The following is a 57,671-nucleotide window of genomic DNA, read 5'->3' as shown; positions in this document are numbered from 1 at the left end:
TGAAATAAAACGGAGTTTGATTCCCGAAAACGGTTTCATTGTTTATATTAAAAGTATCTATTACCCATTTGCTGTAGGATATAACATTTTTATGGCTGACGGCAACCCCTTTAGGTATTCCTGTTGAACCTGAGGTATACAGCACGTAGAGCAAGTCGGTATCTATAGTTTTATTTCTGATTTCGGAGAGCAGGCTGTTGTTTATGTTATGAGGAACGGCGTCAATAGAGATTATTTTGGTTTCAGGGAATATTTCTTTAGATTTTGAAAGGTGCGAACCGTCTGTTATTATTAGTTCAGGTTCAAGATTGTTGGTTATAAGGCTTAACCGTTCCGCCGGCATTTTTATATCCAGTATTACATAAAAATTACCGCTGTAGACTGTGCCCATCATTGAAATAAGCGTTTCAATACTTTTTTCCATATATATGGCGATAGGGCGGCGTTTAAATTTAAAATTGGAGGCTATATATGAGCCTGTTTCCATGGCTGCTGTTTTAAACCTGCTGTAAGTAATAGTTCTTTTGCCGTCTGATACTGCTGTTTTGTCAGGATAAAGCTTTTCTGAGTTTTCCAGTAATTCTAAAATGTTTTTCATATTATCCTCCATGAGTAGCTTTTAGATAAAATTATATATGATGTTTTTTAACTATTTTTGTAGTATGTTTGAACATTTTATTAATAATGGGCAATAAAAAAGAGCCTAAAATAGTTAAGAACGATAAAAATAATTCATAAACTATAAAAGCTCTCTGTATTTATTTAAAATTACTTAAAAAATCTAATATAATCTTCTTCCTGACGGTTTTTCTTCTTTTTCATAATTCGGTTTTTCATCTACGTCTGCATTTTCGTCAATATGCTTTCTTATTTGGCATTCCGCATTATAGCTGACGATGAACCCTGTGAAAGAATATAGCAGCAGCACGGCAAATATAAGGTATATTGTGAAAAGCACTGTAAATGAACCGCTTGACAGCATAAATATTCCTAGGTAACCAACGCCTACTGTCATCAAGAGAAGCAATACTATAACAAGAATACTGTACGGCAGGCTGACCAAGCAAAACAGCGCGGCATTTCTGTAAAGTTTTCCGATAGTCAGCTTATACCTCACCATAAGCGGATACAAGAACAGATGAACCATTGCGTAGAAAAGGAACAAGCAATAAACCAGGTATTTTCCGTATTTCAGGAAATTGGTTTGAGACGAGTAGAAGGTTATACCGTAGAAGAAAACGAAAAGCGCTATCAAATCAATTATATAAACAGCCAAAGACTGTTTAAAATTGTCTTTTATTGCGTCCCAAAAGTCACTTAATATAAAAGAGTTTTCTTCACGAGAGTAATTTCTAAGGATATAGTGCATACCTGCGCTTACAGGTCCCATACCCCAAAAAACTGTAAATAGTATAGTAACAAAAGCTCTGATTCCTAGGTCTATGGTTATGTACATAGCGCTGAAATCGCTGTTGCTGAAATCAGGAGCGCTCAGTCCGACCATACTGGCAATTTGGTTTGAGAACGTTCCGTATACCGCGTTTGAAACTGTACCTGAAAGAAAAAACACGATTAAAAAGGTTGGGATATTTGCCAGGCAAAAAAGCAAATTGACCTGTATGAACTTCCAGAACTTTCGGATAAAAATTTCAAAAAATAAAACAGCGCCCTCGCTCTTGGGTTCGAGAGGGTCCACACCCTTACCGGGTTTATTATAGTTTTTCATGCTGAAAATGCCCATAAATCAATCTCCGTTTCAAAAAAATTTACTATTTGGAAGAAAATCCATAAAATATTAAAATGATTATAATATTATAATAGAAAAACATAGTCTTGTCAACGAGAATAAAACGTTTGTTACGGTTTTATAATAAAATAATGGAATATTTTTTAATAAAAATGTCAGTGAAAATAATGCTAAAATATTTCAAAATATGCTGCAGAGTAGTTTAGCACAAAATTATTTTTTCATATTAATAACATTATATTTATTGGTTTTGTCTGTGTTTGAATTGTCAATGATTATATATAGTAAGTTATTGACAAAAATTTTATGGTTTGGTATAATTACCACTAATATGTAATCAACTTTATAGCGAAAAGAGTGATATTATGGAAGTAACAAAAGATATGGTTTCGTATGTGGCGGAACTTTCCAGATTAAAACTGAATGATGAGCAGATTGAAAATGCCAGGCAGGGTCTTGGCGAGATTATAGGCTATATGGACGTTTTGAATAATATTGACACTGAAGGCGTCGAGCCTATGTCACATGCGTTTGCCGTAAAAAATGTTATGCGTGAGGACGTTGTTAAGCAAAGCGCCGACAGAAAAGAGCTTTTGGCTAACGCTCCAAAGTCTGACGACGAGGCTATCATCGTTCCAAAGACAGTGGAATAGCCGTCACGTTTGAGAAATTTATTTTGGAAAGGAAACGGATAAATGAATATTACTGATTATACTGCCCTTGAGCTGGGCAAAAAGATAAAGAGCGGTGATATTACAGTCGTTGAAGCAACCAGGGCGTTCCTTGATGAAATCAAGGCAAAAGACGGGGTTGTTAACGCGTATATCACAGTTACGGAACAGGAAGCTTTGGAGAGGGCTGAAGAAGTTCAGAAAATGATAGACTCAGGCGAGCTCAGCGATTCTCCGCTGGCAGGAGTTCCGGTCGGAATAAAGGATAATATCTCCACAAAGGGAATAAAGACAAGCTGTGCTTCAAAAATACTGGGAGATTTTAAGCCGCCGTATAATGCTGCTGTAATTGATAAATTGAACAAGGCCGGCGCCGTTATCATCGGAAAGCTGAACATGGATGAGTTTGCTATGGGCAGCACATCTGAAACATCGTTTTATGGGCCGACAAAAAATCCGTGGGATACTGAAAAGGTTCCGGGAGGTTCATCAGGCGGAGCAGCTGCCGCTGTTTCGGCAAAGGAAGCTCCATACGCATTGGGCTCAGATACGGGAGGAAGTATCAGACAGCCGGCGTCATTCTGCGGCGTTACCGGAATGAAGCCTACCTATGGAGCTGTTTCCAGATATGGCCTTATAGCTTACGCCTCTTCACTTGACCAAATTGGTCCTGTTGCTAAGGACGCTGCCGACTGTGCCGCTATTATGGATATTATCTGCGGAAAAGACGAAATGGACGGAACTTCTTTGGAGGTTGAACATAAAGGGTATCTCAACTCGCTGTCAGGTAATGTTGACGGTTTGAGAATTGGAATACCTAAACAGTGTTTTGGCGACGGTCTTAATAAAGATGTGAAAAAGTCAGTTCTTGCTGTTGCTGAGACTTTGAAGGAAAACGGCGCTTCTGTTGAAGAGTTTGACATGACTATTATTGATTATGTTGTTCCAACCTATTATATTATAGCGTCTGCTGAGGCAAGCTCAAATCTTTCAAGGTTTGACGGCGTTAAGTATGGATTCAGGTCTGAAAATTTTGATGATTTAACAGATTTGTATATGTCAACAAGAAGCGAGGGATTCGGCGAAGAAGTGAAGAGAAGAATACTTCTCGGAACTTTTGCCTTGTCTACAGGGTATTATGATGCGTACTACAAAAAAGCTCTGCAGGTTAAAGCCCTTATAAAACAAGCATTTGACGAAGCGTATAAGAAATATGACGTTATACTTTTCCCTGCCGCTCCGACTACTGCTCCTAAATTGGGTTCAAGTTTATCAGACCCTCTAAAGATGTATCTTTCGGACATTTATACCGTTTCTGTTAACCTTGCCGGGCTTCCCGGAATCAGCGTGCCGTGCGGATTTGATGAAGATGGTATGCCGATAGGCGCACAGCTGGTCGGCGCGCCGCTTAAAGACGATGTGATTCTGAATGCAGCGTATACTTATCAGAGTTTAACAGACTTTCACAAAAAGTCACCGGATAGTTTTGTAAAGGAGGCGAAGTAATATGGCATGGGAAACCGTAATGGGTCTTGAAGTTCATGTTGAGCTTGCGACCAAATCAAAAATATTCTGTTCATGCACAACCGAATTCGGCGGAGAGCCAAACACTCACTGCTGCCCTATATGCACAGGAATGCCGGGTACTTTGCCGGTTGTTAACAAACAGGTAGTAAATTTTGCTATGAAGGCGGGAATAGCGCTGAATTGTGATATTACCCGATACAATAAATTTGACAGAAAGAATTATTTTTATCCTGACCTGCCTAAAGCGTATCAGATATCCCAGCTGTATCTGCCTATCTGTCAGAATGGACGAGTTCCTATCGAGATAGAAAGCGGAGTTAAAAAGGATATAAGGATTCATGAAATCCACATGGAAGAGGATGCAGGAAAACTGATACATGATGAGTTTAACGACGAGACTAAGTGTGATTACAACAGATGCGGCGTTCCGCTTATTGAGATAGTAAGCGAGCCGGATTTCAGAAGCGCTGACGAGGTTATCGCATATCTGTCTAAGCTGAAATCCACTCTGGAATACCTTGGAGTTTCGGACTGTAAGATGCAGGAGGGGTCAATGCGTGCCGATGTCAACCTGTCAGTCAGAAAAGTCGGCGAGGAAGAATTCGGAACAAGGACAGAAATGAAAAACCTTAACTCGTTTAAAGCTATTTCAAAAGCTATAGCTTTTGAAGCTAAACGCCAAATAGACTTATTGGAGCGCGGCGGAAAGGTCGTACAGGAGACAAGGCGCTGGGATGATAATAAAGACAAGAGCTATGCTATGAGAAGCAAGGAAAACGCACAGGATTACAGATATTTTCCTGAGCCGGATATTCCGCCTATTGATATAGATGACGAGTGGTTTAATTCTATTGAAAGCAGTTTGCCGGAACTTGCTCCTGAGAAAAAGGCGCGTTATATCAAAGATTTTGGCCTGCCGGAATATGACGCCAACATGATAACAGGTCAGAAAGCGCTGGCTGACTTCTTTGAGGAGACAACGGCGATATGCAATAACCCTAAAGAAGTTTCAAACTGGATTATGGGCGAGCTAATGAGAAAACTGAGCGATGAGGGTATAGAAGCCAAGGATATGAAGCTCACGTCCAAAGCTCTTGCCAAGCTGATAGAGCTGGTTGATAAGAAAACAATCAACCGTAACAAAGCTAAAGAAATTTTCGGAATCGCTTTCAATGAAGATTTGGATGTAGAAAAATATGTTAAAGATAATAATCTAGAGCAGGTAAGCGACGAAGGATTGGTTCTTGATATAGTTAAGAAGGTTATTGAAAATAATCCTCAGCCTGTTGCCGATTATAATTCAGGAAACAAGAAAGCTATAGGATTTTTGATGGGTCAGTGCATGAAAGAGTTAAAGGGAAAAGGCGACCCTGGAGTGGTAAATAAATTGCTTTCACAAGAACTGAATAAATAAAAGTATTATTTATAAAAATACAGGTTAGAAAAAGCTTTTTAAATAAAGTAAATACTATTATTTAAAATTAAATTTTGTTAGAATTTAATAAATATTATAAAAAGTTGTTTAAAATTTAAGATATACAAAAAGACAATGGTGTAACCACTAAAAAAGAGATTTTTAAAGCGTAGCAGTTTTATGACTGCTGCGCTGTTTTTATGCAGACAACTTGAATTTATTATACGAGGTTACCTGTCTTTTCTCAGAGCTTTATAGCTTATGTCATAATTCCGTGCCAATATATTTTTAAGTAATATTTTACTTTTATAAAATATGCGTTTTGATTATATAAACATAGTTAATAATATTTATACTTAAATTGTGACCGAATTTTTAAGCTGGTACGGTTTTAGTTTTCAACCGCTTAGAATTAATCTTTTATGTTAAAAGAAATAATACATATATATTTATCGGTAACTAATTTGATTGACACAAAAACTTGCCAATGGTATAATTAAAAATGAAAAAACAAAAAATATTATAATACGAGGTGAGAAAATGAAGAAAAAACTGCTATCTTTAATGCTGGCTCTATCTATGCTTATAAGCACAATGCCGTTTATTGTCATTGCAGAAGAAGACGGCGCAGGTTATGCAACAAGAGGATATGTTGCCGATAAGCTTTTGTCTGTTTCGGATGATTATAATGCAGGAATAACCAGAGGAGACATTATAAAAGGATATGGCGACGGGGACACAAAAGACGACCAGTATATTACGCGTTCCGAGGCTGTTGTTATGGCCGACCGTGCTTTTGGAAAAATGCCTGAACCTGATAAGAACTTTAAACGTATCAGCGAAACTGATTTAACATTTTCTGATGTTCCTGACTGGGCTGAAGACGCTGTTAATAATTTGGCAAGCCGCGGGATACTGGTTGGAAAAGGTGATGGATTGCTCGGTTCTGAGGATTTTATAACCGAGGACGAGGTTACTTTGATTATCCGCAGGTTATATTATCTTTTTGGATCTAATCTAAAGGATGACTTTCAGGCTTATATCAACAAAGATTATTATAACACTGCAGAAATTTCTCAAGGCAATGTAGTAACTTCATCGTTTCATGAAGTTGACGAGAGAAATGATGAAATAATCTCAGATATTATTAACAATTATTTGTCAGAAGAACAGCCTGCCGGCAGCAATGGTGAGATAATAGCTGATTTTTATACCAGTGTTAAAAACTTAAACACCGGCGAGGGAACTGAACAGGATATTGAACCGCTAAAGCCGTATCTTGATGAAATTGATAAAATAGAATCGCTTGACGAGTTAGACGCTTTGTCAACAAAGATTGTAAAAGATTATTTAGTTACCACGTTTGCAGCTTTTGCGATTGTCGCTGATTTTAAAGATAACACAAAAAACATCCTTGCTTTTGGGACGTATTCGCCGAGCCGTACCAAAGCAGACTATGAAAATGAAGATATTATGAACAGCTATAAAGATTACTTGACAAATATCTTGGTTCTCGGCGGCGAAGACAACACTAAAGCTGCAGAAGATGTTGAGAAGTTTATCGCTTTTGAAAAGGATTTATCTCAATATGTAATGTCAAACCAAGAAGCTTCTAATATAGATAATATTTATAATCTTTATAGTTATTCAGAGCTGTGTGATTTGTTCCCTGCATTTGATTTTGATAAGCTTTTGGAAGCATTAGGTCTTCATCCGGAAGATAATGTTTTAGTCACAACTCCAAAGGTTATGGAAGCGTTTGCTTCATATGTTAATGACAAAAACATTGATTTATTGAAAACAATACTTAAAATTTCTGTTTTAAGTTTGGGTTCTCAGCTGGATAAACGTTTTATTGACGCAGCGAATGATTTTGAGTCGGATTATTTTGGAATGGACGTTACAAGTCCTGCTGAGGATATAGCTTTGACTACTACCAAAAATACTTTATCTTCATATTTGAGTGAAGAATATATAAAACGAAATTTTTCTGATGAGACTAAAAAAGATGTTGAAAATATGGTAAATGAGTTTATAGATATTTTCAGAAACAGGATTGCAAATCTAACCTGGATGGGTGAAGCCACAAAAGAGAAAGCAATAAGAAAAATTGACGCAATGTCTGTTAACGTTGGTTATCCTGAATCATTTGAGGATTATATTGACGATATAACGGTTTATTCTCCAAATGAAAAATACGCATATTTTAATACTATGAACAGTATAAGAAAATCCGCGTATGCTGATATAGCTGAAAGCCAGGGAAAGCCTGCAGAAAAAGCCGATTATTGGAGCGTAGTTCCGGTATACACCGTAAATGCCGGATATATGCAAACTGATAACTCTATTAACTTCCCGGCCGGAATACTTCAGGAGCCGTTTTATTATTCTGATGGAAAGCCTGAGGAAAATTTGGGGTCTATCGGTACAGTAATAGCGCATGAGATTACACATGCTTTTGATAATAACGGCGCAAAATTTGATGAGTTTGGAAACGCTGCAAATTGGTGGACTGAAGAGGATTTAGCTGTGTTTGAACAGCTTTGCCAGGATGTTGTTAACTATTATAACGGATTTGAATCCGCTCCCGGAATCCAAACAGACGGCGAACTTACAATAAGCGAGAACGTAGCTGATATTGGAGGAATGGCATGTGCGCTTGACGCCATGAAAAAACTCGAAAATCCTGATTATAAACTGTTTTTTGAAAGTAATGCTAAGCTTTGGAAGATAACAGGTCAGCGCCAGTATTTAGAGAGTCTGAGCACAATAGATGTTCATTCTTTTGGAATTGTCAGAGCGAATAGGCTTGCTGCATTATTTGATGAGTTTTACGAAGCTTTTGACATAACTGAAGAAGATGGAATGTACGTTGCTCCTGAGAACAGAGTATCAATTTGGTAAAATAGCAAGTTATTTAAATCCGCCTACAATTGTGTAGGCGGATTTTTATATTTTCTTATTATAATAAGAAAATATTACATAGTATATTGTTGAAAAAGATTATTGCAAAATTTTTAGTTTTATATTTATTATTATAATAAAAAAGTTATTCACAGCCCTCCGATGCTTGCAAAACCATATTTCATATAATAATTTATTTTAGAAATATTATTCTGTATACAGAGTGTTTTTAGTGAACATCGGGAGGTGTGACTGTGACCCCACCTAAATGGTGGGTGTGAGCCCAAATATCTCTTTATTCCTTAAACCTTCAATGTCAATAATATGACTTAGTTGTGATGTTTCCCACCTCTGGTGGGTGTGATACAAAAGTGACTTTTTTTGTCATAGCCTTAAACGTCAATAAATTACTTAGTTGTGATGTATTGCGCATTTATGCGCCGCTTCAGGTGAGCTGTCATCTTACGCGGAGCGTAAATATACATAGAACAGTTTGTCATAATCCGTTTTATAATAAACTGTTCCACGACTGCGCGCCTTACGCGACGTACTTCGTACGTCCTACCGAAGCTTACAAAACCACACTTTTTATAATTTATTTAGAAATATTTTTTATATGTTGTTTTAATGATTATTTGAATGTGTGCACCTATCTTACAGGTGTAGACAAAGTCCTGCTGAAGCTAGCAAAAGAACATTTTTTATATTCATTTTTATATTAAATAACATTAACATTTCTGTGCAATGATTTCGGCCTTTTTTATAGTTTTATAGAAACAATAAAGATGATACTTGTTTAATGAGCTGCCGGAAAAATTATCAATTATCATATATCTAATGAGGTGTTTACTGGTTTTTATAAATGTCCTATTTGATATTGCAATTTACATATATAATTTTTTGAAAAAATATAGAAAAAAGTCTTGCATTTACAATTTGGTTATGATATACTATTTCGGTGTTTGGGCTAAGTTTGTCCAAATTATATAAAATACACACGCTTTGTGATTTCATTTGATGTGCCGGTATTCCCATTCCGGTTCTTATGAAAGCTGAGCAAGGCGGAGGTATAACTTTATGGAGGTGTAAAATATGGGAGTAGTACAAATGAAGCAGTTATTGGAAGCAGGTGTTCATTTCGGACATCAAACTCGCCGTTGGAACCCTAAAATGGCCGAGTACATTTTCACTGAGAGAAATGGTATTTATATCATTGATCTTCAGAAGACAGTTAAGATGATTGAGGAAGCATATTACTTTACCCGTGATGTTGCTGCCGAGGGCGGAAGTGTTCTTTTTGTTGGAACAAAGAAGCAGGCTCAGGAAGCAATCAAAGAGGAAGCTGAGAGAACAGGCATGTACTATGTAAATGCAAGATGGCTCGGCGGTATGCTCACAAACTTTAAGACTATTAAAAAGAGAATCAGCAGATTGTTCCAGCTTGACAAGATGGCTGAGGACGGAACTATGGAACTTCTTCCTAAGAAGGAAGTTATCAAGTTGAATCTTGAGAAAGAAAGACTTGAAAAGTTCCTCGGCGGTATCAAAAACATGCAGAACTTACCGTCAGCTATGTTTGTTGTTGACCCAAGAAAAGAAAAGAATGCTATAGCTGAAGCTCACAAGCTTGGTATCCCGGTAATCGCTATCGTTGATACTAACTGTGACCCTGAAGAAGCTGATTATCCTATCCCCGGCAATGACGATGCTATCCGTGCCGTTAAGCTTATTGTTTCTACAATCGGAAACGCTATCCTTGAAGGCAAGCAGGGCGAGCAGATGGAGGAAACTCAGAACGAAGAGGTTACTCTAGACGTTCTTGACGAATAATATAATAAGAAGTTTTTTACGAAAGGAAGAATAAAAATGGCATTTACAGCACAAGATGTAAAAACATTAAGAGAGATGACAGGCTGCGGAATGATGGACTGCAAGAAAGCTCTTACTGAAACAGACGGCGATCAGGAAAAGGCTATTGAATATTTAAGAGAAAAAGGTCTTTCAAAAGCTGCCAAAAAGGCAGGCAGAATCGCTGCAGAAGGTATGGTTGGTTCGTTTGTTTATGGAGACACAGGCGTTGTTGTTGAGGTTAACTCTGAAACTGACTTTGTTGCAAAGAATGCTGATTTCCAGAAGTTTGTTGAAGATATAGCTAAGACAATTGCTAATAATGCTCCTGCTGATGTTGAAGAGCTTAAGACTTTGACAATTGACGGCGGAAGCCAGACAGTTGGCGACGCTTTGACCGAGAAGATTGCTACTATCGGCGAGAATATGAATATTCGCCGTTTTGAGACATATAAGGGTATCAACCAGTCATATGTTCATGCCGGCGGAAGAATCGGCGTTCTTGTTAATTTTGAAGTATCAGACGCTTCAAAGGCTGAAACACCTGAGTTTGTTGAGATGGCTAAGAATGTGGCTATGCAGATAGCTGCTGCCGCTCCTGAATATCTAACAGAGGAAACTGTTCCGACTGAGGTAGTAGAGAAGGAAGCAGAAATCTTGAAACAGCAGGCTCTGAACGAGGGTAAGCCGGAAGCAATTGTTGACAAGATGGTTGCAGGCCGTATAAAGAAATATTACAAGGAAGTTTGTCTTGTAGACCAGGCATATGTTAAGGACCCCGACATGAGTGTTCAGAAGTATGTTGACGGTGTTGCAAATACTCTTGGAACAGAAATTAAGATTGCAAAATTCGCTCGTTTTGAAAAGGGTGAAGGAATGGAAAAGAAGCAGGATAACTTCGCTGAAGAAGTTGCTTCAATGATGAAATAATTTAATTGATTAGATATTAAAATTAACTCAACATTAATTTTACGCGCTGTGATAATCACAGCGCGTTTTATATTAATTTTTTATATATGTTTTGTGAAGCGAGTATATTTATAATATAGTCTCAGACAACATTTTATAAAATAATCTGACCTCGAATACAGAAAGTTTCGAGGTCAGAAATACTATTCAATTGTCACAGTTTGACTTTCCTCGTCCCAAGTGATTTTTGCGTCCAAGTTTTCAACAAGAAATCTCAATGGAACAAATGTGCGGTCTTTATATAGGTATGGCGGTGAATCAAGTGTTTGAGCTTTATTGTTGACATATGCAATATTAGAGCCGAGTTTTAATTTTATGTTATTGTTATTAGAGTGAATTGTAACAGTCTCATCCAATTCGCTCCAATCAGTTTTAGCGCCGATAAAATCTGCAACAGGCCGTGCAGGTAACATGGTTCTGTTGTTTACTATCTGCGGCGCTGCGCCTAGATAAACATCTATATTTCCAACCTTTGCTGTATCATTGTCAATTGTTAATATCATTTTTCTTTCAATATTCTTTAAAGCAGCAAAATGGTCATACATATTTCCGATTCTGTCACAGTTCAAAAAAATTGTGCTTGATACTGACTCAATACTCTCGGGAAGCTCAATGTCTGATAGACTGGCACATTTTGTAAATGCCTCATTCCCTATGTATTTTAATCCCTCACTTAGGTTAACATTTTTTAAGTAAGTACAGTTTTTTAAAGTTTTAGTTTTTATTGATTCTACGCCTTTTGGAATTGTAATTTCGGTAAGATAATAACAATTTATAAATGCCGCGCTGCCTATTTCCTTTAATGCGTTATTTAGGTTAACCTTTTTCAATGATGTACAATTTTTAAATATTTCGCTGCCTATTGATGTTACGTTTTCCGGAATAGTAACTTCAGTAAGGGAATAACAATTTTGAAACGCCGAATATCCTATGGTTTCTAATGCTTTATTAAAATTAATTTTTTTTAGATAAGTGCAATCTTTAAATGCTTCATTGTATATTGATTTTACGTTTTCTGGAATAGTAATTTCGGTAATAGAACAGCAGTTTTGAAACGTTTTTCCATAAATATATTCTATGGTATCGGGCAAGATTATAGATTCAAGGCTTACACAATTTTTGAAAGCACTTTGTCCAATATTTTTTATGCTGTTTGGTATTGACACTTTTTTAAGAGAATAACATTCATTAAAAACATCGTTTGTGATTTCTGTTAAACTATTAGGTAATTGAATTGACTTCAAACTCCTGCAGCCTTGAAATGCAGATTCGCCAATTGTATTGATACTGTTAAACATTTTTACGTTTTCAAGTGCTGTACAGCCTGTAAAAGTCTCTTTACATATTTCATTTACGTTATTTGGTAATTCAATATATTTTAAAGAGGTACAAGATTCGAAAGCACTATCTTTTATTGATATTACGCTGTCCGGCAATAATACGCTTTCTAGAGCTGAACAATTTTTAAAAGCGGCACCGCCTACCTCAGTAACGCCGTCTGGTATAACAATGTCTTTTAAACTGCGGCATGATAAAAAAACATAATAATCAATCTTCGGCAAGTATTTTGGCATATCTATATGTTTAAGAGAAACACAGTTAGAAAATGCATATACATTGATTTCAGTTACGCTATCCGGTATCTTTATATTTTCAAGAGCCGTACAATTTTTAAATGAGTTTTTTCCGATTTTGGTTATAGCATTAGGAATTTCTATGTTTTTAAAAGCGCAGCCTTCAAATGCTTCTGAAATACTGGTTACAGTCTTTGGAATTATAAAATCAGTCAGTGAAGTGCATCCGCTGAATGTGCCATTTATTTCAGTTATACCTTCCGGTAGAGAAGCGGAAATTAGACCGGTACAGCCGGAAAATGTAAAATCTCCAAGAAAGGTTACAGTATCCGGAACAGTGACAGATGTGAGTCCCGCACAGTCTGAGAATGCAGAAATACCAATAGAAGTTACAGAGAGGGGTATATCTATGTTTGATAAAGATGAGCAGCCGGAAAAACAATTATCACGTATCTCTGTTATTCCGTTTGGAATATTTATTGAAGTAAGTCTTGAACAGTTTGAAAAAGCACTATAACCAATATTTTGTAATTCAGACGGCAAATTTATTTCAGAAAGATAATTACAGTTATTAAATACATAGCCGCCGATTGTTTGAATTGTGTCAGGAAGAGATACACTTTTTACAGATGAGTTTTCAAATGATTGATAGTCTAGTTTTATTACACCATCAGAAATAATCACACTGTTGAGTTTGCGGGTGTTTGCGAAGGCTCTCGTGCCTACAGTAGTAACAGGTAAACCGTCAATCATGGATGGGATAATTATGTTTGTGGAATTTTCACTGCAGCCGGTAATTGTAATACCATCCCAGGATTTTATATATGTCAGTTCTTCATAAGTATCAGCACTGACAGGGAAATAAAATATAACAGATAGAGATAAAATTGTTAATAATATCAATATATATTTTTTCATAATAATCACCTTTATGTAATATTTATATATATTATATAATAATATTTACTTAATGTCAAATAAGTGAATAAATTATTTCAATATTGCAAAAATGTAATTTTAAAAAATAGTATATAAGTTTAATATCAAGAAAGCTGAAAAGTAATTATTGTTTTTATGTATTACGTAATTGGATTTATTTTTAAGTTCTGCGGTTTAAGAAATGATTTAAAAATTTGAATATATTGGGTTATGACCTTTAACTATGTAATATTAGTTTAAAATTTTAATAGATTAAATAAAAAATACATTGAAGTTAAAAAGTAAATTGATTTTTTGCAAAATGAAAGAATTTATTGCCTTTGGTTAGCTATAACTAACCAAAGGCCGAAAAAATAAAATTATGCGCAGTATTCCTGAAGAATTTATTTCAGAGTTGTTACACTGGCGCAGTGTGACTTTATTACAGGAATATTATGTTTTGCAGATCTTTGATTAACAGTGTTAATCATTTTATGCGAACAAGTATTGATAAATACTACCATTATAGCATGTTTGCCGAGTTTATTTTCGAAGTAGGGCGGCATCTGCGTAAAAACTTTAGCCTTATATTTGTATGATTTGAAAATATCTTTGTATCTGGTTGCTATACGGTCGTTTCCTCCAGTTAATACAATACTCATACCTTTTATCCTTTTTGTTATTTACTGAATGTTTTATATGTATTGCCCGTACTAGGCGGGCAGATAATTTTACTTATTTTTTATATTAAACGCTGAAAGTCCCGGATATACGGCAGAATCACCGAGTTCCTCCTCAATACGAATCAGCTGGTTATATTTTGCGACTCTTTCAGAACGGCTGGGCGCGCCAGTTTTGATTTGGCATGTGTTAAGGGCAACCGCCAAATCTGCAATTGTTGTGTCTTCTGTCTCGCCTGACCTATGTGATGAAATAGCAGTGTATCCGGATTTGTGGGCCATTTTTATTGCTTCCAGAGTTTCTGATACAGAACCTATTTGGTTGAGCTTAATAAGAATTGAGTTTCCACATGCAAGGTCGATTCCTTTTTTCAGACGTTCGGTGTTGGTAACAAAAAGGTCGTCTCCTACTAACTGAACCTTGTTCCCGAGTTCTTGCGTCAGCTTCTGCCAGCCTTCCCAATCTTCCTCGTCAAGAGCGTCTTCAATTGAAATAATAGGATATTTTTCCACAAGTTTTTTCCAGTGTGCTATTAATTCTTCAGAAGTAAATTTTGTTCCTGCTTTCGGAAGAATATATTCTCCGGGTTTTGAACCTTTCCATTCGCTTGTAGCCGCGTCCATCGCAATCATGAAATCTTTTTCAGGTTCATAACCGGCAGCTTTAACTGCTTCGAGAATATACTGAATAGCTTCCTCATCGCTGGCAAGGTCAGGAGCAAATCCACCCTCATCACCCACTGATGTGGTTAGGCCTTTTGATTTGAGCAATGATGCAAGGGCATGAAATACTTCAGCACACCAGCGCAGGGCTTCTTTAAAACTTTTTGCTCCTACAGGCATTATCATAAATTCCTGAACATCAACAGTATTAGCGGCATGTGCTCCGCCGTTTAAAATATTCATCATCGGTACAGGCAGAATATTGCCGGAAATTCCGCCCCAAAATTTGTAAAGAGGTATATCAAGTGAAATTGACGCCGCTCTGGATGCTGCTATTGATACGGCTAGGATTGCGTTAGCACCGAGTTTTGATTTGTCTTTTGTGCCGTCTGCGGCTATCATGGCTTTGTCTATTGCGTAAATATCTGAAGCGTCCATTCCTGATATGGTTTCATTTATTATCGTATTAATGTTTTCAACAGCTTTTGTAACGCCTTTGCCAAGGTACCTGTCTTTATCGTCATCACGAAGTTCTAACGCTTCAAACTCGCCGGTAGACGCGCCGCTTGGCGCTGTTCCACGGCCGATAGTGCCGTCGGCAAGATGAACCTCAGCTTCAACAGTAGGATTGCCGCGTGAGTCAAGGATTTCTCTCCCTATAACTTTTTCAATCTGTAAATATTCTTTCATTCTTTTTGCTCCTTTCAGGATATTATATATTTGTGTTATATTTATTTTTGCTGATTAGCAAAGGCTAAATGGCCTGATTATGTCATGAGTAATATATTTGTTAAAATTTTAAACACATACTGTATATGGTTGGAGTATTTTATTATTTATTATATCTGCTATGTTGGATTGCATTATGGTTTGGATGATGCTGACGCTGAGGGGGCTTTTGATACATTTAAAATATTTTAATTTCTTTTAATATTTAATATTGCCATATTTATCTTATTTTATAAATTTACTTTCTGATATGAGAAAATAATATTGTTTTATTTAAAATTATAAATAGCAAGTGATGTTATTGATGACGTTAATATATATATTTAAAGGTCTAAATTGAATTAATTATTTAATATAAATAAAATTTGTGACTGCGCGCCTAACGCGGCAGATTACATCTGCCCTGCCGAAGCTTGCAGAAAATATTTTTTATACGAGTATATATATATAACCATCTGTAATTTAGGAACTAATTAGAATTAATTATTTAATATAAATAAAATTTGTGACCGCGCGCCTAACGAGGCAGATTACATCTGCCCTGCCGAAGCTTGCAGAAAATATTTTTTATACGAGTATATATATATAACCATCTGTAATTTAGGAACTAATTAGAATTAATTATTTAATATAAATAAAATTTGTGACCGCGCGCCTAACGAGGCAGATTACATCTGCCCTGCCGAAGCTTGCAGAAAATATTTTTTATACGAGTATATATATTTGTAAAAATAAAACCATCTGTAATTTAGGAATTAATTGAATTAATTATTTAATATAAATAAAATTTGCTACTGCGCGCCTAACGAGGCAGATTACATCTGCCCTGCCGTTGCTTGCTAATACATTTTTTTATATGAGTGTATAATATAAGCAAAAATAAAATCACTTGTATTTTAGGCTCTAATTGAATTAATTATTTATATAAATAAAGTTTGTGACTGCGCGCCTAACGAGGCAGATTACATCTGCCCTGCCGAAGCTTGCAAATATCATTTTCAAAGAGTATATTATACTTATAATAATTAAACAAATTGCAATAACGAAAAAGACTTGTAATAATAAAAATGCTTATGATGCTAAAAGTATTTGTGATAATTATAATATTTAAATAATTATAATAAGATATAAAATTTAAATAATTTTATATTCATATTTACTATCTATATCAAAAAATGTTTATCATTCAATTATTTATTAATAATAAGGAAATATAATATTATTTCTTTGAAGTATCTAAACGATTATATAATAAATGATTTATGCAAGCAACGGAAGGGCAGATGAAATCTGCCGCGTAAGGTGCGCAGTCGCAAACTTTATTTATATAAATAATTAATTCTAATTAATTTCTATATTACAGATGGTTTTATTTTTACAAAAATATATACTCGTATAAAAAATATTTTCTGCAAGCTTCGGCAGGGCAAATGTAATCTACCTCGTTAGGCGCGCAGTCACAAATTTTATTTATATTAAATAATTAATTCTAATTAGTTCCTAAATTACAAATGGTATTATTTTTACAAATATATACTCGTATAAAAAATATTTTCTGCAAGCTTCGGCAGGGCAGATGTAATCTGACTCATTAGGTGCGCAGTCACAAATTTTATTTATATAAATAATTAATTCAATTAGAACCTAAAATACAAGTGATTTTATTTTTACTTATATTATACACTCATATAAAAAAATGTATTAGCAAGCAACGGAAGAGCAGATGAAATCTGCCGCGTAAGGTGCGCAGTCGCAAATTTTATTTATATAAATAATTAATTCAATTAGAGCTTAAAATAAAAAATATAATAAACAAAAATTTTAACGATTATATTTATAACAGTTTTATAATAAAATATTTTTGATTGGAAATAATATAATAGTTCTTGCAGATTTAAAATTTTTAACTTTTGGCTTATTATTTTAATCGTTTTAGATAATAATATAATAATCAGTTATAAAAAAGTGTTTGATAAACAAAGTTGTTGTAATAATGTAACTGTTTTTAGAATAATATAAGTTTATAAGGAAATAATATCAAAAGAATTTATAATTAAATAATTTATGGAGGACATAGTATGGATATTATTGCATTGATTTTAGTCATTGTTGGAGGATTAAACTGGGGACTTGTCGGTATTTTTCAGTTTGATTTGGTAGCGTTTTTGTTTGGCGGTTCGGCCAGCATCATCAGCAGGATAATTTATACGCTTGTGGGTCTCGGCGCATTGTGGAGTATAACATTTTTCTTCCGTGATGAAATCTTGTCAAGATTCAAAGCTAAAAAGCTGGATTAATATAATAAGTTATATGCCGTGTTTCTTAAGAAACACGGCATATTGTATATTACTTAATCTTTAATAATCAGTTTATACTTCCGGCGCTGTTAGCGTCTGACCATTTCTGTTCAAGCTGCACCCAGTCGGGATTACGTCCTATATATGTCCAGGTCTCGTAAGTTGAACCGGCAGGGCGTTCATAATCATGGGTATTGGTAGCTTCCTGAACAGCAGTGTAATACCATTCATTTTTGTCTTTGTTATCTGCCCATGTCTTCATATTTTTATGAAGACCGCTTGTGCGTACATGTCTGTTTAAAACATTGTTGACAAGCGTCATAGCTTCGGCTCTTGTTATGAGCTGGTCAGGTTTAAATGTTCCGTCTTCATATCCTTGTATCCAGCCTTCCTCAGCTGCGATATTTACATAATTCTCCGACCAGTGTCCGCCAACGTCGCCGAACTTTCCGGTTCCGCTGTAGACTACATCGCTAAATCTTGCAGCAATTGTTGCGAATTCAGCTCTGGTTATATAAGCTGTAGGCTTAAAATACGCTGTGCCGTCACCACCGAGAATTCCGGCTTTTGTAAGAGTGGAAATAGCGTTGTTCGACCATAAGTCAGCCGGGACATCTACATAATAGTTAACTTGTGACCAATACTGAGATCTGGATTTATCAGTAAGCAGTCTAAAGAAAATAGTTGCCACTTCATCTCTGGTGATATTACTTTCAGGTCTTATATATCCGTCAGGATATCCGACTATATATGCAAAGTGGTCGTAAGTATTAAGGTTAGGTTTTGGCGTGGCTGTAGGTGTTGTTCCTGTGGAGTGACCTGAGTTGCCTCCGCCCATAACAGAAGTTTTATAGAACTGATGTGAGATAGTCATGGATTTTCCGTCTTCGCTTATATTAACTATATCTGCTGGCTTGTTATTTATATATGCTGTCATTGCGCCTTCATCTTTAGAGAAAGTGTATCCATCGTTAGCGTGGAGGGTCACAGCGGCAGTATAAACGGTGCCATAGTTAAAATTGCTTCCCGGATATACTGTTGGGTCCCATTCCGCTTGGTCTGATGTGTAATAGGAATTTCCCGGAATCTTGACATCAAAGCTTACCCTTTGATTTGAAGCAGGAGCTTTTATCTCAGCTGACGCATAGCGCATAATAAATGTCAGTTCTTGTTTTGCCAGCCTGTTTCCGTATATGATATTTATAAACCTGTCTCCGGAATATACGTCAATATCAGGTATTTCCGTGTCTAATCCCGGTTTGAATGTGAAACTGTCTTTTGTTGTTTCGTCATATACAACGTTTGAACTTGTTCCGTCTGTATTTATTATATTGAGAACTAATCCGGTTGGGTCAAATTTTTCTCCGTTGATATATTCCGTTTTTGTCGGAGGAGTCGCTATTTCTATATGGTCTATTGTGCCTGCGTCTTGTGTGACAACCGTTCCGGATATGTCATAGCCGTTCACGTTCAGGCTTATGTCACTGTTTTTCAAATCAGGCTCTTTTCCTTCAATTGCTATAGCTGAAATATCATAAGCTCCGTTTGGTACAGATGCAGTAAATAATACTTTATCCGCTGTATCTGTGGCTCTAACCATTTCTGTTTCGGAAGCTGTCTCTTTATTTATAAGTTTAACATTTGTGATGTTTTCATCAGCATTTATAGAAACAAGATAAAGAGGTTCCGGCGTTTGGGTTGGTACGTTTGCGGTTGCTTCAGGAGTTGGAATCGGACTTATGGAAGCTTCAGGGTCAAAACTTGGTGTTGCAGTAGGGTCTGAACCCGGTTCTGTTGAAGGTGAATTTGTCGCTTCAGGGTCAGAACTTGCAGCTGCTGTTGGTTCAGCGGAAGGGACAAAAGTTGGCTCTTCTGTCGGTTCAATCGTCGGTTCTGCTGTCGGGGTTGTTGTTGGATCGGGCGTTGGTTCCATGGTTGGTTCGGCTGTTGGTTCCAAAGTAGGAGCAGCAGTTGGTTCCGACGTAGGTGGTGCTGTGGTCGTTTCTGCAGGAGGCAGGGTGGGAATAATTGTAGGCTGTAATCCCGGTGTTTCCACAGCTGATGGAGATGCGGAGGCCGGCTCAGGCAAAATATTAAATGTCACTGCCGGCATATTAGAAGTTTGGTTTACTGCGCCGTTATTTTTTACAAAATATTGTCTCGGATTATTAGAAGAAGCCATTATCCCTGTCTTATTGTTTTTCAGGTTTGCGATATTAATTTTATACCCGGAAAATATTTCGTGGTTTTCATTTGTTGTTCCATCATCTTTTAGTATTATAAAATCTGACCCGGTATCACTGGTATTATATTTGAAATCAAAAATGGCGTTAACAGATTTATAACGGGTGTTTCCAAGCCGTATGGGATTTGTTGAATTTTTAAAGTTGTTTTTGACTATGGATATAACCGCGTTATCTGAAACTGAGTATATGCTTATAGCGTTGTTAGCTATATTTCCGAAATTGTTTTCAGAAAACACACTGCCGTTTTGAACTTCATATATCCCATTATATCCGGTTTCTATACAATTGAAATAAGCATTGTCGGCAGCTTTGGAAAAATCATTTCCTGAAACTGTCAGTTTTCCTTTAACCGACAAAGATACAGGCGTTCTGACGCCGTTGTTTATGTATGAATTTTGGGCTGTAAATTTACAGTTTTTTAATGAAAAGTCATAGTTTCCGGCGGCGCTTATAAATCCGCCGTCACCAAATGTAAAGCCATTAATGGTAACCGAGGATTTTAATTCGGCTTTTTCGCCTGAGGTTATAACAACCCGCTCATTGGCCGGCTCAATTACATCGCCATTTTTAGCAGATTCAACGGCTGTTTTTAGAGAAGTATAATATGTATTTCCAATTTTGGCGGTGTAATTATTAGTTGGTTCATCGGCGTATGCCGTGAAGAAGGAGAACATAGATATAAACACAGCTATTGTCAGCATCAGAGGCAGAAAGCGCAGTTTTTTTATGAAAGTTTTTTTCATTTTTAATCCCTCTTTCTAAAATAAATTTTTTATTATATATATAATAAATCTATAACCATAATGAAGTTCTTAAAAATAAATTTATAAGCTTTCGTATAAAATTATATCAATTTGTCGAAATGCACTAAATATATTTTTAAAACAACACTTAGTTAGTAAATATGACTTCTGTTATTCGAAAAAAGTTCCCAAAATTTAAAATTTTTTCTAATTCATAAAAATATAAATAATAATTCAACAGAAAAATCGGCCGTATCCGCAAAAGCGAACCGGCCGGTTTTTAAATTTTAATATTCAAAGTTTACTGCAATTTTATTAGTTTCCGCATCTGCATCCACAGCCACAGCCGCGGTCATTCTTACCGCAATTAGAAGATGTGAAATCATTTGTCTTTGTCGGCGGGAAGAATTCGTCTATCGGGAATCTAACGTTATCAAAAAGATCACATGGGTCTTGAGGTGTAGCTCCGACGCAGGTCTTTTCCGGAATACAGAAATCAACTGCGTCTATCAAAAGCTGAACTTTTCTTTCTATTCTAACGATAGTGAAAAGACCTAGACTGACAAGAACTTTCTTGATGTTGTTAGCTATAACAAGATCTTCGCCATAACATGAACAAATGTTTGTAGGAATAGAAACATTTGTGTCACAGCAGCAGCATGAATCGTCAACAAGGCGTGCGCTGAGAGCTATTGGGTTAACTACCTCAACAGTTATTTTAGGCATGTTGTTGCTTTTCCAGATATGTTCCATGCAGTCTCCGGGGTCGATTGTAGATTCAAAACTCTTTGTTTGACCTTCGCTTCCATATAACATAACGCGTTTGTCATAGGTTACAAGTCCGTGAACTTCTGTAGGAGCACAAACATCCGAGAATGCTTCAATAGTAACGTCAATAAAGTATTTTATGTCTACTGAATAATAGCCTGAGCTATATAATACAGGTTCTGTGTCTGTGTACACCCAGATAATTTCCGCCTTTTTAAGTTTAACATTTATTGCGCTTTCTATTATTTCCTGACCGCACTCTGTGAAGTAAACGCGCTCGTCTACAACGCAGGTTCTCTCTCTGCATGCGTCATAAACTTTGTCAACGCTCACACAAACCGGCTCAGAAAATTCTTCACTGCGTCTTCTTTTGCATTCGCTGTTCTCGCTTTCAGTATCCTGAACAGTTCCGGGAACGCTTACAGGCTCTGCAGCTGTTTCAGCATTATTACAGCCGCAGCTGGCTGCGCGCTGTCTTGTAAATTCATTTTTGCAGCTCATAATCAAAAATCCTCCTAAAATATTTAATGGTATGCGGCTTTGCCGTAACCTCAATATATTATATTGCAGCTTCCGACATTATGTTACACAAAAATTTAATTATGTTTTGGCAGCAACTTTTATATAAGGGTTTAGTCTGTATATAAGTGAAATATTTAAGTATGTTGAAGTATATATAATAAAAATTTTTTATGTTATGATGTTTATTATAATTTTCAATATATTTGTATTCTTGAAAAATACAGTTTTATTGTTATTATATATGAGTTTTTAATATTTTTTTAAGTTTTTAGCTTGAAGTATTGTATAAAATGCTATATAATGAAAAATATGAAAGTAAAAATATTTTAGAGGGGGTATTTTTGTGCATTTAAAAAAACTATTAGCTTTTGTATTAACATGGGTTTTAGGTATTGCTGGGACTTCTGCTGGTATGGTAACAGTTTTTGCGGCTAACCCGTGGGACGGTATGGTAGAAACCAGCGTACTGGAAAAAGTAACGGATACCACTAACAGAGTGGGGACAGACGGAACATTTGACGGGTATATTCAAACCGTTCAGGGTGCGGATTTGCTAAACAGCAGTTATATAAAAGTTACATATACTGTAACGGGTACTGTGACCGATGATACGGAAATTTTCACAGTTCAACCGTTTGACACCGCCTGGGGCGGATGGAATGATAACAAGATAAAGATAGGCGATTCTATTTTATCGGACGGTGTTTACACGGCATATTTGTCGGTTGCTGATGTAAAAGCTTCGCTCACCTCAGGAACTTTGAAAGGAATCAATATCTCGTTTTTAGAAAACTCAGGATATGACGCAACTTTAACCGGGTATTATTATTTGGCTCCTGAGACAGAAGACCCGGGCGTGATGACTGATAAAAAAAGACTTAAATTAAGTCTTGATTACTGTGCCGGGATGGATGAGTCAAAATATCAGCCTGATTCCTGGTCAACGTTCCAAAAAGCGGTAACTACAGCCCAGTCAGTTTATAACAGTTCTGTTGCCGATACAAAATATGCCAGTGCTAGAGCAGATTTAGAAAAAGCTAAATCTAAACTTTTGTTTGTTGACAGCACGGAATCTTCAAATCCAATGGATTTTAGAATAATAAGCGGTGATAACACTATATATGAAATGGGTGTTGGCTGGAATCTTGGCAATACTATGGACGGTCATACAGGTTTTCATCCGGCAGAAACAGCATGGCAGAGTGTTGTAACAACTCAGGAAATAATCAAGGCTGTTCATGACGCTGGGTTCAATACGGTTCGTGTTCCTGTTACATGGGGGGATATGATTGACGATGAAAATGGTTATGCAATCAATGACGCGTGGATAAACCGTGTTCAGGATATAGTTGATTATTGTACCTCGCTTGATATGTATACTATAATTAATATCCATCATGACGGAGCGGAGCAGGACGGCTGGCTGAGAGTTGCCGCTGACGATATAGATAAGGTATATGAAAAGTTTGAATGCGTATGGAGACATATAGCTGAGCATTTTAAGGATTATGACGAGCATCTTATATTTGAATCGGCAAACGAACTAACTTGTATGGAAGGCAGCGACAAGAATTCGTCTGCTGCTATTACTAAAGATACGCCTGTTATAGTGAATTTAAATCAGATATTCGTCAATGTAGTGCGTTCTACAGGCTCAAATAATACTAAACGCTGGCTGTCAGCAGTATCTCACTATGCAAATGGTGGAACGCAAAGCGGATTCGCATTGCCGACTGATTACTATAATTCCAGCAACCGTCTTATGTTCTCAGCTCATATATATAAGTCAAGCACTAAAACTAGCTGGACATATTCAGAGGTATATGAGGTTGTATCGGCTTTGACAAAGATGGTAAAGAAACATAAAGTTCCAATTATATTGGGAGAGTACGGAAACAGAAATAAGATGAACAGTGCTAATCCGAGCGGATATAATGACATAGACAGGGCATGGTTTGATGAAATAGTTACTCGTGCTTGCCAGGTTGGAAAGGTTGTTCCGTGTGTTTGGGATCAGGGATGGTTTGATTTGACCCAGAAGCCGGATTCAACATTCTCAGTTTGGAACCGTGAGGGAAACGCTCCGATATTTAAGACCATCACCGACGCTATGATGAGAGGCGTCTATCTTACTCCGTCAAGCAAAAATAAGAGTTATGATATGACTGATATAGCTATCAATCCTGCTATAACCAATATAACCGATATATCTTTATCAGACGCCAATATTGATATTGAGTATGGTGACAGCGTCACAGTAAGCGCAGAGGTTCAGCCGTTGGGAACAAATGACGTTTTGCTGTGGAAATCCAGCGACGACTCGGTTGCTACTGTTTCAAGAGGAATGATAAGAGGAAGAAAGATAGGATACGCGACTATAACAGCATTTTCGCAGAGCGGCTCTAAAGAGGCGGAAATGACAGTAAGAGTTCTTCCTAAAAATTCAGATAAGCAAATAACCTCAATATTAACTGACAGTGAAAGCTATCAGGTGATGAAAGATAAATATGTTAATATGAGTGTTTCGGCTGAGCCTGCCGATAATACTGATTCATTGATTTATTCATCATCAAATCCGAGGGTTGCAACTATCAATCCTCTCGGCAAAATTGTTGGTGTTTCAGCGGGTCAGACATATATAACGGTTATGTCCTCGAGCGGAATTACTAAAACCGTTCCGGTTACAGTTACAGAGTCCTCTTCTGATGAATCCATAGAACTAGCTGCAAATGTATATTATAACGATTCTCTTTATGCGGCAAATGAGATAGGCACGCCAATAAAGGTAAAGGGAGACGGTCAATATACTGTTTCGTTTGATACTGCAACCGATTTATCTGATAAAGCCAAAACTGCCGGTATAAAATATCTTAAAAATTTGACTTCAGTCTATATAAAGGATAATGCTGTAGCAACAGGTCAGGCTGTAAAATCGCCCCTTGACAGCTGTGATATAAGATATGATTCAATTAAGCTTGATGGTGTTTCGCTTACAATAACCAAGACGGACTTTAAGTCAGCATTAAAAGAAAACAGCGTATTTGATACAAACGATCCTATAAACGGTTGGGACGGTTCGGCTGTCAAAGAAGTTTCGTCAAGTAACCATACTGTTAACTTTACTTCATCGGATACACCGTCAAAGATTGAGATAACATTTACACTTCAAAATCTAAAATTCACGCCAAATAGTTCTGACGACAGCAAGCCTGCTGAGAAGCATGAAGCTGTGTCTGAGAAAAGGATAGTTTTAAACGCCGGAGATAATGTTGATATTAAGACAAAAATTACTCCTGCTGACAGCACGTCTTTGGTGACATTCGTATCTTCTGATGAGAGTGTTGCAATGGTTAAAGACAATGCTGTTTCAGCTGATAATAACGGTGTTTGCACAGCTAAGTTTACAGCACTCAGAGAAGGTTCCGCAAAGATAACCGCTGTTACTGATAACGGACTTACAGTTGAATTTGACGTGACGGTTGGAAGTATGGCGTTTAGCAATGCTAAAGCCGTTATAGACGGAGGAAAAGTCACATCTGTTACTGCCGATATGAATTATGCTCCTGAAAGTGATATATTAGCAGTAGTTTGCGTTTATGACGCTGACGGCAGAATGAGCGTCTACGATTCAAAACCTGTCGGTTTAGATAATATGTCTAACGGAAAACTTACTGTTTCAGGTTTTGATATTCCGGTATCTGACGGACAGACAGCAAAAGCGTTTATTTGGAATTCGTTTGAACAAATGATACCGCTTAGTGATTAAACTGACTTCTTTATTATGATCAATTAAATATAACTCCCTGGGAGATACGGAAAGTGCAGCTCTGTTTTCATAGACAGAACTGCATCTTCGATATTTTCCCGGGGAGTTATTTATGCAAAATTTACGCCTTACGCAATATACTTTGTCAAGATTTTGTCAAATGCCCCAAACTGTTTTCAGAAATTAAAAAAATTAAATTATCCTGTTGCATAATTATAATTTTATGATATAATTATCACAGTAAGCGGTTTCAATCGAATTTTGGCGGTTTTGCAGCCGAAAGGGTGCATTTGTATTTATTTTTTTTGCCTAAATCGGTGTTCCGCAAAATGAAAGGAGCAAACATATGAAGTATTCAAGTGAAGTAGAAGCGATGTGCCCCTTGGCGAAGGGTGCGTATCACGGTCCTGCGCCTATTCCTCAGGAGGGAAAATGGACGCAGGCTAAAGAAGTTACAGACATTTCAGGCTTGACCCACGGAATTGGCTGGTGTGCACCTCAGCAGGGCACATGTAAGCTTACTCTTAATGTTAAGGAAGGGGTTATCCAGGAGGCGCTGATTGAGACAGTAGGCTGCAGCGGTATGACGCATTCAGCAGCTATGGCGTCTGAAATTCTTGTCGGTAAGACAATTTTAGAGGCCCTCAATACAGATTTGGTCTGTGACGCTATTAACACAGCAATGAGAGAACTGTTCCTACAGATTGCCTATGGACGTACTCAGACAGCATTTTCAGAAGATGGACTGCCTATAGGAGCCGGTCTTGAAGATTTAGGTAAAGGTCTTAGAAGCCAGGTTGGTACTACATATGCTACACTTGCTAAAGGTCCTAGATATCTTGAACTTGCAGAAGGATATATTACTAAATGTGCTGTGGATGAAAACGACACTATTATAGGATATAAGTTTGTTCATCTCGGAAAAATGATGGAAATGATTACAAATGGTATGGACGCAAACGAAGCTTTGGAAAAGGCGAGCGGTCAGTACGGACGGGTTGACGATGCAGTTAAACTGATTGACCCGCGTCACGAATAAGAATAGGAGGAATTTAGATATGGCTTTATTTGAGAGTTATGAAAGAAGAATTGAGCAAATCAATGCAGAGCTAGAAAAGCATGGAATTTCTTCTATTGAAGAAGCAAAGCAGATTTGTGACGATAAGGGTGTTGACGCTTATCAGATAGTAAAGGATATTCAGCCGATATGTTTCGAAAATGCCTGCTGGGCATATACAGTCGGCGCTGCCATTGCTATTAAAGACGGATGTACCAATGCTGCTGATGCAGCTGAGAAAATAGGTCTTGGTCTCCAGTCTTTCTGTATCCCTGGCAGTGTTGCAGATGACAGAAAGGTTGGAATAGGTCACGGAAATTTGGGCGCCAGACTATTGAGAGAAGAGACAAAATGCTTTGCCTTTTTGGCAGGTCATGAGTCATTTGCGGCTGCTGAAGGCGCTATAGGTCTTGCAAAGAGCGCTAACAAAGCTAGGAAGGAAGACTTGAGAGTTATCCTGAACGGTCTTGGTAAGGACGCGGCTCAAATTATTTCAAGAATAAATGGGTTTACATATGTTCAAACTCAGTTTGACTACTACACCGGTGAAGTTAAGGTTGTTAAGGAAATAAAATATTCAGACGGCGAGCGTTCAAAGGTTCGCTGCTACGGTGCAGACGACGTGCGCGAGGGTGTTGCTATCATGCATCTTGAGGGCGTTGATGTATCTATAACAGGTAACTCAACCAATCCGACAAGATTCCAGCATCCTGTAGCAGGAACATATAAGAAAGAATGTATCGAGCAGGGCAAGAAGTATTTCTCAGTTGCCAGCGGCGGCGGTACAGGAAGAACTCTTCACCCGGATAATATGGCAGCCGGTCCGGCTTCATATGGTATGACAGACACAATGGGAAGAATGCACAGTGACGCACAGTTTGCCGGCTCTTCATCCGTTCCTGCCCACGTAGAGATGATGGGACTTATAGGAATGGGCAATAACCCAATGGTAGGCGCTACTGTTGCAGTAGCCGTTGCTGTTGAAGAAGCTATGAAATAAATATAACTGCGTTGATTCAGCTTGCTTTATATGGGTTGAATTGAAGCGGCTGAAGTGTTATATATAATAAAAATAACAGAACTGCCCGCGTTTTGCGCACCAAACTTTACTGGTGAGCAAACGCGGGCAGTTTCTATATTTGCAGATATTTAATGGAAGTGTATAAAAATATTATTTTTAAGCAGATGCTTATATATGTTTTATGCAATATATTGTAAAGGCTGCAATAATATGAAGAGAAATAAAAAGGCTGAGTAATATAAATAATTATATAAAAATGTGGCTAGCAAGCGTCTGAGGAGTAACTTTTATCGTATCTGAAAGATGTGTACAGTCGCAATGACACTTTAACTTAGAACCTACAATGTCAATAATATGAATAGGCAAATTATGACTGCGACTGTAAGATATATGTAGCCCAAATAACACTTTATATAAAATTGGTTAGGCTACAATAAATTGGACACAAATGTTAAGGTCATATATCATAAAAATAATATTAATATTATATAAAAATGTGCTCTTGCAAACATCGGAATGCAGATGAAATCTGCCGCGTAAGGTGCGCAGTTGCGGAAAAATTTATTAGTAAAAAGGATTATGGCAAACTGTTTAAAGTTTATACTAGGTGTGATATGGCAGCTTATCTAATGAGATGTGCAGCAACATAAGATTGACAAACCCTAGTTGGATAGTGGATAATAAGAGTAATAAAATTGTGGAGGAATGGGATATATGGATAGAAAAGAGCTTGTTAATCAAAGTATTGACTATATAATGCAGCATTTAGATAAAGATTTATCACTTGATATTTTGGCTTCTGAATTTTATATATCAAAATTCCATTTCAGCCGAATTTTCAAAGAAGAAACCGGTGAAAGCGTTTATGCATTTATTAAACGGTGTAAGGTTGACCAGAGCGCTGTAGATATAAAACTGAACCCAGCTAAAACAATTACAGATATTGGATTGGATTACGGATACAGTTCTTCCAATTATAGCTCGGTGTTTAAAAAACATCGTAATATTTCTCCCACTATGTTTAAACAGTCAATTCCGGCTAATAGTATGACAGTTCCGTTTACACCGGAGAGAGTTGTTAATTTTAAAACTGCAGATGAGTATTCCGCACGAATTGACATTCAAGAACTTAATAACTTTTTTGTGATTTATGAGCGGTTTATTGGAAGTTACGAAGATATTGAAGAGAACTGGTATCAGTTTTTAGATAGATATAATATTTATTTAAATGAAAATACAGTTCTGGTGGAGCGATTTTATAATGACCCTGCTATAACAAATCTGTCGCAGTGTATTTGTGACATTTGCATGACGGCAGACCGAAACTGTAATTTGAATAATGTTACGGAGATTAAAGGCGGCAAATGTATTGTGTATCATTATGATGGAAAAATCGAAGATATTTATGAGATATTACAAGGGATTTTCAGTGTTTGGATGCCTCAAAGCGGTTATAAAATGACTCAGAGGTATGGATTGAATATTTATCACGGCATTGACAGAAAGAGTCATAGAGTTGTTATGGATTTATGTATTCCAATTTAATTAGAGCAAGAATTCAGAAGTCAGAAGATATATTTATTTATATAATTAATGGTGTTCAGTAATACTTCACCGGAGTGGATTTGGAGCTCATATACCAAATAAGTTAATAAAGAAACATTGTATAGAAAATAAAATATAAATTACTGTTCCTAAAATATTATTAGTGTTTAGAAGTACAGTAATATGTGTTTTGTTAGAAATTCTATTAATCAATAAATATTTAATATATGGAGGAAACTATGTTCGATATTAGAAAAATTCAAGAGAATATAATTTATGAAGCTGTAAGGGCTGAAAGCAATGAGGATATAGCGAATGAAGTGGTGTATGGTAAAGACAATATGTCAAAAGCAGAAAATAATTCTGATTGGGTAAAGTCATCAATGATTCGCTTAGAAAACAATTTTGAAACCGAAACAATAAAGAAAATAAGAATGAACTGTCAATGTGGTTACGAAATGGACGAAAAAATTGCACTTGTAATGGAACTGAAGTCAGATTCATCAAATATAGAAGAATTTGCAAATACAGAGAAAGCAAAAGAAGCCGGGCTTTTTTGTAAAGACGGAGAACTTTTTCTGCAATTTGATTTTTGCCCTTGTCCAATGCTTTCCGAAGTGGATAAATTAGAGACAAATACATGGTGTCAGTGCACTACAGGTTACAGCAAGGTTCTTTTTGAAAAGGAATTTGATTGTGATATTGATGTAGAATTGCTCAAAAGTATAAAAATGGGCGACGATATTTGTCTTATGAAAATTATTTTACATAACCCAGTCTGGCAATGATATATAGCAAGCAATTACCAAATATTATTTTAAGAAATAAAAATGAATAAATATGTTTAATTTCAATATTGAAATTAAGTATAAAACAAAATGCGGACAGCAATTCGAATGATAGGCTGTCTTTTTTGTTTGCCGTATAAGATAGTTAGTGTTAGCAGAGAGAAAACAAATTTGAGTATAAATTATATATGTAAATCATACGAACTAATTTACACATCATTAGCTTTTGATGCGAATGTTTAACATATCATAAAGCAAACAATAGCAAAAGTATTTTTATAATCTTATATCGTGGTGTTTTAAAATAGAACGTCCATTCAAAGCAGATTCCAAATATATGTTTATTTAATCCACGCACCCTTTATGGGTGCGACAATTTTGCACCGGGATTATCATTCCCATATCCCTCGTTTCAATCCAACATCTTCCGTTTTGTTTGATATTCTTACTATTATAATAAAGTAAATGTTTATATATTTCTATTTGCATATTGTAGCGGAAAATGACACTGATTTTGTCATCATATAAGTTTATTTTTAATCGACAGTTTTACATAGGACCGATAATTTGCTGCGTCTGCGCATTTTGTATCAAATATTCTATCTCTACTGTGCAGGACATATATGCAATTGAACACACAAACTTAGTGTATATATCTGTATATTGTATAATAAGTTTTTTATAAAAATTATTCATTTATGAATAACAATTTTGCAGACGTATAAAGTTTTTTGGAAAGCTTATTTTAATCTAGAGTGAGTATAAGGTATGACAATAAATTAGATTTAATTTTGAATTGGAAATTTAATTTCAGTCTATTTCTATATAGGAAACAATAGGAATTGTCATTTGTATCGCGGAGCAAACATGGTTGAATGCACATTCTTCTCATGGCATGTTGCATAACTTAATATTGGTTAAAAAGTAGATAAATAATATTTACGTATTTATATTGAAGACTTTTATGATTATTTTGCATGTAATATATTATAGTTTTATACATACCCAGTATGGCAGAATTTTTCACATTTATAATAAACTGTTTTACTATTTTGTTCCAAAACATATATGAGATAGATTAAAATATATGTAAATTTACTTAATGTCAACGTAAGTTTCTGCCAATAGCAGAGGGGAAGCCACAAAATTTGTATAGGCGATTTTGACCTATGAGTTTTTAATAATTTTATTTATCTTTAAATATAAGTTGAGACTATAAAGTTAATCATTATTTGTACAAAGATAGAAATATCAATCCACAAACTCGCATAGGACGACGATACAGAGATTTACCAAAGTATATACGTCGCATCTACGCACTCGTATAGAGTGCGACACGATTGTCCGAAACACACTATTGATAAGTATTATCTAATTTAAATCCACGCACTCATATAGAGTACGACCGGAATACAGGTGTAGGAAAATTGACTTGACACAGAGATTTCAATCCACGCACTCGTGTAGAGTGCGACAGCGAAAATATACAAAAATAAATTTGTTAAGGTATCATAATTATGTATTTTTATATTAAATAAGAATAATATATATTAAATGTATTCTATACCTTAGTCATATTTAAAATTTTCTCATATATTTCTGTTTAAAAGTGGTGCGAACCTCCCTGACATTTTATGGGAGCTTCAGGTTCGAACTGTTATTTTAGATATTTTTTAATACTGCTTTATGCTTCTATTTTTATTCTTTACTTGGTTTTAAGTAATGCGATAAAATAGTTTTTACATAATATTTTCAATTCTCAAATAATATTGTTTTATAATTTATAAAATATTGAACATTATAAATCTTTTCTTCTATTATACAACTCTTTTCAATATAAGTAAATATATTTTTACTTTTTTATCCTATTAAATAAAAATCTTATAACTCATATTTATAAATAATTATTATTAAAATTAAATTTATCAATAAAACAAGCTGTTTGTATATTAAATAATTTATTTTTATAATTTATAAACATATATTTTTTAAAAAATACTTGATTTTCATGAATATATAGTATATAATATTATCGACATATGTCGGTAATGGAGGTGAGTTATGTCAAGACCTTTTAAATGCAGAAGAATATGTGAAGAGCCTAAGTTTAACAGTTTTGCACCGCTTGGCGTTGAAAATGCTGAGAAATGTATGATTTCTGTTGATGAGTATGAGGCGGTAAGATTAATTGACCTTGAAAAAAAGACCCATCAGCAGTGTGCTGAACTTATGGGAGTTTCAAGAGTTACGGTTACAGATATGTATGAAAAGGCACGTTTTAAAATTGCTGACAGTATTGCTAATGGAAAAATATTATGTATCACAGGAGGAAACTATCGGATTTGCGAAGGTTCGGTAAACAAATGCTGTGGAAAAAGGTGTAAAAAATTAAAATCAATAAAAAATTTAGTTGTAAAGAAAAAAGGAGAAGGTAAAATGAAGGTTGCAGTAACTTATGATAATGGTGAAGTGTTCCAGCATTTTGGACATACTGAAAATTTTAAGATTTATAATATTGAAGACAAAACGATAATTGACTCCAATGTTGTTAACACCATGGGCAGCGGTCACGGGGCTCTTGCAGGTTTTTTAGTTGAAAATGAAGTTGATACTTTGATTTGCGGCGGTATAGGAGGAGGCGCCCGGAATGCTTTATCTGAGGCAGGTATCACCCTTTATGGCGGTGTTTCAGGAAATGCTGACGACGCTGTGAAAGCATTGATAGATGGAAACTTGGGTTATAATCCTAATGTTAAGTGCAGTCATCATGAACATTCATGCGGCGAACATAAGTGCGGAGAAGAGAAGCACGGCTGCGAAGGCAAATAAGATAATGATTAATGAAATAAGTATAGGAATTTTATAATAAATTCTGTGATTTTTATAAATTTGCAACATATGTTTTAACATGCTATATAATTAATTTGTATTTAATGGACTGCTGCGCGAATTCAGCAGTCTTTTTTTATCACTTATCTTAAAACTAGTTTGTAAAATATCATATTACTATTGGTGAATGGAATATGTTTTCGAAGTTTTTATAATAATCAAAGTTATTATAGTAATAAATTATTGTAAATTATTTGCAAGGTTAACAGAAAACTAGACAGAAAAATTAAGAGTGTTTTTTTGTAAACAACGGTATATAGGATAATATTTTAAATAAAAAGTTATATAAAAATGAGGTATAGTATGAATTGTATGGCTTTGACTGAACCTGAAAGACGGGTGTGATTCAAAGTGACTTGTTTTGATTAATTTACAATGTCAATAATCAGACTTAGTTGTGAAGGCGGATGAAATCTGCTGCGTAAGGTGCGCAGTTGCTGAAAATTTATTAAAATAAGGTTTATAATGAACTTTTCTAAGTATGTTTGCGCTTAGCGTGATATGACGGCTCACCTGTCGAAGCGTGCAAGCATGCACTGCCGTTGTTTGCATAAAACACATTTAATTATCTTTTAATTATTGCAGCCTTGCCAATTATCGGGCTCTTACATTAACAGCTGACTGTATTAAAATAAAAAATAATTAATGAACAATTTGAATATATTTAACAAAAAAATCCCTCTGTGAATTTTCACAGAGGGAGAGAACTTTTTATTTAAATAATCAGTATTATTAAGTGAGATTATTTAAATTGTTTATATGATTAATATATTCGTCTTTTGTATAGAAGTTTAAGACGTCGATGTCTGTTTGCAGTTTTTTAAGAATTTCGGCGGTCGAGTCAGAAGAACCATAATCGACAACTGAAAGTCCGCTGACTGTTATGTTTGCGTTTCCGGAAGTCAATTTCCCGGACAGCTGTCTCAAAAGCCCCTCCACATCGTTTTCCTGATTCTTGACAAATACGACAAGTTCAGACGGAACCTCAGTTTTTTTCTCATGACTGAGTCCTTCCACAATGCCATAAAGGAATGTAATAAGACCGATTATTGCAAATATACCAACAAACACCAACAAGATTTGATTTATCATACTGCCATCAACTCCTTGATAGTAGTATAATATGCTAAAAACCTCTATTTGTGATGATATTTATATTAATACATTCCGCCGCCTGCGCCCATAGCAGCAGCTGCAGCAGCGTCAGCAGCCGGGTCAGGCTTATCAGCTACAACGCTTTCTGTAGTAAGAATCATAGACGCAATGCTTGAAGCGTTCTGGATTGCGCTTCTTGTAACCTTTGTCGGGTCTACTATACCAACTTTGAGCATATCAACATACTCGCCTGTGAGAGCGTTGTATCCAACACCAACTTCACTGTCTTTTATCTTATTAACGATAACGCTTCCCTCAACACCGGCGTTGTATGCGATTTGTCTAACAGGCTCTTCAAGAGCGTTCAGCACGATTTGAGCACCTGTTTTTTCATCTCCTTCGAGTGAGTTCATAAGTTCTTCGATAGCCGGGAGAGCATTAATAAATGCAGTACCGCCGCCTGCTACGATACCTTCTTCAACAGCTGCACGTGTAGCTGCGAGAGCGTCTTCAATTCTGAGTTTCTTTTCTTTCATTTCAACTTCTGTAGCTGCGCCTACTTTTATAACGGCAACTCCGCCTGAAAGCTTAGCTAAGCGTTCTTGAAGCTTCTCTTTGTCAAACTCTGATGTTGTTTCTTCGATTTGAGCCAATATCTGATGAACTCTTGCGTTGATGTCATCTTTGTTGCCCATTCCGTCAACAATAATAGTATTTTCTTTTGTAACTTTAACCTGACGCGCACGGCCGAGCTGGTTTGTCTGAGTTTCTTTTAAGTCGAGGCCAAGCTCATCTGAAATCACCTGTCCGCCGGTCAGAATAGCGATATCCTGAAGCATTTCTTTTCTTCTGTCGCCGAATCCCGGAGCTTTTACAGCTACGCATGTAAATGTTCCGCGGAGTTTGTTAACGATAAGAGTAGAGAGAGCCTCTCCTTCGATATCTTCAGCAATGATAACAAGCTTTTTACCTTCCTGAACGATTTTCTCAAGCAGAGGAAGAAGTTCCTGAATGTTTGAGATTTTTTTGTCTGTGATAAGGATATAAGCGTCGTCGATTACAGCTTCCATCTTTTCGGTGTCTGTTACCATGTAAGGAGTTATATAACCTCTGTCGAACTGCATACCTTCAACTATTTCAGAATATGTCTCAGCAGTCTTTGATTCTTCAACAGTAATAACGCCGTTGTTTGTAACTTTCTCCATAGCTTCGGCAATAAGTGTGCCTACTGTTTCGTCTGCGGCAGAGATAGAAGCTACGCGGGCTATATCGTTCTTTCCGTCGATAGCCTTGCTGTTTTCAACAATTTTGTCAACAGCTACGTCAACAGCTTTCTTGATACCCTTTTTAACTATCATAGGATTAGCACCGGCTGTAACGTTTTTCAGTCCTTCTCTGACTAGCGCCTGAGCTAAAAGAGTAGCGGTAGTAGTACCGTCTCCGGCTACGTCGTTTGTTTTTGTAGCAACTTCTTTAACAAGCTGTGCTCCCATATTTTCAAAAGCGTCTTCGAGTTCAATATCTTTAGCTATTGTAACGCCGTCATTTGTGATGAGCGGAGCGCCGTATTTCTTGTCAAGAACAACGTTTCTTCCCTTTGGGCCAAGTGTTACTTTAACTGTGTTTGCAAGCTGATCAACACCGCTCTGCAGTGCCTTTCTTGCGTCTTCACCGAACTTTATTTCTTTTGCCATAATGCATTACCTCCTAAAATAATGTATAAGTCTGGATTAATCAACAATAGCCAAAACATCTTTTTGGCTGATGATAACATACTCTTCGCCGTCAAGTTTAACTTCTGTTCCTGCATATTTGCTCATAATAACCTTGTCGCCGGCTTTTAATTCCATCTTAACTTCCTTGCCGTCAACAACTCCGCCTGGACCTACTGCAATGACCTCGGCGAACTGAGGTTTTTCTTTAGCCGAACCTGCTAAAATAATACCGCTTTGTGTTGTCTCCTCGGCTTCCGCCATTTTTGTGACTACTCTGTCTCCTAATGGTTTAATGTTCATTTTATATGCCTCCTTAAATTTAATTATCTAATCTGTTAGCACTCGTCTTGTTTGAGTGCTAACGCTATTCTACTCGTTTTCAGTCTATAAATCAAACTTAATTATCTGGAATTATATGCTATTATTGTCAGTTATATTCAATTATAATACAATAATCATTGATTTCTAATTTTTTCTATACAATTACAATTAAAAAAGCTAGTCTCTTCGGTATAAAAGAGGAGGGTGCCGTTCGATTTTCATAAGAATAAAATTAACTGCTGAAATGTTGGATGGTATTTTTATTTAGCAGTATCAGATTATTCTTATTGTGCCTTTTTTATACTGCATACCGCCTGAGCGGAAATTCCCTCGCAGCGGCCCTCAAAACCAAGTCTTTCCGTTGTGGTGGCTTTTACGCTGACGCGGTCTGTATCTATATTGAGAGCAGAGGAAATATTGCTGCGCATAAGCTCAATAAACGGTGCAAGTTTAGGTTCCTGTGCTGCTATCACGGAATCTATGTTGATTACAGCATAACCATGGTTTTTCAGCAGCTCGCCTACATGTTTAAGCAGGTCAATGCTGTCCGCACCTTTATATTCTTTGTCGGAATCCGGAAAATGCTTTCCTATATCGCCTAGCGCTGCGGCACCGAGAAGAGCGTCCATTACAGCATGTATTAAAACATCAGCGTCACTGTGCCCGTCAAGACCTTTTTCGTATTTAATTTCAACTCCGCCTAGTATCAGCTTTCTGTTTTCGGTCAACTTATGCACATCATATCCTATGCCGACTCTAATATCATTATTATTATTTGTCAATATAAATTCACTCTCCTTGCGGTAATATTATTTGTACAGTCAAATGCGTAAAAGCGGAGACGGTTATGTCTGTTTTTTTATAATTTAGAAAGTCATGGACTTACGATATAATTTTGTTGTTTAAACAGCGAGCCTCCCAAGATATTCTCCGAGAATGATACCCAAGAGACACAGGATGACACTGAGTATTGCGTAAATCGTTCCCAAAAAATGTTCGCCGCACTGAAACAGTTGTACGGCTTCAAGTGAAAATGTTGAAAACGTGGTGAAACCGCCGCATACACCGGTTTTAAGAAATAACAAAAACTTTTTTGATATAAATAGATTATCTGAAAGTCCGACAATAAACCCTATTAACAGCGCGCCCAGCAAGTTGGTTATCAGTGTCAAAAACGGAAAGGTGTTGTTAACAGGTATTAAACTTATTAAATAGCGCAGCATGGATCCCAGTGCTCCGCCGAGCCCTACCATAACAAATTGAATCAGCATATTGGTCTCCGGTGGATATATATCACATCCACTTTTTCTTTTTAAATATTATTATCAGAAACAAAACTATCGCGGCGCTTACTGCAATTACTGCCGGGTATCCGTAAACGGATTTAAATTCAGGCATATCAAAATTCATTCCATACCAGCCTGCCAGCAGTGTAAGAGGAAGAAAGATAGCTGTGACAACAGTGAATACTTTCATCAGATTGTTCTGACGGTAATCAAGCTGTGACTGATAAGAGTCGAGAACCATTGCTATGTAGTCCCTCAGATTGACCGCGTCGTTTAAGAGATGGTCTATGCGCCGCTGTATTATTCCGCAGTACCGCACGCCGCTGTCTGAGAGCAAATCATTCTCATTTGCCAGGAGCTCGTCAAATATTAGTTCGAGCTGTTGGTAGTAACGTTTAAAATTCAGCAGGTCTTTTCTAAGAGAAATAATTTTCCTTGTAAAATCTTTTTCTTCTCCTGAAATAAATTCATCTTCATTATCAGTGATGCGGAGTTCGTATTCATCAAGCCATGCCATATCGTTTTTCAGCAGCCTGGCAAAAAAATGATACAGGAGCTGTTCGTTGTTCAGCGAACCGTCCGAGGCGGCAGTTCCGGCAAGTTCTTCAGCGACCCTAAGCATAGGCTCTTCATGACATATAAAAAATATATTTTCTTTGTCGAGATAAATTGTGATTTTAGAGTCTTGTTTATCTTTTATTTCATGGTAGTTGAAAGATAATAAATCGAAATCTTCAAAGCTGCAAAAAAATTCTATCTGATGTCTGTCACCTGATAGGAGCTTTTGAACTTTGCCGCCGATAATTCCGCTGATTTCAGATATATTGCTGAGCGTAAGTATTTTTTGCATGGTATGACAACCCCAGTATTATGTATTGTTTTGAATTTTAGCGATGATAGCTTCCCCAAGGATTATATCTTCGGGAGTGGTGATTTTTATGTTGTTATAATCTCCGGTTATGACTTTCACCGGTTCACTTGTTAAAGCTTCAATAACTGCACAGTCGTCAGTCACGGAGAGGTTTAATTCCCTGGCTTTTTTATGAGCTTCCATAATAATGCCATATCTGAATCCTTGAGGGGTTTGTATTGACACAAGTTTGCTCCTGTCAGGAGTGTTTTTAATATATCCGCGTTCGTTTGTTTGCTTGATTGTATCTTTTACGGGTACGCCAATAGCAGCGGCCTTTGACGAGCCGCTGCGGAGTTCCGATATAATTTCTTTTATATGAGACGCTGATACAAAAGGTCTCGCGCCGTCGTGTATCAGAACAATATCATCATTGCCGGAATTTAAATGAGACAAACCAAGAAAAACAGATTCCTGTCTTGTGCTTCCGCCTTCGATTACTGCGCTGACTTTTTTTATATTGTGCTCAGATACCAGTTTTTTGATTATTTCAATATCACATTTTCTGGTAACAATTAATACAGAATCAATTTCAGACAGAAACTCAAAAACATTTATGGTTCTGATTATAACAGGAATGCCATCAAGCTCAATAAGCTGTTTACTTATATTAGTTTTCATACGGCTGCTGCTGCCGGCGGCTACGATTATTGCTGTAGTCATATATTAAATCCTTTCGCGCTAGGAAATTTTGCTCATAAGCATATCTTCAATGTCAGAATACGACGAGTTTTTGGACAAAACGAGCTCAGAAATCAATATGGTTTTAGCGTTGCTGAGCATTTTTCTCTCAGCGTTTGAAAGACTTTTCTTTCTGTCTCTCATTATCAAAGTTTTTGTTACTCTTGCGATTTCAAACAAGTCTCCGTCTTTTAATTTTTCAAGATTATCCCGGTATCTCTTATTCCAGTTATCATCTTCGTCGCAGCTGCATTTTTCGAAGTCATTGATGACAGCGTCTGCCTCGTTCTCGGATACTATATATCTTATCCCAACCTTTTCTATCCGTGCGACGGGAATTTTTATCTCTAGTTCACCAACGCAGGGCTCTAAAACAAAATACTGGTGTTCCTCACCGAGTATTTTCTCTTCCTCAACACATTTTATAATACCTGCTCCGTGCATAGGATAAGAGACTTTGTCACCAATTTGAAACATAAAATAACATCACCTTTCTAAATTTTGCATAAAATAGATTTCAATACTCAAACATTGTGAGTACGTAGTCTGTTTACATCCGTTTAAAATATATCTTTCATTACCTGCGTTATATTCGAGTATTGACAGATTTCTATATTTTTAAACTTTTTCCGGTCTTTTGCTCCCATATAAGGAACAATAATTTTTTTGAATCCCATTTTTTCAGCTTCAATTATTCTGCTCTCAAGAAAACTGCAGGAACGGATTTCACCTGTTAAACCAACTTCGCCAACAGCGGCTATCTCTTCCGGAACCGGCTTGTTTTTGAAGCCGGAAGCCAGCGCTATGATTATTCCTAGGTCGGCTGCGGGCTCAACCATTCTGAGACCGCCTACAACGTTGATATATGTGTCATAAGATGACAGATGAAGCCCGGCGCGCTTTTCTAAAATAGCCAGCAGCATCATAGCTCTGTTGAAGTCAACACCGGTGGTCATTCTGCGCGGGTTACCAAAAGCAGTTGGAGTAGCTAAAGCCTGAATTTCAGCAAGCACAGGCCTTGTTCCCTCCATAGTGCATACGATACAGCTTCCGGGAACACCCTGGGGTCTGCCTGATAACATAGCTGACGATGGATTTTTTATCTCAGACAGACCTGATGAATTCATTTCAAAAACGCCTATCTCATTTGTTGAACCAAACCTGTTTTTTATTGCCCTGATTATTCTGTATGAACGGTTTTGGTCGCCTTCAAAGTATAAAACGCAGTCAACAATATGTTCCAAAACCTTCGGTCCGGCTATAGAGCCTTCCTTGGTTACATGCCCTACCAAAAAAGTTGCGATAGAATAGGTCTTGGCTATTCTCATAAGCATGGAAGCTACGTCACGTATCTGTGAAACGCTGCCCGGGGCGGAATTCACGTTGGGGTTAAACATGGTCTGAACCGAATCCACAATGAGAATATCAGGCTTTTCCCTGGATATACATTCAAGTATGTTTTCAGTATTGGTTTCAGAGAAAATCTTTATATTGTCACTGTCCACACCCAGTCTGTCAGCCCTTAATTTTATCTGTCTGAGAGATTCCTCGCCGGAAACATATAATATTTTCTGCGTTTTTCCAATGTGCTGACAAATTTGAAGCAGAATAGTGGATTTTCCTATACCCGGGTCTCCGCCTAAAAGAACCAGCGACCCTGCAACAAGACCTCCGCCCAAAACTCGGTCAAATTCAGAAAGACCTGTGCCTGTTCTGATTTCGTCAGTTGTTGATATGTTTTTCAGATGCTCGGGAACCGCTGAGTCTCCCGCGTTTTCAAGAGCCGAAATAGCGTCTGACTTCATGCCTGAGCGCGAAGATTTACCCGGCTGTTTTGTAATTACTGTCTCTTCAACCAATGTGTTCCAGGAGTTGCAGGCTGTGCATTTTCCCATCCACTTTGGAAATTCGTTTCCGCATTCTGTGCAGACAAAAACTGTTTTGGTTTTCATTAATCCTCCAGACTCAGAATATTTTAAACACTTCATATTAAAAAATCATGAGTTCTTACTTATATTTATACTCATTTATTATAACACATAAATTTACTTTTGTCTAATATAAAAAATCACAATTTTTTGTGCCGGTTGTTTATTGTTTTATCTTAATTTTGCCATTTTTTTGGCAAATATGGCATATATGATGTGTGAATTGTATATATTAGTATGTGCAATTGTTAGAAAAATGTAATAATTTCACACTTGATATTTGCGGTCTAATATTATATAATCTCTCTATATTGTAAGGGGTGAGGCTTGTGCATACGTACGTATTGGAAATCATTGTTGATTTCTTAGAGCTTTTCCTCTTTTTTATTGGTACGTATTATGTCGTCTGCGGCGTATTCTCTTTTGTTAAAAGGAATGACGTCTTAAGACAAGATTTTCGGACAAACAGATTCGCGGTTATAATACCTGCTCATAATGAAGGCGCTGTTTTGGGCCAGCTTTTAAGCAGTATTTCGGCTTCAAGGTATCCAAAGAATAAGTATGATGTGTTTGTTGTTGCCGACGATTGTTCTGATAATACGGCTGCTGTTGCGAGGAGTTATGGAGCGAGAGTTCTTGTTAAACGTACTGGTAATAACAATAAATCGTCCGCGGTTTCATACGCTGTGGAGCATATAAAGAGTTTGAGAGAAGAATATGACTGTATTGCCGTATTTGACGCGGATAATACCGTGCATATGGATTGTATAATGAGAATGAATGAGATGCTTAACTGCGGATATTCTGCTGTTCAAGGATATGTTGACAGCAAAAATCCGAACGAAAACTGGCTGACAGCGGCCTATTCGGTTTGGCATACTCTTGAAAGCAGGCTTGCTAAAATGTCGTGCCATAACCTGGGAATAGGGTGTAAAATATCCGGAACCGGGTATGCTGTGAGGTTTGATGTTGTGAAGCGCTGTATGCCTTCTGACGACTGCCTTGCCGAGGACCTTGAATATACTGTCAGACTTAGACTGATGGGAATTAAAGTTGCCTTTGCTAAAAAGGCAGTGGTATATGATGAGAAGCCTGCTGAGTTCGGTAAGTCGGTTAAGCAGAGAATCAGGTGGGCTCAGGGCGTTGTTGACGTCCAGGGCAGATACGGTGGTCTTTTGCTCAAAAAAGGAAAAATAATAGACTGGCTGAGCCTTTATGGAGATTTTTTGGGTCAGTTCTGTTATGGAGTTTTTTTGGTCATAAGTATTTTCTCCACAATTTCTATTTTGTTTGGCTATCAGTTTGTTTTATGCAGTTTGTGGGTTCGTCCCGTCTGCTATGTGGCTCTTAATTTGTATTTGGGTATCGGCGCTCTTAGTGCCTTTGCCGGGCTTATATTGGAAAACAAACTTAGCCGGAAAACAATTTTCAATTTATTTGGTTTTCTGCTCTATATAGTAAGCTGGATACCGATTGGAATAGTCGGGATCTTTAAGCATAACAAGAAAGAGTGGTATCATACGGAACATACCGGTTCTGTTCAATAGCACAGTGTGTGCAGAAGTTATTTTGATAAAAATTATATTATTTTGTGATAGATTTGTATGATGGCAATAGCTGTCAATATTTTTTGGAGGTTAATTTTATGTGCGGAATAGTTGGATACGTTGGAACAAAGCAGGCGGCGCCGATTTTGCTTGACGGGCTGTCGAAGCTTGAATATAGAGGATATGATTCTGCCGGCGTTGCTATAATGACTGATGAAGGAATAGTGGTTAAGAAAAAGAAGGGCCGTTTGGAAAAACTCAGCAATATGATAGACGGCGGAGATGCAATAAAAGGCATTATGGGAATTGGTCATACAAGGTGGGCAACTCATGGAGAGCCGTCGGATATGAACTCGCATCCGCATCTCAGCCAGTCGGGTAGATTTGCGGTCGTACATAACGGAATTATTGAGAACTATCTGAAGCTTCGCGAGTATCTTACAAAAAAGGGTTTTGAGTTTATTTCGGAAACCGATACCGAGGTTATAGCGCATCTGTTTGAGTATTACTATAACGGCGATATAATCGACACTATGATTAAGGTTATAGGCAAGGTTGACGGTTCTTATGCACTGGGAGTGCTTTGCGCCGACGACCCGGATTCTTTTATAGCTGTCAGAAAAGAAAGTCCGCTTATAGTTGGTCTCGGCGAGGGCGAAAACTTTATAGCGTCTGATATACCGGCTATTCTGAAGCATACGAAGAACGTTTATTTTCTTGAAAACAACGAGATTGTTGTCTTAACAAAAGACGATGTAAAAATTTATAACACCGACCGCGAAGAAATTTCTAAGGAAACTTTTGTTGTCGACTGGGATATTTCCGCTGCTGAAAAAGGCGGTTATGAGCACTTTATGTTTAAAGAGATAATGGAACAGCCCCGTGCCATAGCTGATACTGTAAACCCAAGAATAAAAGACGGCAGAATTGTTTTGGATGATATATCTTTAACAGCTGATTATATCCGTGATATAAACAAGATATATATTGTGGCCTGCGGCAGTGCTTACCATGTTGGAGTAGTTGGCAAATATGTGATTGAGAGCATGGTTCGCATACCTGTTGAGGTAATAGTAGCGTCAGAGTTCAGATATTGCAATCCGCTTGTTGATGATAAGACTTTGGTGATTTTGATATCTCAGTCGGGAGAGACGGCGGACACTATTGCGGCAATGCGAGAGGCAAAGCGGTTAGGGGCGAGAACATTTGCCATAGTAAACGCTGTAGGAAGCTGTATAGCAAGAGAGGCGGATGACGTTCTCTATACATGGGCAGGTCCTGAGATTGCTGTTGCCACCACAAAAGCGTATAGCACTCAGCTGACAGCGATTTATTTGATGTCTATATATATGGCTCAGGAATTGGATATGCTGACACCTGAACTTTTGGCAAAATATATAAAGGCTCTTGAAAAGCTTCCTGATAATATTTCTAAACTTTTGGAAAACAAAGGCGAGATACAGTATATAGCGTCTAAGTATTTTAACAGCAAAAGCGTGTTCTTCCTGGGAAGAACTTTGGATTACGCTGTGGCGCTTGAGGGGTCGCTTAAATTAAAAGAGATTTCATATATCCATTCTGAGGCGTATGCAGCAGGAGAGTTAAAGCACGGAACAATCGCATTGATTGAAGAAGGCACAGTTGTTGTGGCGCTGTGCACAGTCAAGAATTTGTTTGATAAGATGCTGAGCAATATAAAAGAGGTAAAAGCCCGCGGAGCGGTAGTAATAGCCGTAGCGGAAGAGGGACACACGGAAATAGAAAAAGAAGCGGATTATGTCATCTACCTTCCAAAGTGCGACGAGCTGGTTATGCCTAGCGAAGTAGTAGTGCCGCTGCAGTTGTTTTCGTACTATGTATCATCATTGAAAGGGTTAGACATAGATAAGCCGAGAAATTTGGCAAAATCAGTTACAGTTGAATAATAAATATTAAAAAGCCTGCGTTTGAGGTGATCCAAAAGAGTTAGACCAAAAATCTAACAATTGGGTCGGCTCATTTGCAGGCTTTTTTTATTGTATTTAATCGGCTTCCCAGAAGGGGAAGCCGATCTCGCCCGGGCTCGGCGGGCGAAACAGGGCCGGGCGCAGCAAAGTAAGTAAATAAAGAATAATTAAATATTTTTATATTCGTATTACATTTTGGGTGCATTTACATAGACAAAAGGTCTATTAGTACGCAGTTTACACAGTCATATATATAATTTATACTAAGTATATTAATTATTTTAAGGTAGTATAAAAATATATCCGGGACTGCGCGCCTCACGTGGTGTACTCCGTACACCCTGCCGATGCTTGCTATACACAGTTTTTTGTATTGACAAATATATAAAAGTAATTCTTATATAAAAGCAATTCTTATATAGCAATAATATCGTTGTATAGTTGCTAGATAAATTAACTATTAAAATATTGTAATATTGGGTCATATAAAAGGGGAGCAAAAAAGATGAATAATAAATTTTTAAATAGCAAATTTTCTAAGAGAGAAAAAAGAATACGCAAAACTTATGAAATTGAGGATGATCTATATAATTTTTTAGAAGAAGCTTCTTTAACTTACGATGCTTCTGTTTCTGATATTTTAAATTTTTGTATAGCAGAATTAATTAGAACGAATGATTTAAAAATTTATACTTCTCCTAATATGAAAAATCCGTTACATAATTTTAATATAGCAGTCAGCAATGTAAAAGGTCTTGCAAAATTAAGTGAGACCACCCCATTTACTATAAAATCATTAGTAAATATGTCTATTAAAAATATCATATAGTTATTATTATATTATAATATAATTCTTAAAATTGTGGCTATAATCATAAAAAATTATTATAAATTAATTACTATATTATTGTAGATTTTAATAACATTTGTAGTCGTATTTTGTTAGTCGCTTAACTAAAATTATATATTTTATTTTGAAAGTATTTGTATTAAATAGTATGTATGCAGATTAATAAAGGTCTATTGTAAATATAATAGATATTTAATAGCAGCAATATTATTATAGCGAAGAAAATAATATTTCAATAACTACACAAAAATAATCTGAATATATGAAAACTTAATTGAAAAACAAAAGAAAGAAGTAATACAAAAGGCATAATAAAAACCCGCCGTTAAGCGCGGTGAGATAAGAAAACAAGCAAAAACCCTTATATCATCGCGTTTTAAGGACAGCGGGCAAACAGGTTACAAGTGAATAACCAAGCAAAAGGGACGTTATCGAAAGATAGCGTCCCTTTCTGCATACTACGCCGCAGCTTCAAAGAAGTTGTGGCGTTTTTTTATGCCCGCAGGAAAGGAGGCGCAGCCGGAATGTATTTCACAGAGGGCAAGCAGCGGGCGTTTGAACTGCTCATGCAGCAGAAGCCGGGATTTGACCGCTATCAATCCGGTTGTGCCAGAGGTAATGAAGATTGCGGCACTTGCCGTTTCTACCGCCCACAATGGAAATATGAGTTTTGCGTTTTCAAAGAGTGTCCCTATTGCCACGGCAAAAGGACGCGGAAAACGACTACCAGCATGGACAAATAGACGGGCAAAAGCCCTTGTGCCATGCGGCTTTGCAGACGCGAAAACGGCAGAGGGCATATTGCAATACCAAAACCGCCGAAAACGGCTTTCTAATATTCCACGCAGACCAAGAGAGGAAGTGAGAAAATATGGCAGTTTTCAGAGTGGAGCGAAATACGGGATATACTGTTATGAGCAACCACCACTTGCGCAACAAGGAACTCACCTTAAAGGCAAAGGGCTTGTTGTCGCAAATGCTGTCCTTGCCGGAGGATTGGGATTATACCCTTGCGGGCTTATCCCATATCAACCGGGAAAAGATCGACGCAATCCGCGAAGCGGTAAAAGAACTCGAAAAAGCCGGATATATCGTGCGCAGCCGGGAGCGCGACGAGAAAGGACGCTTGCGGGGTGCGGATTATGTCATATATGAGCAGCCGCAGCCGCGAGAGCCGGAAGCAGCTACCAGCGGCGAACAGCCGCCTATATTGGATTACCCTACATTGGAAAATCCAACATTGGATAATCCAACGTTGGAAAAACCTACGCAGGAAAAGCCTACGTTGGAAAATCCAACGCAATTAAATAAAGATATATCAAGTAAAGAACAATCAATTACTGATTTATCAAGTACCCATTCCATTCCTTTCCATTCCCTAAATCCCTTGCCCTTTGCACAGGGCGAAGCGGCTACGCCGCCGGAAAGGAAAAGAACGGAAGCGAAAAGCAATAACGCAGTAGAGATTTACAGGGAAATTATCAAGGACAATATCGAATACGATCATCTCATTCAAAACTGCAAAATTGACAAAGACCGTTTGGACGAGATAGTTGACCTTATGCTGGAAACCGTCTGCACAGCACGAAAGACAATCCGTATTGCCGGGGACGACTACCCAGCCGAACTTGTCAAATCCAAGTTTATGAAGCTGAACAGCAGCCATATTGAGTTTATTTTGGACTGCATGAGGGAGAACACAACCAAGGTGCGCAACATCAAGCAGTATCTAAAAGCGGTGCTGTTCAACGCGCCGAGTACCATTGACAGCTACTATACCGCCCTTGTCAATCACGACTTATACGGCGGCGAATGAGCATAGCCGCACTTTACCGGGAAAGGAGTTGATACCTTGCAGGAGGAAGTAACCCAAAAAACGATTGCCCTATACGTCAAAGTGGGGAAAGGCGCGGCGCGGCTTACCGAACAAGCGTTGCAGAAAGCAATCCAAAAGTTTTTGGAGCAGAAAAGCAAGCCCGCACACGGGAAACAGACCATGCGGCAGCTTATGAAGCAGAACGCGGGTGTTTCCAACATCGAGATCACCGACGCGAATATCAAAGCCTTTGAGAGTACGGCGAAGAAATACAACATAGATTTTTCGCTGAAAAAGGTTAAGGGCGAACAGACCCGTTACCTTGTGTTTTTCAAAGGCCGGGACGCGGACGTTATGACCGCAGCCTTTCAAGAGTTTTCCGCAAAGAAGCTGAACCGGGATAAAAAGCCCTCTATCCGCAAAGCCCTTGCCGCTGCAAAGGACAAGGCGAAGCAGCTTAACGCCGCCCGCGACAAGGTAAAGAAAATGGACAGGGGGCGCGAGATATGAAGCAGTTAAACTACAAAAAGCTGATACTTCCCAATATCCCCTATGTGTTCTTTGTCTATCTCTTTGATAAGGTGGGACAGGCGGTGCGGCTTGCCCCCGGCGCGGATATTTCCGAAAAGATACTCAATATCACACAGGGATTTTCCGAAGCGTTTTCAAATGCCTTGCCGAGCGTTCACCCGTTGGATTTGCTTATCGGCATTGTCGGCGCGGTGGTTATCCGTCTGATTGTCTATGTCAAAGGGAAAAACGCAAAGAAATACCGCAAGGGCGCAGAATACGGCAGCGCACGTTGGGGCAACGCCGAAGATATAAAGCCCTACATCGACCCGGATTTTCAGAACAACATCATTTTGACGCAGACCGAACGCCTTACCATGAACAGCCGCCCGAAGCAGCCGAAATATGCGAGAAATAAAAACGTCGTGGTGATCGGCGGCAGCGGCAGCGGCAAGACAAGGTTTTTCGTAAAGCCTAATTTAATGCAGCTTCATTCTTCCTACGTCTTGACCGACCCAAAAGGCACCGTCCTAATCGAGTGCGGAAAGCTGCTGCAACGGGCAGGCTACCGCATTAAGGTACTGAACACGATAAACTTTCGGAAAAGTATGCACTATAACCCCTTTGTCTATATCCGCAGCGAAAAGGACGTGTTAAAGGTTGTCAATACCCTTATTGTCAATACCAAAGGCGAGGGAGAAAAAAGCGCGGAAGATTTTTGGGTGAAAGCCGAGAGATTATTATATTGCGCGTTGATCGGCTACATTTGGTATGAAGCCCCCGCCGAGGAAATGAACTTTACAACGCTGCTTGAACTTATCAATGCCAGCGAAGCACGCGAGGACGACGAGGAATACCAAAGCCCCGTTGATCTGCTCTTTGCCGATTTGGAAGAACGCAGCCCCGACCATTTCGCGGTGAAGCAATATAAAAAATACAAATTGGCAGCGGGCAAAACGGCAAAGTCAATCCTTATTTCTTGTGGGGCAAGGCTCGCTCCTTTCGATATTGAAGAACTCCGGGAACTCATGTCCTATGATGAATTGGAACTTGACACATTGGGCGACCGGAAAACCGCGCTTTTCCTCATAATGAGCGATACCGACGACACCTTTAATTTTGTTATCGCTATTTTGCAATCACAGCTTTTTAATTTACTTTGTGATAAAGCGGACGACGAATACAACGGCAAATTGCCTGTTCATGTCCGTTTTTTACTCGATGAATTTGCCAACATCGGGCAGATACCCCGCTTTGATAAGCTGATTGCGACCATACGCAGTAGGGAAATGTCCGCTTCTATCATTCTGCAATCGCAGAGCCAGCTAAAAGCCATTTACAGGGACGCGGCAGAAATCATACTTGATAATGCCGACAGCACCTTGTTTTTGGGAGGACGTGGGAAAAATGCAAAGGATATTTCGGATAACTTGGGACGGGAAACAATCGACAGTTTCAATACTTCCGAAAATCGCGGCACGCAGGTTTCTCATGGACTTACTTATCAAAAATTAGGAAAGGAGTTGATGACACAGGACGAAATAGCAGTTATGGACGGTGGGAAATGTATTTTGCAGCTACGCGGTGTGCGTCCCTTTTTAAGCGACAAATACGATATAACAAAACACCCGAACTACAAATACCTTTCCGACTTCGACAAGAAAAACGCTTTTGACGTGGAACGGTATATGTCTACCCGTCCGGCAATCGTAAAGCCCGATGAAGCCTTCGACATATACGAAATAGATTTGTCCGACGAGGACGCAGCCGCCGAGGAATAACGGCGGCATTTTCATTTTCCATAACATTTTTGAGCCGCACAGCGGCAGAAAGCGAGGTTTATATGGAATTTTTCAACAGCGCAGTTGGTGTATTGCAGACTTTGGTTATCGCGCTTGGCGCAGGTCTTGGCATTTGGGGTGCCATTAACCTCATGGAGGGTTACGGCAACGACAATCCGGGCGCAAATGCTCATGTACGGTAAGGAAGCAAGCAACCGAAAACAAGAGATAGACCGCCAGCACTACACTATTCCGAACCAAAGACCAAAAGATAAGCATTGTGGGAAAATCTAAACTTTTGGATTTTCCTACAATGCCGACTACGGCGGAATCCTTCCCACTCCTTATATCTTTATTTCCGTATACATTGAATTTGTATTTAGTAAATGCTATAATGTCCCTATTCAAATTATAAATGTGTTGAATTAGTTACATGTACATATTTTTTGTGCCGCATAAATACCCTGTTGAGGTTGTCGTTCTTTGTCCAGATGTGGAAACAATAAAAGGAAGGGAACGATACAGGGAGAAAACAGGCTATTCCGGCTTTACGGTTGAAACCTTATACGATACATTTATGCAGACAACACCACGGATCGGCTTTTGGCTGGACAATTCCAACCAAACACCACAGCAGACAGCAGAAACCATTCTGAACGCCAGAAAGTCGGTATGATTGTTACATATAAGGGGAAGAAAAATTTCTTTTAGGTACTTGCTTTCCTAAAACTAATGTGATATAATAGCATCATTCCAAAAAAGGAGTAAAAAATATGCGGCAAGGTATTCTTAAATAAAACTATAATCAAATAGTGGGAACAAAGGATTATGATAGTCCCTTTTGTGGGGGCTTGGTTTTTTGTACCCAATTTAAGAATACTTTTGCCTTATCAATTTTGACATATCCGAAAAACAGCAATCACAAACAGGTGTATGCTGTATATGTGTATGTCCGCAAATTATAATCCCCAGTGGTAAAAGTATTTTACTGCTGGGGATTTTTATGCCCTTTTGGGGCTGTAAAAGGAGGACAATCACATGAAAATAATCAATATTGGAATTCTTGCCCATGTAGACGCTGGAAAGACGACCTTGACGGAGAGCCTGCTATATGCCAGCGGAGCCATTTCAGAACCGGGGAGCGTCGAAAAAGGGACAACGAGGACGGACACCATGTTTTTGGAGCGGCAGCGTGGGATTACCATTCAAGCGGCAGTCACTTCCTTCCAGTGGCACAGATGTAAAGTTAACATTGTGGATACGCCCGGCCACATGGATTTTTTGGCGGAGGTGTACCGCTCTTTGGCTGTTTTAGATGGGGCCATCTTGGTGATCTCCGCTAAAGATGGCGTGCAGGCCCAGACCCGTATTCTGTTCCATGCCCTGCGGAAAATGAACATTCCCACCGTTATCTTTATCAACAAGATCGACCAGGCTGGCGTTGATTTGCAGAGCGTGGTTCAGTCTGTTCGGGATAAGCTCTCCGCCGATATTATCATCAAGCAGACGGTGTCGCTGTCCCCGGAAATAGTCCTGGAGGAAAATACCGACATAGAAGCATGGGATGCGGTCATCGAAAATAACGATGAATTATTGGAAAAGTATATCGCAGGAGAACCAATCAGCCGGAAAAAACTTGCGCGGGAGGAACAGCAGCGGGTTCAAGACGCCTCCCTGTTCCCAGTCTATCATGGCAGCGCCAAAAATGGCCTTGGCATTCAACCGTTGATGGATGCGGTGACAGGGCTGTTCCAACCGATTGGGGAACAGGGGGGCGCCGCCCTATGCGGCAGCGTTTTCAAGGTTGAGTACACCGATTGCGGCCAGCGGCGTGTCTATCTACGGTTATACAGCGGAACGCTGCGCCTGCGGGATACGGTGGCCCTGGCCGGGAGAGAAAAGCTGAAAATCACAGAGATGCGTATTCCATCCAAAGGGGAAATTGTTCGGACAGACACCGCTTATCAGGGTGAAATTGTTATCCTTCCCAGCGACAGCGTGAGGTTAAACGATGTATTAGGGGACCAAACCCGGCTCCCTCGTAAAAGGTGGCGCGAGGACCCCCTCCCCATGCTGCGGACGACGATTGCGCCGAAAACGGCAGCGCAAAGAGAACGGCTGCTGGACGCTCTTACGCAACTTGCGGATACTGACCCGCTTTTGCGTTGCGAAGTGGATTCCATCACCCATGAGATCATTCTTTCTTTTTTGGGCCGGGTGCAGTTGGAGGTTGTTTCCGCTTTGCTGTCGGAAAAATACAAGCTTGAAACAGTGGTAAAGGAACCCTCCGTCATTTATATGGAGCGGCCGCTCAAAGCAGCCAGCCACACCATCCATATCGAGGTGCCGCCCAACCCGTTTTGGGCATCCATAGGACTGTCTGTTACACCACTCTCGCTTGGCTCCGGTGTACAATACGAGAGCCGGGTTTCGCTGGGATACTTGAACCAGAGTTTTCAAAACGCTGTCAGGGATGGTATCCGTTACGGGCTGGAGCAGGGCTTGTTCGGCTGGAACGTAACGGACTGTAAGATTTGCTTTGAATACGGGCTTTATTACAGTCCGGTCAGCACGCCGGCGGACTTCCGCTCATTGGCCCCGATTGTATTGGAACAGGCATTGAAGGAATCGGGGACGCAGCTGCTGGAACCTTATCTCTCCTTCATCCTCTATGCGCCCCAGGAATACCTTTCCAGGGCTTATCATGATGCACCGAAATACTGTGCCACCATCGAAACGGCCCAGGTAAAAAAGGATGAAGTTGTCTTTACTGGCGAGATTCCCGCCCGCTGTATACAGGCATACCGTACTGATCTGGCCTTTTACACCAACGGGCGGAGCGTATGCCTTACAGAGCTGAAAGGATATCAGGCCGCTGTCGGTCAGCCGGTCATCCAGCCCCGCCGTCCAAACAGCCGCCTGGACAAGGTGCGCCATATGTTTCAGAAGGTAATGTAAAGATACATAATCGTCAAGACGGCAACAATCAGAAGTTATGGAGGGTAACAATGGAATATAGTAAGGAAGATTTAATGGAAGCAAAAAAGCAAATTTGGGGAGTGGGAGAGAACATGGGAACAGAGGAAAGTAAAAAAATCTGGGAGGAGAACGCACAATTTTGGGATAATGCAATGGGTGACGAATCTAATGAATTTCACAGAGAGGTAGTGCGTCCCAAAGTAACGGAACTTCTATCTCCTAATCCTGCGGATTACATTTTGGATATTGCGTGTGGCAATGGAAATTATTCTTCGTATCTTGCACAAAGAGGCGCTTCGGTTGTCGCTTTTGATTACAGCAAAAAAATGATAGAATTGGCTAAAAGACGGCAATCACAATATGCAAAACAAATTGAATTTTGTGTGGCGGATGCGACCGATAGAAAAAGTATATTAGAATTAAAAAGAAATCGAGCCTTTACGAAAGCAGTTTCTAATATGGCAATTATGGATATTACGGATATTGAACCACTTCTTATGGCTGTTTATGAACTGTTGCAGGAAAGCGGAATTTTTGTCTTTGCAACGCAACACCCTTGTTTTGTCACGTTGACTGAAAAATATATGACACCGCACAGTTACTATGATATAGCGATTGAAGGGCAACCGAAAGAGCAGATTTATTATCATCGTTCCATACAAGATATTTTTAACCTTTGTTTTAGAGCTGGATTTGTCATTGATGGATTTTATGAAGAATGTTTTAAAACCAACAAAGAAATTCCTATGGTAATGATAGTAAGGCTTAAGAAGGTAAAACGTGATAGCTTAAAATAAATTCAAGTTTGTCGGGTAAATAGCAAACCCAGCCGAGCCAGTCAACGGTCAAGATGAACGGCGCATATGCGCCGTCGTTGACAGCCCCGCCCGCCTTTGCTGGTAGGCAATCAAGGGGCGACAGCAAGAAGTGCCACCGCCCCGCACTATTATTCAGAAAGGGGAATTTCCATGACCGACCAGATAGCCTATCAAGAATATATCCAGCGCAGGTACAACGCCTTTTGCAAGACTGTTATCCGCTGTGCCGCCTTGGACAAGATTTTGAAGCTTAAACGGCAATGGGAACGGCAAGTTTCCCTTGACTATCTGATGAACGAGAAGTTTGTCCAGTTTGCCGCGCCGGAGCCGGACGAGGAATACCCATTTACCGTCTGCGGTCAGACCGTCCTGCTCTGCAACGCCGCCCTTGCCGACGCGATCTCTGTTTTGCCGGAGCAGACGCGGGAAGAAATCCTGCGCTATTACTTTCTGCGCCAGCCGCAGCGCGTGATCGGCGCGTGTATTGGCCGGTCACGCAGCACAGCGGGGCGGCATATCCAGCTTGCCTTGCAGCGGCTACGCGAAGAAATGGGGGTGAGCCGGTATGAGTAGACTTCTCCCCTATGAAACAATCCTCAAAGCCCGTGAGGGCGACCCAGAAGCCGTGAACGCTGTCCTGCTCCACTACGCCGGATATATCCGCTATTTCTCAAAAGTGAACGGGCAGGTCAACGCCGAGGTGGAGGACTATGTAAAGCAGCGGTTAATTGACTGTCAATTCAAGTTCCGGCTTGACGAACCACCGGACAAGTCATAAAAACTGAATACCAGCCGCCACCGACGCGGCCAGCGAAAGCAGTAAGTCTTGAAAAAGATTTACTGCTTTTTTTGTTGTCCGGCTCCGCTCCCGGCCATTTTGCCCCCTGCCGGTTGTAGTAGTAAGCGAGGAGGGAATTTTTCTGCCCTGGTGTTTGGCATTTGGAGCATTTACCCGTAGTAGAGGGCAAAGAGAAAGGATTTCTCCAACACCGGGTAGAAACCACTGCGTCCGGTGTCATTTTAGCGAAAGCGGGCAGGAATGCCCTTTACAGGATTAGTAGTAGCAGAAAAAGAGAAACAAACTTTTGTGGTTGCAGTTTTCCAAAAAAGTGGCGGACGGAAGTGAGAGAAAGTTTGCAGTCACGGAGAGCAAGTTTCTACCACGGTGCCAAAATCCGCAATTCTGCAGTTTTGCCCCTCGCGGGAAACTTGTTGGGGAGTGCCTTCCCCAAACCCTGCTCATGCGCCCTTACGGGCGAGAAAGGAGGTCACACCATGCGAAAGAAATACAACACGCCCCACCGCAGCCGCGTTGTGAAAACCCGGCTGTCCGAAGATGAGTATGCCGACTTCACAGCGCGGCTTGCGCCCTATGGTATCAGCCAGTCCGAATTTCTCCGGCAGGCGATACGGCGGGCGACCATACGCCCGGTTGTCCATGTGTCGTCGGTCAATGACGAGTTGCTTTCCGCTGTCGGGAAGCTGACAGCCGAGTACGGCAGGATCGGCGGCAACCTCAATCAGATTGCCCGGTATCTGAACGAATACGGCGTACCCTACAACACCCTTTCCGGCGAGGTACGCGCCGCCATATCCGACCTTGCCGTCCTCAAGTATGAAGTCCTCAAGAAAGTAGGTGACGCGGTTGGCAACACTCAAGCATATCAACTCTAAAAACGCCGACTACGGAGCCGCCGAGCAATATCTTCTCTTTGAGCATGACGAGTTTACCATGAAGCCCGTCCTTGATGAAACCGGCAGGCTTATCCCCCGCGAGGACTACCGGCTGTCCACGCTGAACTGCGACGGGGAGGATTTTGCCGTTGCGTGTATGCGGGCCAATCTCCGCTATCAGAAAAACCAGCGGCGGGAAGATGTGAAAAGCCACCACTACATCATCAGCTTTGACCCGCGGGACGGGCCGGACAACGGCCTGACCGTAGACCGGGCGCAGGCGTTGGGGGAACAATTCTGTAAAGAGCATTTTCCCGGCCACCAGGCCCTTGTCTGCACCCACCCGGACGGGCATAACCACAGCGGCAACATTCATGTGCATATCGTCATAAACAGCCTGCGGATTGAGGAAGTGCCGTTCCTGCCCTACATGGACAGGCCGGCCGATACGAAAGTCGGCTGCAAGCACCGATGTACCGACGCTGCCCTGCGCTACTTCAAATCCGAAGTCATGGAGATGTGCCACCGGGAGGGGCTTTATCAAATCGACCTCTTGAACGGCAGCAAGAACCGCGTCACCGACCGGGAGTATTGGGCGCAGAAAAAGGGACAGGCCGCGCTGGACAAGCAGAACGCCCCCATGATTGCCGATAGTATCACGCCCCGGCAGACCAAGTTTGAAACGAACAAGGAGAAGCTGCGGCAGACCCTACGGAAAGCCCTTGCCACCGCCGCCAGCTTTGACGAGTTTTCCTCTCTGTTGCTGCAGGAGGGTGTGACCGTCAAGGAGAGCCGGGGGCGGCTTTCCTACCTCACGCCGGACAGGACAAAGCCAATTACCGCCCGGAAGCTGGGCGACGATTTTGACCGCGCCGCTGTCTTTGCCGTTTTAGAGCAAAACGCCGCCAGAGCAGCCGAAGCGCCAGCCAGATCCCCCGATCCCCCACGCACCATAAAAGACCGCTTGCAGGTTGCCAGAGCCGAGATAGCCGCCCCGAAACAGGACGGAGTGCAGCGGCTTGTGGACATTGAGCAGAAAATGGCCGAGGGCAAAGGCCGGGGCTATGAACGCTGGGCGAAGATACACAATCTGAAGCAGGCCGCCAAAACGCTGTCCGTCTACCAGCAATACGGCTTTACTTCCCCGGAGCAGTTAGAAGCCGCCGTTGACACCGCCTATCAGAAAATGCGCCAGACCAGCGGCGAACTGAAAGCACTGGAAACGAAGCTGCAAGGGAAAAAGAAGTTGCAGCGGCAGGTGTTGGCCTACGCCCAGACCAAGGCCGCCCGCGACGGGCTGCGGGCACAGAAATCCGAGAAAGCCCGCGCCGCATACCGGCAGGCCCATGAGAGCGATTTTATCATAGCCGACGCAGCAGCCCGGTATTTCAAGGCGCATGGCATTACCAAGCTGCCCGCCCGGAAAGCGTTGCAGGCCGAGATCGAGCAGCTTATCTCCGAGAAAGACGGCCTGTATAACACCTATCACGAACAGAAACAGCGGTTCAAGGAGTTGCAGACCGTCAAGCGGAACATCGACCAGATTTTGCGCCGGGACGAGCCGCACCGCAGAAAGGAGCAGAGCCATGAGCGATAACCTGCCCCGCATGGACTACCGCCAGCACCGGCGGGCGCGGCGGCTGGTACATGAGTGCTGTAACTACGATGAGGGGAACTGCCTGCTATTGGACGACGGGGAGCCTTGCGTGTGCGTCCAGAGCATTTCCTTTTCCCTCATGTGCCACTGGTTCCGTGTGGCTGTCCTGCCCCTTGACGGGGAGCTGGCCGCAGCCCTCTTGTGCCGGGGAAGCCGGAAACGGTGTGCCGTCTGCGGGGCGGCCTTTGTCCCCAAATCCAACCGGGGAAAATACTGCCCCGACTGCGCCGGGCGCATGAAGAAAATCAAAGCCGCCGAGAGAAAGCGGAAACAAAGGCAGAGATGTCACGCTTTAGAGCCTTTCAAACCCGCATAAATCAAGGCTTTTTTCGTGGGTGTCAAAGGGTACGCGATACATTTATCCTTTTCCCCCGGAAACGGCGTTTTAATGCGTGACAATACGCCAAAATCAACCCGAACACAGGGAGGTGATCCTATCGCTGATTATATCAGGGCAGACACGCGGCTGCCCGCCTATCTGCCGTATCCCCGTTTCCTGCTGAAAATGGAGATTTCACAGACCGCCAAGCTGCTGTATTCGCTGCTGTTAGACCGTTCCACCCTCTCCCAGAAAAACAAGTGGCTGGACGACGAGGGCAGGATTTATATTATCTATCCCATCGCGGAGATAGCAGAAATACTGGATAAAGGCAGCACCACCATCAAGGGGGCGCTTAATGAACTGGACACGGCGGGGCTGTTGGAACGGGAACGGGGCGGCTTCTCCGCACCGAACCGGCTTTATGTCAAAGTACCGCCAGTGCCACAGGTACAGTTTTCAGACCAACTGATGGCCGGAAGTCCGCCCCTCATAGAGCCGGAAAACCGTCCTACTGATGGTCAGAAAACCGACCTTATGATGGTCGGAAAA

At 39.4% G+C, this 57,671-nt stretch carries 44 protein-coding genes and 2 pseudogenes (2 of these 46 only partly in view); 30 read left to right on the top strand and 16 right to left on the bottom strand.

The features are described 5' to 3' along the window. On the bottom strand, window positions 1–598 hold the beginning of the coding sequence (locus B9O19_RS03170; RefSeq protein ID WP_245862996.1) for an amino acid adenylation domain-containing protein. Its footprint begins 905 nt before the window's first position; 598 of the gene's 1,503 nt are visible here — the first part of the coding sequence; the start codon lies at window positions 596–598; its stop codon lies off the left edge, out of view. Between the two features lie 183 nt (window positions 599–781). Next, window positions 782–1,741 carry a YesL family protein gene (locus B9O19_RS03165; RefSeq protein WP_102365057.1) on the bottom strand — a complete coding sequence of 320 codons (960 nt, stop codon included), beginning with the start codon at window positions 1,739–1,741 and terminating at the stop codon, window positions 782–784. 371 nt (window positions 1,742–2,112) lie between these two features. Here B9O19_RS03165 and gatC point away from each other — a divergent pair, with 371 nt between their 5' ends. The 6 genes from gatC to tsf all read left to right on the top strand — a co-directional run bounded on the left by gatC (window position 2,113) and on the right by tsf (window position 11,041). Next, window positions 2,113–2,400 (top strand): Asp-tRNA(Asn)/Glu-tRNA(Gln) amidotransferase subunit GatC, encoded by a 288-nt coding sequence (gene gatC / locus B9O19_RS03160; protein ID WP_102365056.1) that lies wholly within the window; start codon window positions 2,113–2,115, stop codon window positions 2,398–2,400. Window positions 2,401–2,442: 42 nt separating this feature from the next. Then, window positions 2,443–3,924, top strand: coding sequence for an Asp-tRNA(Asn)/Glu-tRNA(Gln) amidotransferase subunit GatA (gene gatA / locus B9O19_RS03155; RefSeq protein WP_102365055.1), 1,482 nt, complete (start codon window positions 2,443–2,445; stop codon window positions 3,922–3,924). Between the two features lies 1 nt (window position 3,925). Continuing rightward, on the top strand, window positions 3,926–5,359 hold the full coding sequence (gene gatB / locus B9O19_RS03150) for an Asp-tRNA(Asn)/Glu-tRNA(Gln) amidotransferase subunit GatB (RefSeq protein ID WP_102365054.1): 1,434 nt from the start codon (window positions 3,926–3,928) through the stop codon (window positions 5,357–5,359). Between the two features lie 540 nt (window positions 5,360–5,899). Continuing rightward, entirely contained in the window at window positions 5,900–8,263 is a 2,364-nt protein-coding gene (locus tag B9O19_RS03145) for a M13-type metalloendopeptidase (protein ID WP_154058604.1), read from the top strand. 1,092 nt (window positions 8,264–9,355) lie between these two features. Continuing rightward, window positions 9,356–10,093 (top strand): 30S ribosomal protein S2, encoded by a 738-nt coding sequence (rpsB, locus tag B9O19_RS03140; protein WP_102365052.1) that lies wholly within the window; start codon window positions 9,356–9,358, stop codon window positions 10,091–10,093. Window positions 10,094–10,129: 36 nt separating this feature from the next. Beyond that, window positions 10,130–11,041 (top strand): translation elongation factor Ts, encoded by a 912-nt coding sequence (gene tsf / locus B9O19_RS03135; RefSeq protein ID WP_102365051.1) that lies wholly within the window; start codon window positions 10,130–10,132, stop codon window positions 11,039–11,041. A gap of 182 nt (window positions 11,042–11,223) precedes the next feature. Here the strand turns inward: tsf and B9O19_RS03130 are convergent, their stop codons facing one another. The 3 genes from B9O19_RS03130 to eno form a co-directional block, all read right to left on the bottom strand. After that, window positions 11,224–13,572: a leucine-rich repeat protein gene (locus B9O19_RS03130; protein ID WP_102365050.1), complete on the bottom strand. Its 2,349-nt coding sequence runs from the start codon at window positions 13,570–13,572 to the stop codon at window positions 11,224–11,226. Between the two features lie 404 nt (window positions 13,573–13,976). Next, window positions 13,977–14,234 (bottom strand): DUF2325 domain-containing protein, encoded by a 258-nt coding sequence (locus B9O19_RS03125; RefSeq protein WP_102365049.1) that lies wholly within the window; start codon window positions 14,232–14,234, stop codon window positions 13,977–13,979. 69 nt (window positions 14,235–14,303) lie between these two features. Next, window positions 14,304–15,605: a phosphopyruvate hydratase gene (gene eno / locus B9O19_RS03120; protein WP_102365048.1), complete on the bottom strand. Its 1,302-nt coding sequence runs from the start codon at window positions 15,603–15,605 to the stop codon at window positions 14,304–14,306. A gap of 2,117 nt (window positions 15,606–17,722) precedes the next feature. On the opposite strand from eno, the gene B9O19_RS03115 reads away from it, so the two are divergent. Further along, on the top strand, window positions 17,723–17,941 hold the full coding sequence (locus B9O19_RS03115; protein WP_102365047.1) for a DUF378 domain-containing protein: 219 nt from the start codon (window positions 17,723–17,725) through the stop codon (window positions 17,939–17,941). A gap of 67 nt (window positions 17,942–18,008) precedes the next feature. On the opposite strand, the gene B9O19_RS03110 is transcribed toward B9O19_RS03115, so the two are convergent. Together B9O19_RS03110 and B9O19_RS03105 are read right to left on the bottom strand one after the other, a co-directional pair. Beyond that, window positions 18,009–20,930, bottom strand: a complete 2,922-nt coding sequence (locus B9O19_RS03110; protein ID WP_102365046.1) for an S-layer homology domain-containing protein — start codon at window positions 20,928–20,930, stop codon at window positions 18,009–18,011. A 315-nt stretch (window positions 20,931–21,245) separates the two neighbouring features. After that, entirely contained in the window at window positions 21,246–22,199 is a 954-nt protein-coding gene (locus tag B9O19_RS03105) for a hypothetical protein (protein WP_102365045.1), read from the bottom strand. 364 nt (window positions 22,200–22,563) lie between these two features. On the opposite strand from B9O19_RS03105, the gene B9O19_RS03100 reads away from it, so the two are divergent. The 6 genes from B9O19_RS03100 (at window position 22,564) to B9O19_RS03075 (ending at window position 33,226) form a co-directional block, all read left to right on the top strand. Then, window positions 22,564–25,986, top strand: coding sequence for a cellulase family glycosylhydrolase (locus B9O19_RS03100; protein ID WP_102365044.1), 3,423 nt, complete (start codon window positions 22,564–22,566; stop codon window positions 25,984–25,986). Between the two features lie 346 nt (window positions 25,987–26,332). Then, entirely contained in the window at window positions 26,333–27,025 is a 693-nt protein-coding gene (locus tag B9O19_RS03095) for an iron-sulfur cluster assembly scaffold protein (RefSeq protein WP_102365043.1), read from the top strand. A gap of 19 nt (window positions 27,026–27,044) precedes the next feature. Next, complete coding sequence (locus tag B9O19_RS03090) at window positions 27,045–28,043, top strand: GGGtGRT protein (RefSeq protein ID WP_102365042.1); 999 nt, start codon at window positions 27,045–27,047, stop codon at window positions 28,041–28,043. Window positions 28,044–28,778: 735 nt separating this feature from the next. Beyond that, entirely contained in the window at window positions 28,779–29,609 is an 831-nt protein-coding gene (locus B9O19_RS03085) for an AraC family transcriptional regulator (protein WP_102365041.1), read from the top strand. Window positions 29,610–29,848: 239 nt separating this feature from the next. Then, complete coding sequence (locus B9O19_RS03080; RefSeq protein ID WP_102365040.1) at window positions 29,849–30,397, top strand: DUF6144 family protein; 549 nt, start codon at window positions 29,849–29,851, stop codon at window positions 30,395–30,397. 2,061 nt (window positions 30,398–32,458) lie between these two features. Further along, window positions 32,459–33,226: a DUF134 domain-containing protein gene (locus tag B9O19_RS03075; RefSeq protein ID WP_102365039.1), complete on the top strand. Its 768-nt coding sequence runs from the start codon at window positions 32,459–32,461 to the stop codon at window positions 33,224–33,226. Between the two features lie 792 nt (window positions 33,227–34,018). On the opposite strand, the gene B9O19_RS03070 is transcribed toward B9O19_RS03075, so the two are convergent. From B9O19_RS03070 to radA, 9 genes are all read right to left on the bottom strand, one after another. Continuing rightward, window positions 34,019–34,378, bottom strand: a complete 360-nt coding sequence (locus B9O19_RS03070) for a hypothetical protein (RefSeq protein ID WP_102365038.1) — start codon at window positions 34,376–34,378, stop codon at window positions 34,019–34,021. A 65-nt stretch (window positions 34,379–34,443) separates the two neighbouring features. Further along, entirely contained in the window at window positions 34,444–36,075 is a 1,632-nt protein-coding gene (gene groL, locus B9O19_RS03065) for a chaperonin GroEL (RefSeq protein WP_102365037.1), read from the bottom strand. A gap of 36 nt (window positions 36,076–36,111) precedes the next feature. Further along, window positions 36,112–36,396: a co-chaperone GroES gene (locus B9O19_RS03060; RefSeq protein WP_102365036.1), complete on the bottom strand. Its 285-nt coding sequence runs from the start codon at window positions 36,394–36,396 to the stop codon at window positions 36,112–36,114. A gap of 305 nt (window positions 36,397–36,701) precedes the next feature. Continuing rightward, window positions 36,702–37,178, bottom strand: coding sequence for a 2-C-methyl-D-erythritol 2,4-cyclodiphosphate synthase (ispF, locus tag B9O19_RS03055; protein WP_102366592.1), 477 nt, complete (start codon window positions 37,176–37,178; stop codon window positions 36,702–36,704). Between the two features lie 141 nt (window positions 37,179–37,319). After that, window positions 37,320–37,682 (bottom strand): fluoride efflux transporter CrcB, encoded by a 363-nt coding sequence (crcB, locus tag B9O19_RS03050; RefSeq protein ID WP_102366591.1) that lies wholly within the window; start codon window positions 37,680–37,682, stop codon window positions 37,320–37,322. A gap of 28 nt (window positions 37,683–37,710) precedes the next feature. After that, window positions 37,711–38,553: a magnesium transporter CorA family protein gene (locus B9O19_RS03045; RefSeq protein ID WP_102365035.1), complete on the bottom strand. Its 843-nt coding sequence runs from the start codon at window positions 38,551–38,553 to the stop codon at window positions 37,711–37,713. An 18-nt stretch (window positions 38,554–38,571) separates the two neighbouring features. Then, window positions 38,572–39,276: a 2-C-methyl-D-erythritol 4-phosphate cytidylyltransferase gene (gene ispD, locus B9O19_RS03040; RefSeq protein WP_102365034.1), complete on the bottom strand. Its 705-nt coding sequence runs from the start codon at window positions 39,274–39,276 to the stop codon at window positions 38,572–38,574. A gap of 18 nt (window positions 39,277–39,294) precedes the next feature. After that, window positions 39,295–39,771 carry a CarD family transcriptional regulator gene (locus B9O19_RS03035; protein ID WP_102365033.1) on the bottom strand — a complete coding sequence of 159 codons (477 nt, stop codon included), beginning with the start codon at window positions 39,769–39,771 and terminating at the stop codon, window positions 39,295–39,297. An 83-nt stretch (window positions 39,772–39,854) separates the two neighbouring features. Then, complete coding sequence (gene radA / locus B9O19_RS03030; protein ID WP_245862994.1) at window positions 39,855–41,246, bottom strand: DNA repair protein RadA; 1,392 nt, start codon at window positions 41,244–41,246, stop codon at window positions 39,855–39,857. Between the two features lie 305 nt (window positions 41,247–41,551). Between radA and B9O19_RS03025 the strand changes: the two genes are divergently transcribed. The 17 genes and pseudogenes from B9O19_RS03025 to B9O19_RS02935 all read left to right on the top strand — a co-directional run. After that, window positions 41,552–42,769 carry a glycosyltransferase family 2 protein gene (locus tag B9O19_RS03025; protein ID WP_158648900.1) on the top strand — a complete coding sequence of 406 codons (1,218 nt, stop codon included), beginning with the start codon at window positions 41,552–41,554 and terminating at the stop codon, window positions 42,767–42,769. A 98-nt stretch (window positions 42,770–42,867) separates the two neighbouring features. After that, the gene (glmS, locus tag B9O19_RS03020) at window positions 42,868–44,694 is read left to right on the top strand and encodes a glutamine--fructose-6-phosphate transaminase (isomerizing) (protein ID WP_102365030.1); all 1,827 of its coding nucleotides are present in this window, start codon (window positions 42,868–42,870) and stop codon (window positions 44,692–44,694) included. A 526-nt stretch (window positions 44,695–45,220) separates the two neighbouring features. Next, a complete protein-coding gene (locus tag B9O19_RS03015; RefSeq protein ID WP_102365029.1) occupies window positions 45,221–45,544 on the top strand; it encodes a hypothetical protein in 324 nt (107 codons plus the stop codon). A 503-nt stretch (window positions 45,545–46,047) separates the two neighbouring features. Next, window positions 46,048–46,308: a hypothetical protein gene (locus tag B9O19_RS03010; RefSeq protein WP_243101707.1), complete on the top strand. Its 261-nt coding sequence runs from the start codon at window positions 46,048–46,050 to the stop codon at window positions 46,306–46,308. A gap of 128 nt (window positions 46,309–46,436) precedes the next feature. Beyond that, a complete protein-coding gene (locus tag B9O19_RS03005; RefSeq protein WP_102365027.1) occupies window positions 46,437–47,381 on the top strand; it encodes a DUF6017 domain-containing protein in 945 nt (314 codons plus the stop codon). Between the two features lie 36 nt (window positions 47,382–47,417). After that, window positions 47,418–47,891 (top strand): PcfB family protein, encoded by a 474-nt coding sequence (locus B9O19_RS03000; RefSeq protein ID WP_050618791.1) that lies wholly within the window; start codon window positions 47,418–47,420, stop codon window positions 47,889–47,891. Next, on the top strand, window positions 47,888–49,672 hold the full coding sequence (locus B9O19_RS02995; RefSeq protein ID WP_102365026.1) for a VirD4-like conjugal transfer protein, CD1115 family: 1,785 nt from the start codon (window positions 47,888–47,890) through the stop codon (window positions 49,670–49,672). Before B9O19_RS03000 ends, B9O19_RS02995 begins: the two co-directional genes overlap by 4 nt. A gap of 62 nt (window positions 49,673–49,734) precedes the next feature. Continuing rightward, window positions 49,735–49,863: pseudogene (locus B9O19_RS02990) on the top strand (Maff2 family mobile element protein); the annotation flags it as partial. Window positions 49,864–50,126: 263 nt separating this feature from the next. Continuing rightward, window positions 50,127–50,348: pseudogene (locus B9O19_RS12215) on the top strand (phosphotransferase); the annotation flags it as partial. A gap of 362 nt (window positions 50,349–50,710) precedes the next feature. Further along, window positions 50,711–52,630: a tetracycline resistance ribosomal protection protein Tet(W) gene (gene tet(W) / locus B9O19_RS02980; protein ID WP_014078528.1), complete on the top strand. Its 1,920-nt coding sequence runs from the start codon at window positions 50,711–50,713 to the stop codon at window positions 52,628–52,630. A 50-nt stretch (window positions 52,631–52,680) separates the two neighbouring features. Further along, entirely contained in the window at window positions 52,681–53,448 is a 768-nt protein-coding gene (locus B9O19_RS02975) for a class I SAM-dependent methyltransferase (protein ID WP_002586626.1), read from the top strand. 171 nt (window positions 53,449–53,619) lie between these two features. Beyond that, window positions 53,620–54,042: an RNA polymerase sigma factor gene (locus B9O19_RS02965; protein WP_014078529.1), complete on the top strand. Its 423-nt coding sequence runs from the start codon at window positions 53,620–53,622 to the stop codon at window positions 54,040–54,042. Next, window positions 54,035–54,247, top strand: a complete 213-nt coding sequence (locus tag B9O19_RS02960; protein ID WP_002586615.1) for a helix-turn-helix domain-containing protein — start codon at window positions 54,035–54,037, stop codon at window positions 54,245–54,247. Before B9O19_RS02965 ends, B9O19_RS02960 begins: the two co-directional genes overlap by 8 nt. Window positions 54,248–54,744: 497 nt before the next feature. Then, entirely contained in the window at window positions 54,745–55,143 is a 399-nt protein-coding gene (locus B9O19_RS02950; RefSeq protein ID WP_002596229.1) for a plasmid mobilization protein, read from the top strand. Beyond that, the gene (locus B9O19_RS02945) at window positions 55,115–56,740 is read left to right on the top strand and encodes a relaxase/mobilization nuclease domain-containing protein (RefSeq protein ID WP_002596230.1); all 1,626 of its coding nucleotides are present in this window, start codon (window positions 55,115–55,117) and stop codon (window positions 56,738–56,740) included. The genes B9O19_RS02950 and B9O19_RS02945 overlap by 29 nt, the downstream gene beginning before the upstream one ends. Then, window positions 56,730–57,116, top strand: coding sequence for a cysteine-rich VLP domain-containing protein (locus tag B9O19_RS02940; protein WP_102365025.1), 387 nt, complete (start codon window positions 56,730–56,732; stop codon window positions 57,114–57,116). Before B9O19_RS02945 ends, B9O19_RS02940 begins: the two co-directional genes overlap by 11 nt. A gap of 72 nt (window positions 57,117–57,188) precedes the next feature. Further along, window positions 57,189–57,671 carry the 5' portion of a replication initiator protein A gene (locus B9O19_RS02935; RefSeq protein WP_006356266.1) on the top strand. The gene runs 312 nt beyond the window's last position, so only the first 483 of its 795 coding nucleotides appear in the window; it begins with the start codon at window positions 57,189–57,191; its stop codon lies beyond the right edge, outside the window.

The organism is Monoglobus pectinilyticus, assembly GCF_002874775.1.
In the GTDB taxonomy this organism is placed as follows: Bacteria; Bacillota; Clostridia; order Monoglobales; family Monoglobaceae; genus Monoglobus; species Monoglobus pectinilyticus.
This window is presented reverse-complemented; position numbering and strand designations above follow the sequence as displayed.

What these genes read in the sequence shown, in the direction of transcription:
- B9O19_RS03075 (WP_102365039.1), top strand. Translation starts at nt 32,459, where the DNA reads ATGTCAAGACCTTTTAAATGCAGAAGAATATGTGAAGAGCCTAAGTTT.
- B9O19_RS02960 (WP_002586615.1), top strand. Translation starts at nt 54,035, where the DNA reads ATGAGTAGACTTCTCCCCTATGAAACAATCCTCAAAGCCCGTGAGGGC.
- B9O19_RS03080 (WP_102365040.1), top strand. Translation starts at nt 29,849, where the DNA reads ATGTTCGATATTAGAAAAATTCAAGAGAATATAATTTATGAAGCTGTA.
- ispD (WP_102365034.1), bottom strand. Translation starts at nt 39,276, where the DNA reads ATGACTACAGCAATAATCGTAGCCGCCGGCAGCAGCAGCCGTATGAAA.
- B9O19_RS03015 (WP_102365029.1), top strand. Translation starts at nt 45,221, where the DNA reads ATGAATAATAAATTTTTAAATAGCAAATTTTCTAAGAGAGAAAAAAGA.
- B9O19_RS02975 (WP_002586626.1), top strand. Translation starts at nt 52,681, where the DNA reads ATGGAATATAGTAAGGAAGATTTAATGGAAGCAAAAAAGCAAATTTGG.
- groL (WP_102365037.1), bottom strand. Translation starts at nt 36,075, where the DNA reads ATGGCAAAAGAAATAAAGTTCGGTGAAGACGCAAGAAAGGCACTGCAG.
- B9O19_RS03045 (WP_102365035.1), bottom strand. Translation starts at nt 38,553, where the DNA reads ATGCAAAAAATACTTACGCTCAGCAATATATCTGAAATCAGCGGAATT.
- tsf (WP_102365051.1), top strand. Translation starts at nt 10,130, where the DNA reads ATGGCATTTACAGCACAAGATGTAAAAACATTAAGAGAGATGACAGGC.
- B9O19_RS03035 (WP_102365033.1), bottom strand. Translation starts at nt 39,771, where the DNA reads ATGTTTCAAATTGGTGACAAAGTCTCTTATCCTATGCACGGAGCAGGT.
- B9O19_RS02940 (WP_102365025.1), top strand. Translation starts at nt 56,730, where the DNA reads ATGAGCGATAACCTGCCCCGCATGGACTACCGCCAGCACCGGCGGGCG.
- B9O19_RS03115 (WP_102365047.1), top strand. Translation starts at nt 17,723, where the DNA reads ATGGATATTATTGCATTGATTTTAGTCATTGTTGGAGGATTAAACTGG.
- gatB (WP_102365054.1), top strand. Translation starts at nt 3,926, where the DNA reads ATGGCATGGGAAACCGTAATGGGTCTTGAAGTTCATGTTGAGCTTGCG.
- B9O19_RS03145 (WP_154058604.1), top strand. Translation starts at nt 5,900, where the DNA reads ATGAAGAAAAAACTGCTATCTTTAATGCTGGCTCTATCTATGCTTATA.
- glmS (WP_102365030.1), top strand. Translation starts at nt 42,868, where the DNA reads ATGTGCGGAATAGTTGGATACGTTGGAACAAAGCAGGCGGCGCCGATT.
- rpsB (WP_102365052.1), top strand. Translation starts at nt 9,356, where the DNA reads ATGGGAGTAGTACAAATGAAGCAGTTATTGGAAGCAGGTGTTCATTTC.
- B9O19_RS03005 (WP_102365027.1), top strand. Translation starts at nt 46,437, where the DNA reads ATGGCAGTTTTCAGAGTGGAGCGAAATACGGGATATACTGTTATGAGC.
- B9O19_RS03090 (WP_102365042.1), top strand. Translation starts at nt 27,045, where the DNA reads ATGGCTTTATTTGAGAGTTATGAAAGAAGAATTGAGCAAATCAATGCA.
- eno (WP_102365048.1), bottom strand. Translation starts at nt 15,605, where the DNA reads ATGAAAGAATATTTACAGATTGAAAAAGTTATAGGGAGAGAAATCCTT.
- radA (WP_245862994.1), bottom strand. Translation starts at nt 41,246, where the DNA reads ATGAAAACCAAAACAGTTTTTGTCTGCACAGAATGCGGAAACGAATTT.
- B9O19_RS03060 (WP_102365036.1), bottom strand. Translation starts at nt 36,396, where the DNA reads ATGAACATTAAACCATTAGGAGACAGAGTAGTCACAAAAATGGCGGAA.
- B9O19_RS03130 (WP_102365050.1), bottom strand. Translation starts at nt 13,572, where the DNA reads ATGAAAAAATATATATTGATATTATTAACAATTTTATCTCTATCTGTT.
- B9O19_RS02950 (WP_002596229.1), top strand. Translation starts at nt 54,745, where the DNA reads ATGCGAAAGAAATACAACACGCCCCACCGCAGCCGCGTTGTGAAAACC.
- B9O19_RS03105 (WP_102365045.1), bottom strand. Translation starts at nt 22,199, where the DNA reads ATGAGCTGCAAAAATGAATTTACAAGACAGCGCGCAGCCAGCTGCGGC.
- B9O19_RS03085 (WP_102365041.1), top strand. Translation starts at nt 28,779, where the DNA reads ATGGATAGAAAAGAGCTTGTTAATCAAAGTATTGACTATATAATGCAG.
- B9O19_RS02965 (WP_014078529.1), top strand. Translation starts at nt 53,620, where the DNA reads ATGACCGACCAGATAGCCTATCAAGAATATATCCAGCGCAGGTACAAC.
- gatC (WP_102365056.1), top strand. Translation starts at nt 2,113, where the DNA reads ATGGAAGTAACAAAAGATATGGTTTCGTATGTGGCGGAACTTTCCAGA.
- gatA (WP_102365055.1), top strand. Translation starts at nt 2,443, where the DNA reads ATGAATATTACTGATTATACTGCCCTTGAGCTGGGCAAAAAGATAAAG.
- B9O19_RS03125 (WP_102365049.1), bottom strand. Translation starts at nt 14,234, where the DNA reads ATGAGTATTGTATTAACTGGAGGAAACGACCGTATAGCAACCAGATAC.
- B9O19_RS03095 (WP_102365043.1), top strand. Translation starts at nt 26,333, where the DNA reads ATGAAGTATTCAAGTGAAGTAGAAGCGATGTGCCCCTTGGCGAAGGGT.
- B9O19_RS03165 (WP_102365057.1), bottom strand. Translation starts at nt 1,741, where the DNA reads ATGGGCATTTTCAGCATGAAAAACTATAATAAACCCGGTAAGGGTGTG.
- B9O19_RS03110 (WP_102365046.1), bottom strand. Translation starts at nt 20,930, where the DNA reads ATGAAAAAAACTTTCATAAAAAAACTGCGCTTTCTGCCTCTGATGCTG.
- B9O19_RS03070 (WP_102365038.1), bottom strand. Translation starts at nt 34,378, where the DNA reads ATGATAAATCAAATCTTGTTGGTGTTTGTTGGTATATTTGCAATAATC.
- B9O19_RS02995 (WP_102365026.1), top strand. Translation starts at nt 47,888, where the DNA reads ATGAAGCAGTTAAACTACAAAAAGCTGATACTTCCCAATATCCCCTAT.